This is a genomic window from Leptolyngbya sp. 7M (genome assembly GCF_018128485.1).
Genome location: NZ_CP070897.1, coordinates 5,583,841 through 5,639,258 on the forward strand (window position 1 = coordinate 5,583,841; position 55,418 = coordinate 5,639,258).

Annotated in this window: 58 protein-coding genes and 4 pseudogenes (1 of these 62 running past the window's edge); 36 read left to right on the forward strand and 26 right to left on the reverse strand. The window is 50.1% G+C overall.

Features of this window, described 5'->3' with window-relative positions; translation table 11 throughout:
* On the reverse strand, nt 1–37 hold the start of the coding sequence (locus tag JVX88_RS29345; RefSeq protein ID WP_211622030.1) for a GNAT family N-acetyltransferase. It extends 596 nt beyond the left edge of the window; the window shows 37 of its 633 coding nt (coding positions 1–37); the start codon lies at nt 35–37; the stop codon falls past the left edge of the window.
* A gap of 76 nt (nt 38–113) precedes the next feature.
* Here JVX88_RS29345 and JVX88_RS29350 point away from each other — a divergent pair, with 76 nt between their 5' ends.
* Entirely contained in the window at nt 114–800 is a 687-nt protein-coding gene (locus JVX88_RS29350) for a hypothetical protein (RefSeq protein ID WP_211622031.1), read from the forward strand.
* Here JVX88_RS29350 and JVX88_RS29355 read toward each other — a convergent pair.
* Nucleotides 706–1,482 carry a DEAD/DEAH box helicase family protein gene (locus tag JVX88_RS29355; RefSeq protein WP_317134484.1) on the reverse strand — a complete coding sequence of 259 codons (777 nt, stop codon included), beginning with the start codon at nt 1,480–1,482 and terminating at the stop codon, nt 706–708. The genes JVX88_RS29350 and JVX88_RS29355 overlap by 95 nt on opposite strands.
* Nucleotides 1,483–1,956: 474 nt before the next feature.
* On the opposite strand from JVX88_RS29355, the gene JVX88_RS43370 reads away from it, so the two are divergent.
* Nucleotides 1,957–2,778, forward strand: a complete 822-nt coding sequence (locus JVX88_RS43370; protein WP_317134485.1) for an ATP-binding cassette domain-containing protein — start codon at nt 1,957–1,959, stop codon at nt 2,776–2,778.
* Between the two features lie 715 nt (nt 2,779–3,493).
* The gene (locus tag JVX88_RS43375; protein ID WP_211622033.1) at nt 3,494–3,889 is read left to right on the forward strand and encodes an FG-GAP repeat domain-containing protein; all 396 of its coding nucleotides are present in this window, start codon (nt 3,494–3,496) and stop codon (nt 3,887–3,889) included.
* Between the two features lie 202 nt (nt 3,890–4,091).
* Here the strand turns inward: JVX88_RS43375 and JVX88_RS29370 are convergent, their stop codons facing one another.
* Complete coding sequence (locus tag JVX88_RS29370; protein WP_211622034.1) at nt 4,092–4,358, reverse strand: TIGR02450 family Trp-rich protein; 267 nt, start codon at nt 4,356–4,358, stop codon at nt 4,092–4,094.
* Nucleotides 4,359–4,943: 585 nt separating this feature from the next.
* Between JVX88_RS29370 and JVX88_RS29375 the strand changes: the two genes are divergently transcribed.
* The 9 genes and pseudogenes from JVX88_RS29375 (at nt 4,944) to JVX88_RS29415 (ending at nt 15,793) form a co-directional block, all read left to right on the forward strand.
* Nucleotides 4,944–5,303, forward strand: coding sequence for a sigma-70 factor domain-containing protein (locus JVX88_RS29375; RefSeq protein WP_211622035.1), 360 nt, complete (start codon nt 4,944–4,946; stop codon nt 5,301–5,303).
* On the forward strand, nt 5,261–7,105 hold the full coding sequence (locus tag JVX88_RS29380) for an SNF2 helicase-associated domain-containing protein (RefSeq protein ID WP_211622036.1): 1,845 nt from the start codon (nt 5,261–5,263) through the stop codon (nt 7,103–7,105). Before JVX88_RS29375 ends, JVX88_RS29380 begins: the two co-directional genes overlap by 43 nt.
* Nucleotides 7,106–7,189: 84 nt before the next feature.
* A complete protein-coding gene (locus JVX88_RS29385) occupies nt 7,190–8,179 on the forward strand; it encodes a pentapeptide repeat-containing protein (RefSeq protein ID WP_211622037.1) in 990 nt (329 codons plus the stop codon).
* A gap of 77 nt (nt 8,180–8,256) precedes the next feature.
* A pseudogene (locus JVX88_RS29390) lies at nt 8,257–8,592 on the forward strand (glutamate ligase domain-containing protein); the annotation flags it as partial.
* Nucleotides 8,593–8,604: 12 nt separating this feature from the next.
* On the forward strand, nt 8,605–9,753 hold the full coding sequence (gene ftsW, locus JVX88_RS29395) for a putative lipid II flippase FtsW (RefSeq protein ID WP_211622039.1): 1,149 nt from the start codon (nt 8,605–8,607) through the stop codon (nt 9,751–9,753).
* A 687-nt stretch (nt 9,754–10,440) separates the two neighbouring features.
* Entirely contained in the window at nt 10,441–11,256 is an 816-nt protein-coding gene (locus tag JVX88_RS29400) for an MBL fold metallo-hydrolase (protein ID WP_211622040.1), read from the forward strand.
* Between the two features lie 528 nt (nt 11,257–11,784).
* Complete coding sequence (petC, locus tag JVX88_RS29405) at nt 11,785–12,327, forward strand: cytochrome b6-f complex iron-sulfur subunit (RefSeq protein ID WP_211622041.1); 543 nt, start codon at nt 11,785–11,787, stop codon at nt 12,325–12,327.
* Nucleotides 12,328–12,501: 174 nt separating this feature from the next.
* Nucleotides 12,502–15,282: a DUF1214 domain-containing protein gene (locus JVX88_RS29410; RefSeq protein ID WP_211622042.1), complete on the forward strand. Its 2,781-nt coding sequence runs from the start codon at nt 12,502–12,504 to the stop codon at nt 15,280–15,282.
* An 85-nt stretch (nt 15,283–15,367) separates the two neighbouring features.
* Complete coding sequence (locus JVX88_RS29415; protein WP_211622043.1) at nt 15,368–15,793, forward strand: DUF1254 domain-containing protein; 426 nt, start codon at nt 15,368–15,370, stop codon at nt 15,791–15,793.
* 171 nt (nt 15,794–15,964) lie between these two features.
* Here the strand turns inward: JVX88_RS29415 and JVX88_RS29420 are convergent, their stop codons facing one another.
* Nucleotides 15,965–16,318, reverse strand: coding sequence for a translation initiation factor (locus JVX88_RS29420; RefSeq protein ID WP_211622044.1), 354 nt, complete (start codon nt 16,316–16,318; stop codon nt 15,965–15,967).
* 235 nt (nt 16,319–16,553) lie between these two features.
* Here JVX88_RS29420 and JVX88_RS29425 point away from each other — a divergent pair.
* The 3 genes and pseudogenes from JVX88_RS29425 to JVX88_RS29435 form a co-directional block, all read left to right on the forward strand.
* Nucleotides 16,554–17,255 (forward strand): annotated as a pseudogene (locus JVX88_RS29425) (pyridoxal-phosphate dependent enzyme); the annotation flags it as partial.
* A gap of 1,004 nt (nt 17,256–18,259) precedes the next feature.
* A complete protein-coding gene (locus JVX88_RS29430; RefSeq protein ID WP_211622045.1) occupies nt 18,260–18,499 on the forward strand; it encodes a hypothetical protein in 240 nt (79 codons plus the stop codon).
* Nucleotides 18,500–18,549: 50 nt separating this feature from the next.
* Nucleotides 18,550–18,753, forward strand: a complete 204-nt coding sequence (locus JVX88_RS29435) for a hypothetical protein (RefSeq protein ID WP_211622046.1) — start codon at nt 18,550–18,552, stop codon at nt 18,751–18,753.
* Here the strand turns inward: JVX88_RS29435 and JVX88_RS29440 are convergent.
* From JVX88_RS29440 to grpE, 7 genes are all read right to left on the reverse strand, one after another.
* Complete coding sequence (locus JVX88_RS29440; RefSeq protein WP_211622047.1) at nt 18,750–19,151, reverse strand: ExbD/TolR family protein; 402 nt, start codon at nt 19,149–19,151, stop codon at nt 18,750–18,752. The two genes, JVX88_RS29435 and JVX88_RS29440, sit on opposite strands and share 4 nt — an antisense overlap.
* Nucleotides 19,135–19,782: a MotA/TolQ/ExbB proton channel family protein gene (locus JVX88_RS29445; RefSeq protein WP_036000723.1), complete on the reverse strand. Its 648-nt coding sequence runs from the start codon at nt 19,780–19,782 to the stop codon at nt 19,135–19,137. The genes JVX88_RS29440 and JVX88_RS29445 overlap by 17 nt, the downstream gene beginning before the upstream one ends.
* 89 nt (nt 19,783–19,871) lie before the next feature.
* A complete protein-coding gene (locus JVX88_RS29450) occupies nt 19,872–20,153 on the reverse strand; it encodes a hypothetical protein (RefSeq protein WP_211622048.1) in 282 nt (93 codons plus the stop codon).
* Nucleotides 20,126–21,574 carry a hypothetical protein gene (locus JVX88_RS29455; protein ID WP_211622049.1) on the reverse strand — a complete coding sequence of 483 codons (1,449 nt, stop codon included), beginning with the start codon at nt 21,572–21,574 and terminating at the stop codon, nt 20,126–20,128. The genes JVX88_RS29450 and JVX88_RS29455 overlap by 28 nt, the downstream gene beginning before the upstream one ends.
* 108 nt (nt 21,575–21,682) lie before the next feature.
* Nucleotides 21,683–22,480: a type I-D CRISPR-associated protein Cas5/Csc1 gene (gene cas5d, locus JVX88_RS29460; RefSeq protein ID WP_211622050.1), complete on the reverse strand. Its 798-nt coding sequence runs from the start codon at nt 22,478–22,480 to the stop codon at nt 21,683–21,685.
* Nucleotides 22,477–23,169 (reverse strand): type I-D CRISPR-associated protein Cas7/Csc2, encoded by a 693-nt coding sequence (gene cas7d / locus JVX88_RS29465; protein ID WP_211628928.1) that lies wholly within the window; start codon nt 23,167–23,169, stop codon nt 22,477–22,479. Before cas7d ends, cas5d begins: the two co-directional genes overlap by 4 nt.
* Nucleotides 23,153–23,599: a nucleotide exchange factor GrpE gene (grpE, locus tag JVX88_RS43380; protein WP_211622051.1), complete on the reverse strand. Its 447-nt coding sequence runs from the start codon at nt 23,597–23,599 to the stop codon at nt 23,153–23,155. The genes cas7d and grpE overlap by 17 nt, the downstream gene beginning before the upstream one ends.
* A 301-nt stretch (nt 23,600–23,900) precedes the next feature.
* On the opposite strand from grpE, the gene JVX88_RS29475 reads away from it, so the two are divergent.
* The 7 genes from JVX88_RS29475 to JVX88_RS29505 all read left to right on the forward strand — a co-directional run bounded on the left by JVX88_RS29475 (nt 23,901) and on the right by JVX88_RS29505 (nt 29,169).
* Nucleotides 23,901–24,656, forward strand: coding sequence for a glycosyltransferase (locus tag JVX88_RS29475; protein ID WP_211622052.1), 756 nt, complete (start codon nt 23,901–23,903; stop codon nt 24,654–24,656).
* A complete protein-coding gene (cgtA, locus tag JVX88_RS29480; protein ID WP_225931764.1) occupies nt 24,595–25,473 on the forward strand; it encodes an Obg family GTPase CgtA in 879 nt (292 codons plus the stop codon). Before JVX88_RS29475 ends, cgtA begins: the two co-directional genes overlap by 62 nt.
* Nucleotides 25,470–26,126: a nicotinate-nucleotide adenylyltransferase gene (gene nadD, locus JVX88_RS29485; RefSeq protein ID WP_211622053.1), complete on the forward strand. Its 657-nt coding sequence runs from the start codon at nt 25,470–25,472 to the stop codon at nt 26,124–26,126. Before cgtA ends, nadD begins: the two co-directional genes overlap by 4 nt.
* Nucleotides 26,127–26,150: 24 nt before the next feature.
* Nucleotides 26,151–26,807 carry a DUF853 domain-containing protein gene (locus tag JVX88_RS29490; protein ID WP_263975646.1) on the forward strand — a complete coding sequence of 219 codons (657 nt, stop codon included), beginning with the start codon at nt 26,151–26,153 and terminating at the stop codon, nt 26,805–26,807.
* A 62-nt stretch (nt 26,808–26,869) separates the two neighbouring features.
* Nucleotides 26,870–27,712: a tetratricopeptide repeat protein gene (locus tag JVX88_RS29495; RefSeq protein WP_211622055.1), complete on the forward strand. Its 843-nt coding sequence runs from the start codon at nt 26,870–26,872 to the stop codon at nt 27,710–27,712.
* 250 nt (nt 27,713–27,962) lie between these two features.
* Complete coding sequence (locus JVX88_RS29500; RefSeq protein WP_225931214.1) at nt 27,963–28,286, forward strand: 2Fe-2S iron-sulfur cluster-binding protein; 324 nt, start codon at nt 27,963–27,965, stop codon at nt 28,284–28,286.
* Nucleotides 28,287–28,338: 52 nt separating this feature from the next.
* Complete coding sequence (locus JVX88_RS29505; protein WP_211622056.1) at nt 28,339–29,169, forward strand: LysR substrate-binding domain-containing protein; 831 nt, start codon at nt 28,339–28,341, stop codon at nt 29,167–29,169.
* On the opposite strand, the pseudogene JVX88_RS29510 reads toward JVX88_RS29505, so the two are convergent.
* Nucleotides 29,165–29,965, reverse strand: a pseudogene (locus JVX88_RS29510) (thiamine pyrophosphate-binding protein); the annotation flags it as partial. The gene JVX88_RS29505 and the pseudogene JVX88_RS29510 overlap by 5 nt on opposite strands.
* Before the next feature lie 383 nt (nt 29,966–30,348).
* Between JVX88_RS29510 and JVX88_RS29515 the strand changes: the two are divergent.
* Nucleotides 30,349–30,633, forward strand: a complete 285-nt coding sequence (locus tag JVX88_RS29515; protein WP_211622057.1) for a J domain-containing protein — start codon at nt 30,349–30,351, stop codon at nt 30,631–30,633.
* Here the strand turns inward: JVX88_RS29515 and JVX88_RS29520 are convergent.
* From JVX88_RS29520 to JVX88_RS29535, 5 genes are all read right to left on the reverse strand, one after another.
* Entirely contained in the window at nt 30,573–31,244 is a 672-nt protein-coding gene (locus JVX88_RS29520; protein WP_211622058.1) for an ABC transporter ATP-binding protein, read from the reverse strand. The genes JVX88_RS29515 and JVX88_RS29520 overlap by 61 nt on opposite strands.
* A 148-nt stretch (nt 31,245–31,392) precedes the next feature.
* Nucleotides 31,393–32,064 carry an ABC transporter substrate-binding protein gene (locus JVX88_RS29525; protein WP_263975647.1) on the reverse strand — a complete coding sequence of 224 codons (672 nt, stop codon included), beginning with the start codon at nt 32,062–32,064 and terminating at the stop codon, nt 31,393–31,395.
* Entirely contained in the window at nt 31,988–33,517 is a 1,530-nt protein-coding gene (locus JVX88_RS41240; RefSeq protein WP_263975298.1) for a methyl-accepting chemotaxis protein, read from the reverse strand. The genes JVX88_RS29525 and JVX88_RS41240 overlap by 77 nt, the downstream gene beginning before the upstream one ends.
* Before the next feature lie 517 nt (nt 33,518–34,034).
* Nucleotides 34,035–34,856: a prepilin peptidase gene (locus JVX88_RS29530; protein WP_211622060.1), complete on the reverse strand. Its 822-nt coding sequence runs from the start codon at nt 34,854–34,856 to the stop codon at nt 34,035–34,037.
* A 196-nt stretch (nt 34,857–35,052) separates the two neighbouring features.
* On the reverse strand, nt 35,053–36,525 hold the full coding sequence (locus JVX88_RS29535) for a glycosyltransferase family 39 protein (protein WP_211622061.1): 1,473 nt from the start codon (nt 36,523–36,525) through the stop codon (nt 35,053–35,055).
* 511 nt (nt 36,526–37,036) lie between these two features.
* Between JVX88_RS29535 and JVX88_RS29540 the strand changes: the two genes are divergently transcribed.
* Nucleotides 37,037–37,432: a cytochrome P450 gene (locus JVX88_RS29540; RefSeq protein ID WP_211622062.1), complete on the forward strand. Its 396-nt coding sequence runs from the start codon at nt 37,037–37,039 to the stop codon at nt 37,430–37,432.
* Between the two features lie 151 nt (nt 37,433–37,583).
* Here JVX88_RS29540 and JVX88_RS29545 read toward each other — a convergent pair whose 3' ends face one another.
* Nucleotides 37,584–37,982, reverse strand: coding sequence for a hypothetical protein (locus JVX88_RS29545; RefSeq protein ID WP_211622063.1), 399 nt, complete (start codon nt 37,980–37,982; stop codon nt 37,584–37,586).
* A gap of 819 nt (nt 37,983–38,801) precedes the next feature.
* Between JVX88_RS29545 and JVX88_RS29550 the strand changes: the two genes are divergently transcribed.
* Nucleotides 38,802–39,002, forward strand: coding sequence for a hypothetical protein (locus JVX88_RS29550; protein WP_211622064.1), 201 nt, complete (start codon nt 38,802–38,804; stop codon nt 39,000–39,002).
* A 104-nt stretch (nt 39,003–39,106) separates the two neighbouring features.
* Here the strand turns inward: JVX88_RS29550 and JVX88_RS29555 are convergent, their stop codons facing one another.
* Nucleotides 39,107–39,505, reverse strand: coding sequence for a hypothetical protein (locus JVX88_RS29555; RefSeq protein WP_211622065.1), 399 nt, complete (start codon nt 39,503–39,505; stop codon nt 39,107–39,109).
* A 226-nt stretch (nt 39,506–39,731) separates the two neighbouring features.
* Between JVX88_RS29555 and JVX88_RS29560 the strand changes: the two genes are divergently transcribed.
* From JVX88_RS29560 to JVX88_RS29570, 3 genes are all read left to right on the forward strand, one after another.
* Nucleotides 39,732–40,436 (forward strand): hypothetical protein, encoded by a 705-nt coding sequence (locus JVX88_RS29560; protein ID WP_211622066.1) that lies wholly within the window; start codon nt 39,732–39,734, stop codon nt 40,434–40,436.
* Between the two features lie 119 nt (nt 40,437–40,555).
* Nucleotides 40,556–41,011 carry a WcaF family extracellular polysaccharide biosynthesis acetyltransferase gene (locus JVX88_RS29565; protein WP_211622067.1) on the forward strand — a complete coding sequence of 152 codons (456 nt, stop codon included), beginning with the start codon at nt 40,556–40,558 and terminating at the stop codon, nt 41,009–41,011.
* A gap of 137 nt (nt 41,012–41,148) precedes the next feature.
* Nucleotides 41,149–42,162, forward strand: coding sequence for an NAD-dependent epimerase (locus tag JVX88_RS29570; protein ID WP_317134486.1), 1,014 nt, complete (start codon nt 41,149–41,151; stop codon nt 42,160–42,162).
* A gap of 27 nt (nt 42,163–42,189) precedes the next feature.
* On the opposite strand, the gene JVX88_RS29575 is transcribed toward JVX88_RS29570, so the two are convergent.
* A complete protein-coding gene (locus JVX88_RS29575; RefSeq protein ID WP_211622068.1) occupies nt 42,190–42,429 on the reverse strand; it encodes a hypothetical protein in 240 nt (79 codons plus the stop codon).
* 249 nt (nt 42,430–42,678) lie between these two features.
* Here JVX88_RS29575 and JVX88_RS29580 point away from each other — a divergent pair, with 249 nt between their 5' ends.
* From JVX88_RS29580 to JVX88_RS29590, 3 genes are all read left to right on the forward strand, one after another.
* On the forward strand, nt 42,679–44,028 hold the full coding sequence (locus tag JVX88_RS29580; RefSeq protein WP_211622069.1) for a LysR family transcriptional regulator: 1,350 nt from the start codon (nt 42,679–42,681) through the stop codon (nt 44,026–44,028).
* Nucleotides 44,029–44,192: 164 nt separating this feature from the next.
* Nucleotides 44,193–45,344 carry a calcium-binding protein gene (locus tag JVX88_RS29585; RefSeq protein ID WP_211622070.1) on the forward strand — a complete coding sequence of 384 codons (1,152 nt, stop codon included), beginning with the start codon at nt 44,193–44,195 and terminating at the stop codon, nt 45,342–45,344.
* A 62-nt stretch (nt 45,345–45,406) separates the two neighbouring features.
* Complete coding sequence (locus JVX88_RS29590) at nt 45,407–45,691, forward strand: PPC domain-containing protein (RefSeq protein WP_211622071.1); 285 nt, start codon at nt 45,407–45,409, stop codon at nt 45,689–45,691.
* 23 nt (nt 45,692–45,714) lie between these two features.
* On the opposite strand, the gene JVX88_RS29595 is transcribed toward JVX88_RS29590, so the two are convergent.
* The 3 genes and pseudogenes from JVX88_RS29595 to JVX88_RS39395 form a co-directional block, all read right to left on the reverse strand.
* The gene (locus tag JVX88_RS29595) at nt 45,715–46,503 is read right to left on the reverse strand and encodes an S-adenosyl-l-methionine hydroxide adenosyltransferase family protein (RefSeq protein ID WP_211622072.1); all 789 of its coding nucleotides are present in this window, start codon (nt 46,501–46,503) and stop codon (nt 45,715–45,717) included.
* Between the two features lie 118 nt (nt 46,504–46,621).
* Entirely contained in the window at nt 46,622–46,909 is a 288-nt protein-coding gene (locus tag JVX88_RS39390; RefSeq protein WP_263975703.1) for a hypothetical protein, read from the reverse strand.
* 23 nt (nt 46,910–46,932) lie between these two features.
* Nucleotides 46,933–47,043: pseudogene (locus JVX88_RS39395) on the reverse strand (molybdenum cofactor guanylyltransferase); the annotation flags it as partial.
* Between the two features lie 415 nt (nt 47,044–47,458).
* On the opposite strand from JVX88_RS39395, the gene def reads away from it, so the two are divergent.
* On the forward strand, nt 47,459–48,019 hold the full coding sequence (def, locus tag JVX88_RS29605) for a peptide deformylase (protein WP_211622074.1): 561 nt from the start codon (nt 47,459–47,461) through the stop codon (nt 48,017–48,019).
* A 66-nt stretch (nt 48,020–48,085) separates the two neighbouring features.
* On the opposite strand, the gene JVX88_RS29610 is transcribed toward def, so the two are convergent.
* Together JVX88_RS29610 and JVX88_RS29615 are read right to left on the reverse strand one after the other, a co-directional pair.
* A complete protein-coding gene (locus JVX88_RS29610; RefSeq protein ID WP_225931215.1) occupies nt 48,086–48,418 on the reverse strand; it encodes a sulfite exporter TauE/SafE family protein in 333 nt (110 codons plus the stop codon).
* Nucleotides 48,419–48,826: 408 nt separating this feature from the next.
* Entirely contained in the window at nt 48,827–49,480 is a 654-nt protein-coding gene (locus tag JVX88_RS29615) for a helix-turn-helix transcriptional regulator (protein ID WP_211622075.1), read from the reverse strand.
* A 258-nt stretch (nt 49,481–49,738) separates the two neighbouring features.
* Here JVX88_RS29615 and JVX88_RS44535 point away from each other — a divergent pair, with 258 nt between their 5' ends.
* The 4 genes from JVX88_RS44535 to JVX88_RS29635 all read left to right on the forward strand — a co-directional run bounded on the left by JVX88_RS44535 (nt 49,739) and on the right by JVX88_RS29635 (nt 52,679).
* Nucleotides 49,739–49,873 carry a Rid family hydrolase gene (locus tag JVX88_RS44535; RefSeq protein WP_410503807.1) on the forward strand — a complete coding sequence of 45 codons (135 nt, stop codon included), beginning with the start codon at nt 49,739–49,741 and terminating at the stop codon, nt 49,871–49,873.
* Nucleotides 49,860–51,383 carry a hypothetical protein gene (locus tag JVX88_RS29625; protein WP_211622076.1) on the forward strand — a complete coding sequence of 508 codons (1,524 nt, stop codon included), beginning with the start codon at nt 49,860–49,862 and terminating at the stop codon, nt 51,381–51,383. The genes JVX88_RS44535 and JVX88_RS29625 overlap by 14 nt, the downstream gene beginning before the upstream one ends.
* Entirely contained in the window at nt 51,380–51,889 is a 510-nt protein-coding gene (locus JVX88_RS29630) for an ATP-binding protein (RefSeq protein ID WP_211622077.1), read from the forward strand. The genes JVX88_RS29625 and JVX88_RS29630 overlap by 4 nt, the downstream gene beginning before the upstream one ends.
* Before the next feature lie 268 nt (nt 51,890–52,157).
* Nucleotides 52,158–52,679: a photosystem I assembly protein Ycf3 gene (locus tag JVX88_RS29635; protein ID WP_036003179.1), complete on the forward strand. Its 522-nt coding sequence runs from the start codon at nt 52,158–52,160 to the stop codon at nt 52,677–52,679.
* A gap of 130 nt (nt 52,680–52,809) precedes the next feature.
* Here JVX88_RS29635 and JVX88_RS41245 read toward each other — a convergent pair whose 3' ends face one another.
* On the reverse strand, nt 52,810–55,371 hold the full coding sequence (locus tag JVX88_RS41245; protein ID WP_211622078.1) for a hypothetical protein: 2,562 nt from the start codon (nt 55,369–55,371) through the stop codon (nt 52,810–52,812).
* Nucleotides 55,372–55,418: the final 47 nt, after the last annotated feature.

Genomic DNA, 55,418 nt, shown 5'->3' on the forward strand with positions numbered 1-55,418 from the left:
ACATGGCAACGCAGTCAACGGGCAATGATGAAGACATCGATCTCGGAGTATTCTGAAGTTAATCCAGCATACTGACGTTGACCTCAGTCAGACAAATCAGAGCCTATTTAATTATGGCGAAACAAAAGGGAAAAGCACTGCCATCCAAGCTAATCATCCGATCCGGGCGATGGGTCTGGACTACCATGTGGCATCTCATGATGTCTCAAATGGCTCCTCGCAGTAAAGCAGGGGAATATCTGCGGCCAGAGAGCCAGTTTCGCAATCTTGTCTTGCAGTCAGAAAAATCGGTCGATCCCTCCACCGATTCGGTCAATTCAAGTGCTGAGGTTTATCCCGCCGCCGCCGGACGCTATCGCTTGATCGTGGGCTGGGGCTGCCCTTGGGCACACCGAACGCTGGTGACACGGGCACTGAAGGGGCTAGAAGATACCATTTCGGTCACATTTGTGACTCCCTCGCCGGAAGCGGGCGGTTGGATCTTTGAACAGCCAGAGGAGGGCTGTCAGTCACTGCGGGATCTGTACCAGCTAGCGCAACCAGACTATACAGGACGCTGCACCGTACCCGTTCTCTGGGATACTCAGCAGCAGCAAATTGTCAATAACGAGAGTGCAGAAATTATCGTCATCCTGAACGAGGCGTTTAATCAATTTGCTAAACAACCTGATCTCGATCTCTATCCTGAAGATAAACACGAGGAAATCAATTCCTGGAACGAGAAAATCTATCATGCAGTAAACAATGGCGTCTATCGCTGCGGATTCGCTCAAAGTCACTTTGCAGTGTTTCGCCGGTAATTGGATCAATGTAACGAATGGCATCAATTTCATCGCCAAAAAACTCGATCCGAATCAGGCGATCTTCGTAGGCCGGACCAATCTCCAGCACATCGCCCTTTACCCGAAACTTGCCTCGCCCCACATCCAGGTCATTACGTTCGTATTGCACGGCGGCCAAATCGCGCAACACCTGCCGCTGGTCTATTTCCATCCCAACCCGAAACGGAATCGAAGCCCGCAGGTACTCCGAAGGAATCCCTAAACCATAAATGCAGCTAATCGATGCCACCACGATCACATCCCGTCGCTCAAACAGTGACCGCGTAGCCGAGTGCCGCAGCATATCAATTTCATCGTTGATTGAAGCGGTTTTAGCGATGTAGGTATCGGTGACTGGAATGTAGGCTTCTGGCTGGTAATAGTCGTAATAGCTGATAAAGTACTCAACCGCGTTATCTGGAAAAAATTCCCGCAGCTCATTACACAACTGTGCTGCCAGGGTTTTGTTATGAGCCAAAACTAGCGTTGGTTTACCAACATTTTGAATCACCCGGGCAACTGAATGGGTTTTTCCAGTTCCCGTTGCCCCCAGCAAGGTTTGGAAGCGGTGCCCTGCCTGCACATGTTTAGTTAGCTGCTTGATTGCCTTGGGCTGGTCTCCCTTTGGCTCAAACGGTGCCTGAATGTTAAATTCTGCCATGCTGCCTTCTGGATGACATTACGCCTCTTCTATGATGACGAATTGTAATCAAAGCTGGAGCAGCAATTGGTTGCTGGGAACTCTAAACTCAAGAGTAATGCGGATTAGCTTCTCTTATATCAATCGCCTCGTTAATAAAAATCCTTGAATTGTATCCAATGAATCTTGTTTCAATGGACTACAGCAATCAACAATGGCAGCCCTGGGGTATCTACGCAAGCCAATCTCGCAGGATTTCGAGCCAACTTTGGACCAGACTGCGGCAATGGAGCAGTAAGTTACGTTTTTTGACATTAACTACCCTTCAGGAACGCCACATCGTAGCGCTAGCCACAGACAGCTATAGACATGAGTTCCATAATATGTGATTCTCTACGTCAGCTATCTGAAAATTCGCCACTCCTACTGACCTCAGGCCAGAAGAATCGGTTCCTGTTCCCTATTCGTCGGCGACTTTCGCTGCATCTACTCGCTATGCAACTATCTCCCTACACGCAATACTACATTCGCAAGCTGCTGCGTCAGTACCTTAGTTATATTCACTATCCTCTGACCGGTGTTGGAGTTTGCAGTTTTTTTCAGACTGACCTAAACCAATTGCTGAAGCAGCTTTATCCAAAAGGGTTCGAGTATGGCATCAAGATTCAGGAGTTGGAAACCCTGATTCATCTGCATCAAGCCAGCGAACCGCAGAAGATTTCTCCTTACGAAACCCTTTCCGAGATCGAGCAGAAGATTTTTTGGATCCTCGGCCTCAAGTTTTTGGCTATTTTACCCTCAATGCCGCTGACTGTGCCCCAGGAAAGCTTTTTGTTTAGCACCACGATCAAAAACAATATCCGCTACGGGGACCCCACCAGCGAACAGCCAGAGGTAGAACAGGCGGCTAAACAGGCCCAGATCCATCCCGAAATTCTCAATTTTCCGCAGCAGTACAAAACGATTGTGGGCGAACGAGGCATTACCCTCTCTGGTGGACAGCGACAGCGGACGGCCTTAGCGCGCGCCCTGTTGGTGGATGCTCCAGTTTTGATTTTGGATGATGCCCTCTCTAGCGTAGACAACCAAACCGCAACCGCAATTTTGCATCAGCTCTCAGAGGGGACAGAGCGCAAAACGGTTCTGTTTATTTCTCACCAGCTTTCAGCAGCAGCGGCGGCAGATCGAATTCTGGTGATGGATCACGGTCGCATCGTGCAGGCAGGCACCCATGCGGAATTATTGGCTCAAGACGGACTCTACCAGTCGCTCTGGGAAACCCATGCGATGGAGGAAGCGATTGAAGAAGTTGATTGATACAGCCTTTTTCACATTCATAAAGTGCTGTTTTTGATTAGTCATCGACCTTTTGCATGTCTCAATGGCTGGTGTGAATGAGATGTATACATTCTCTTGCATTAAGCTGAATGATGATTTGGCGAATGGGTATAGCCCCTGCAATTGGCAAGCTTTGATCTTCAAGACATTGTTGCAAAGGCAAATTGGCAAAGGAACTTTTATGGCTCTAGCAACAGCCAGTACTTTTGTGAAAACTTTACATATCTGTTCAGGAATCCGCTGGGAAGTTTGCTAGACTGACTTATTTGACGCACCTTCTAAAAATCTCACAATTAGCGATTGATTAAAAAGGAACTTAGTTTGATACAGCCAAGTCTATTAGTGTGAGTGATCAAATTAGCTCTGAGTAATGCAACTGAATGAAACAAAAGCAATGAAACAAGAGAGTGTATGGGTATCTTGCCCGCTACTAGTCAGGCATTTGTAGACACTAACACCACAAGATTTCTAAAACCGCTAGCTCTCTAAGTACTACAAACCTAATGCCAAAAGGGCAAAGCATTTGCGTCAAAAGCTCTGTAGCTCAGCCTTGAATTCATTTTGCACATGCTGCGCCCCGACCGGAACTATGGCCAATTAACCAGACTTGATATCAATAATTAGGTTGGCCTACTGAGCTAAGATAAACCGGCAATATCATCTAACATTCTCTGCTGAAGGAGCATTCCGCTTTATGTCTGTGAGTTTCGACGCTGCAAATACTTTCCAGGTTGGTATAACGCCTTACTCAGTTGCTGTGGCCGATGTGAATGGTGACGGCATCTTAGATTTGATTTCCGGTGGAACTGTAACGCCATCGGGTTCAGTTGCGCAAACAGGTGCTGTTTCTGTCCTGTTGGGCAGCAGTAGCGGACGGTTTAATTCGTCGCCGATTGTGTCTTCGGGGGCGGGGTTTGGTTCAGCGACAGCCCTCGCAGTTGGAGATTTTAATAACGATAACGTTCTGGGCGGCATCGGCAAAGACATGTCCTACTACGCGCTGGAAGAGTACACCATCGTCAAGCATGTCATGCTAGATATCACGGGCGAACAGAAGAAAGCCTGGCACTCGGTTGTATTTGACGCTTAATCAAGTTTTGTAGCTTACTTCTGCAAAGCATTGTTTTAAGTTTTGAGTGTTGAGTTAGGTAGCGGTTGGTAAAGTTTTGAGTGTTGAGTTAGAGCAGGGAAGTTGAAAAATAAATTTGGTGAGCCGGTGGTGTGAGCATCTCACCCACTCATGGGCAGAATGTCATTGCCCACAGCCTGTCACTCAACTCAAAACTGAGAACTCAAAACTCAAAACTATCTTCCAAGCTATCTTCCTGATTCTGTTCCTGTAGAGATTGCCATCCGGCTTGCCAAAGCGAACGGTCTTTGAGCTGCTGAGCGTTCAACCAAAACCGCACGGTTGGGTCACAGGCAGCCACCATCTCAGCAAACACCCAACGCCCTTCATTTTTGCGATTGACCACTTGGAAATGTCGCCATCCCCAAGTGGTCTGTTGGGCTGTCCATTTGGAACCAACCAAGTAAGGAAATTTTTGCTTGCGTGCCATTGGGACTTCTATCGAGTTATGTAACAAAAAATAACTAGAATTGAGGACAAAAAACCTGAAATCGCGTCAAATTGCCAGAGGTTTTCTCTTCCAGTTCTGGAATGTTCGGTTATGCTGAATTCATAACAATTTCTCAACACGCCGTTTCTGTTTTCCCGCAAAGAGAATCTTGCTGTGTTGATTGTTAGGTTCGTTGCCTCATTGGTCCGAGCTAATTGGTTTGAGAAATTTTGCCTTCAGCAAGATCTCATTCTGTAACTTTCAGCAAGCGCAAACTAAAACTCTGGCATACCAGTTTTTTACAGCGAAAATTATGAAAAAGCGTGCAACTTTTGTGAGAAAAGTTACAATCGGAGAGGTTTCAGCAAAATCCGCAGGCAATGATTCCCGTTTTGGTGCTGATTCCCAGTATTCATCATTACTGAGGAGAAGTATTGTGCCTCTGGGATAGCTACCGTCAACGACGAACTGGTCTTAAATTTATCTAGAATCACTTAAGCGTAGACCAGCTAATAACTCGGTCGTGATATTCCTTGGTTTGATTGACCTTTAACGTTTTGATATAAGGAGCATGAGGAGCGCGGCATGACCCAGGCTAATGACGTACTCGAAACCATTGACCAGCCCGAGAGTAATTTGGATGAACTCTTGATTGAGGAAGGAGATGATCGAGACGATTTGTTCGACAGCCAACCTGATTCTGAGGATGAAGAGGATGGCAAGGCGGCGAAGGGAGGCGCTCGTCGTCGGGCACAAGCGAAGAAAAAACATTACACCGAAGATTCGATTCGGCTTTACCTGCAGGAGATTGGTCGGATTCGCCTGCTGAGGGCCGATGAAGAAATTGAGCTGGCCCGCAAGATCGCCGATTTGCTAGAACTAGAGCGAATTCGGGACAAATTATGGCAAAACGCCGCACGGCAGCATCCCAAACGATTGATGTGACGGCAGTGGATGTGACAAAAGAGGATAAATCAGTACCCAAGCAACCAGTACCCAAGCAACAGTTCGAGATTTATCCGGGCTGGGAATTTATCGGTGAAGCTTATGAGTCCACGATTCGACAATATGTCGAGTATATGCCGCTAATCTGCGTGGCTGGATTTGCTGAACCGTCAGAAGCAACCGAATTTTACGAGCGGGAATCCTTGCTGCGCCACTTTTCGGAATGTTTACTCACTGATATTCTCACCCATACTCCCATCACCCAAGCGTTTGAGAAGACAATTGCCAATTCGCTGCTGGCAGACTGTCTGCGTTCCACTGGCCCTTGGACCTCTGAACTGCGGCTAGAGCAATACCGGCAGTGGCAGGCATGGCGCGATCGGATTGGGCGAACTCAGTCAGATCTGCCGTTTTATCTCTGTTTCCAGCTTCAAGATCCGGCCAAACCCGAAGATGCTTGGCAGCTTCAGTTTCAGGTTGCGCCCAAACAGGATCCGTCGCTGCGAGTGGCGCTGCAAGACTATTGGCGTATGGGTTCCAAACAACAGCAGCAAGTCAAAAAACAAATGGGTGAACAGTTTGAACAACATTTGCTGATGAACTTGGGATACGCAGCGCGAATTTATCCGGCCCTATGGCGCGGACTAGAAACCGATCAGCCGATTGGAATTGCACTGAACTTAGAAGCCGCGTTTGAATTTTTGCGAGAATCGGCCTGGGTGCTGGAGAATGCGGGCTACAAAGTGATTGTGCCGGCTTGGTGGACCCCGCAAGGACGCCAGCGGGCTAAAGTCCGCCTCAAGGCCAAGGGTAAATCCCTTACGGGTGGTGAAGATAAAACGAAGAAGTATTTTGCTTACGAGAATTTAGTGCAGTATGAATATGAGCTGGCAATCGGTGATGAACAAGTCAGTGAACAAGAATGGCAGCAGCTTGTGAATGCCAAAACGCCCTTGGTGAAGTTTCGCGGCCAGTGGATGGAGCTAGATCAGGACAAAATGCGCCAAATGCTAGAGTTCTGGAAAACTCACCAGCAGGAGCATCCAGAACTGAGCCTGTTGGAGTTTCTGAAGCTGACCGCCGCCAACGAGGAGAGTTTAGTCCTAGACGTAGACCGCCACAGTAGCTTGGCAGAGATGCTGGCCAAACTGAGTGACAAAAGCCAGCTCCAGCCAGTCGATAATCCGCAGCATCTGCGGGGCGCGCTGCGCGAGTATCAAAAACGGGGCGTATCCTGGCTACAATTCCTGGAGCAACTGGGGTTGAATGGCTGCCTTGCCGATGACATGGGCCTAGGTAAAACAATCCAGGTGATTGCCCGGTTATTGCAAGAGCGCGAACAGCCCAAAGGGAAACCAATCCTGCCCACCCTCTTGATCGCGCCGACATCGGTCGTGGGCAATTGGTACCATGAAATCCAACGGTTTGCACCCGAACTGCGGGCACTCATCGATTTTCAGCAAAAGCAGCCGGATCTGCCGGTTGTGGTGGTTCAGACTGAAGAGAATCAAGATGTTGTGATCGGTTTGTCTCAAACCTGCCCTGGGCTAAAAGTCACCAAACCGGGCGATCTGGGCAAATTGGCAGCGATGATCGCCGGAGCCAACCTGATGCTTTGCACCGAAGGCGTACCGATGCATCTAGCCGTGGCGCTGCAAGTTTATACCCTGGCGCTGTTTGCCTCCACCGATCCAGCCAAAGCACTGCCCAAAGCTGACAAGTTTCTTGGCCTGCAATCCGCGACGGGCAAACTTGTCGATATTTCACCAGAACAGGTGTTGCAAAAGGTTTGGGGCGGCTAACGGAACGCTAGACTAGAACTCTGAACTAAGGGTGGTGTCAGCCCAGCCATTTCACCATTTCCTCATCCTTTCACCAAGGCAATCATGGCGTTCCTGAGCGGGTACAAACTCGACCGACGAGATATCAGAGCCTTTATCATTCTGGCGCTGTTTTTTGGCCTTCTAGCCAGCTTTGCGGGCTGGATCGTTTCAGGACACTTGGCCAAAGCCGATCGCGTCAATCGCTTACTGGAAACAAAAGTTTGTTCAAACTGTGACCTGGATGGAACCGACCTGGATAAGGCGGATCTGGAGCAAGCGGAGCTAGAAGACGTCACTTTGCGCCGAACTAGCTTGCAAAATGCGAATCTGCAAGCGGCTAATCTGCTGCGAGCTATCCTGAGCGAAGCCCACCTCCAGCGGGCAAACCTGAGTGATGCCAACTTAGGCGAAGCAATTTTGAATCAAGTGAATCTGGACGAAGCCAACTTGAGTGGCGCTGATTTGAGTCGAGCCTATTTGGGCGATTCTAGCTTGCGGCAGGCGAACCTGATCGGCGCAGATCTGAGTGAAACTAACCTGGCCAGAGCCGACCTCACAGATGCCAACCTGCGGGATACCGACCTGGGAGACACCAATCTCAGCCGCGCTCACCTCCCCTCAGCCGATTTGCGCCGCGCTCACTTAGGTGGAGCCGATTTAGATAGCGTCACCCTCACCGAAGCCAATCTGTTTCGGGCCAATTTACCCAGAGCCAACTTGAATCGCGCTAAGTTGCAGAAAACCGATTTGCAGGACGCCAACCTCAGTAATGCTGACCTCAGCCACGCCGATTTGTCGAGCGCCAATCTCAGCAATGCCTACTTAGGAGAAGCCAACCTCAGCCACGCCAACCTCAGCGGCACCACCATGTTTGGCACCAATCTAGCTAAGGCCAACCTAAGCCATGCCGATTTAAGTGGAGCTAACTTTAGCGGCGTCAATCTGCGCCGGGCTGACTTGAGTGGAGCCAACCTCAGCGGTATCGATCTCAGCACTGCCAAACTCTGCAAAACCCGAATGCCAGATGAGACGATGGAAAATCGCGATTGTTAGCCGTCTTGCTTCAATTTCGCCTTTGCCTGTTGCCAGAATTGCTCTAACTCTTCGGTCGAGAATTCTGTCTCGAAGCTCTCTCCGAAGACAAAGGGAAGACGGTTTTGATACTCGGGGGGCGCGGTAAAAATGCTCCCTATGCACCCCTTGCCGAATTGATCGAAAGGTCTGTTAGAAAGCTCGTTCTGATAGGCGAAGACGCAGCCAATATCGAATCGCAGTTGAAAGGAACGGCAGAAATAATTCAGGCCGGATCAATGTCGGAGGCGGTTGAGGCCGCCTTTGATGCGGCAGAACCGGGCGACGCGGTGTTGCTGGCTCCGGCGTGTGCAAGTTTTGACATGTTCAATAGTTTTGAAGAACGCGGACAGGTCTTCAAAGCGGCGGTGGAAGGGTTGAGAAGTACTATCTAGTGTGCAGTTTTAATGGCAAAGTCGCGTCCAGACATAATTCTGATAGTAATTTCGACGGCGCTGGCGGCGTTCGGCACGTTGATGGTGTACAGCGCCTCCGCAATGCACGCACAGCGGGAGACCGCCGGAGCCACTCAGTTTACATACTTCTATAAACAGCTCGGGTTTACGGTATTCGGGCTTGTCGCGATGTATTTGATCAGCCGGGTAGATCATCGCCGTTACCAAAACCCGCTTGTGGTCTATTCATTGATGACGGTTACGGTAATTTTCCTACTAGCGGTATTTGCCTTTCCGGAAATCAATGGAGCACAGCGTTGGATACGTTTCGGTGCGTTTTCTTTTCAGCCGTCTGAGATGGCAAAGATCACATTGCCGATCTTCTTGGCTTATTTCCTTACGCGGAATGCTGATCGCGTGGGTGAGATCCGTGCGACGGTCTTGCCGTGCGTCGGAGCGATGCTTTTATTTTGTGGATTGGTCGCGCTCGAACCGGATCTGGGCACTGCGCTCGTGCTGGCAGCGATATTTTCATGTGTGTATTTTGCTGCCGGAGCAAAAATGCTGCACGTTTTCGCTGTCGGTGGTGCGATGGCGGCGGTCGCCGGAGCGATGGTCTTGCTCGCACCGTGGCGTTTGCAAAGAATGATGGCATTTCTTGATCCGTTCGCACACAGCGACGATGCAGGTTATCAAGTTGTGCAATCTTTGTATGCGATCGGTTCGGGCGGCATCTTCGGCGAAGGCTTCGCACGAGGCCAGCAGAAGCTTTTTTACCTTCCGTATCCTTATTCCGATTTTATTTTCTCGGTCGTCGGCGAGGAATTTGGGTTGCTCGGCACGCTTTCGGTGGTTTTGGCGTTCGGCGTGATACTTTGGCGAGGTGCGATGATCGCAATTAACGCCGCAGACCGTTTCGGGATGTTGCTTGCGATCGGATTGGTGACCGGCATTATTGTTCAGGCACTTTTTAATATAAGTGTCGTCATTTCGATACTGCCGGCAAAGGGAATTCCGCTGCCGTTCATTTCTTATGGCGGTTCGTCGGTTGTATTTACGCTGGCTGCGGTCGGGATCTTATTGAATATCTCGCGTGGCGGTGGCGAAAAGAAACAACAAGAACTGCCGGAAAAACCCATTAGACGATTGGATCCAGAATAAACTCACCCTGCTGCTTGCAGCGGGGTATTCCGGTTCACGTGATCAAATACGAACGCCCCAAGGGGCGGGGAATTCAACTCGAAACAGATTAAAATCTTTTAAGTAGGTGAGCATAATTAAACCTAAAATCCAAAACCCTGTGCCGCCCGCGCAGGGTTTTGGATCTGGTTTTTTAATTATGCCGAGGTACTTAGAAGGCAGTTTGCATCGTTTGTCTGACTGGCGCTCTCTATTCAGGGGACCAACTAAATGGGGGCATAGATAGACTGGTACTGGCTCTGACTGGTGCTGGATCTGACCGTCACCGGCATGTGCACCTACTGATGACTGGCTACAAAACTGGGGAACTATAACCGTACTCAAATTCTGGATCGCTGCTCACCGCCTGAGAATTTTTCAGGCGCTATTTGAACACCTGAAATTGTTGTCTAAATCCTAGCTTTTCCTGAATCAGCTACCTGATTCAATTACCTCAATCGATAGAGGAATTTAGCTCGGTGTTCCCTTTGCATGAGCAGGACGATCGAGCGGTTGCCCCATTTACTCGGTGAGCCATCGGTTTCTTGTTCCATTTTCGTAGCTCAGTTTACATTCACTCCAATGTCAGGCTTCAATTCTTCCTCAGCAACTTGGTCTTCCTCCCTAACTCGCGCTCAAACCATTTCGGGTCACGCTCAGCTTACGTCAATGATTAGTAGTCCTCGTGAGTTTACAGTTCGGTTTTGGGGGGTTAGGGGCAGTATTCCAACGCCCGGAATCGAGACGGTGCGATACGGCGGCAATACGGCCTGTGTGGAGATGGAGGTGGGCGGTAAGCGACTGATTTTTGACGGAGGAACCGGCCTGCGTGTATTGGGTAAGCAAATGCTGCAAGAAATACCGGTGAAGGGACATATCTTTTTTACCCATACCCACTGGGATCGGATTCAGGGCTTTCCTTTTTTTATGCCAGCCTTCATTGAGGGCAACCAGTTTGATATCTACGGTGCAGTCGGGCAAAACGGAGCGTCAATCAAGCAGAGGCTTTCCGACCAGATGCTGCGGCCCAATTTCCCGATACCGTTGAAAATGATGCAGGCCAACCTGCGGTTCCATGACATTGCTCCTGGCTCAGTAATCACGCTCGATGATGTGGTCATCGAAACCGTTGCTTTGCATCGCTCCAATCAGGCGCTAGGGTATCGGATTACCTGGAATGGGTATTCGGTCGTTTACGCTACCGATACCGAACATCTGCTCAACCAAATTGATCCGGGCTTGCTCTACCTGGCCCATCAGGCTGACTTGCTAATCTATGACGCCGCCTATACCGAGCATTCCTTCTACCATTCCTCCTACAACGCCGAGGCAGCCGTTGGTCAACCCACTGCTGCTTGGAAGGCTGGAATCGAAGTGGCCCTCGCCGCTGAAGTAAAGCAAACGGTGATGTTTCACCACGATCCAGGCCACGAAGATGATTTTTTAGATCAGGTGGAAGAATCCGACCGGCAAAATCTTGGCTGATTGTCTCATATTTGCCAGAATCTGCCATAGGTATACCCCAAAAGTTTTGTTCTGCCTAGGGGTTTATCGAACCAGCAGCCAAAATCTTTAAGCTTTAAGTGAGTTCATCACAAATCTTAAAAACGAGAAGCAAGCAGGTCATTCAGGCCAACCATGAGTACGAGCATCCAACCCATCGCTAGTTTTTAGGCTATTCCAGCCACGCAAGCAGCTTGAGTTCTCACAACCCACTCGCTGCTGTCGCCCCACGTTGATGTTAAACATTTTTTGTTAAGCATTGTGTTTTCTTAAGCTGTAGAATACTTCTAGACGATCTGCAAACCTTGGCTGTCTGCTGATTTGACAAGGCTGCTGATTTGGCAATACCGGCTTTGTATGCTTGGGCGGCTCTACTCTTCGAGTTTTTAAGATATTTGTCTGCGTTTTCATTTTTGGGCCGCAGACGCGATCGGGCCAGCTTAGGGTAGATTTCGCTAGAACGTTTTTCCATTAAAACCCCTCTTACATTACGTAACCTTTGTTTAGATCATGTCTCAACTCTCTGGAAATCCTGATGTGCCCGATTTGGGACGACGCCAATTCATGAACCTGCTGATGGTTGGATCTGGCGCAGTCACCGTTTTAGGTGCGCTTTATCCCGTCGTCAAATATTTCATCCCGCCATCAAGCGGTGGCACAGGTGGTGGCGTCATAGCTAAAGATGCACTCGGTAACGACATTGTTGCCAGCGAGTTTCTGGCTAGCCATGCCCCAGGTGAGCGGGTTTTGGCGCAAGGTTTAAAGGGCGACCCAACCTACATTGTGGTAGAAAGCGCGGATGCAATCGCCGACTACGGCCTCAACGCCGTCTGTACCCACTTGGGCTGTGTGGTGCCCTGGAACGCGAATGAGAACAAATTTATTTGTCCTTGTCATGGCTCTCAGTACAACAGCCAAGGCAAAGTAGTTCGGGGTCCGGCTCCGCTCTCGTTGGCCCTCGTTCATGCCTCCGTAGCCGATAACGGCAAAATTGCCTTTTCTGCTTGGACTGAAACCGACTTCCGCACTGGTGATGATCCTTGGTGGGCATAGTTCTTAGGGAGTGTTGAGTTTTAGGTGTTGAGTTTTAAGTGATAAGCGGTTCGAATTTGCCGCCGTTTCACAGGAAAAATGAGAACTTAGGACTCAAAACTCAAAACTACGTGCTCCACACAGGCTGTGCCACCAAAACTCAAAACTTATATTTGTACTGAACACCCGTTAACAATGAAGTCAACCGTTTGGTCAATCCTATTTCCCAATAGCGGTCAGGTAATCCTGAAGCGTGCTTTGGTAATTCTCGCTGCAATCGCCCTTTGGGTAACTGCTGATGTTGCCCTACCCCAAACCGCAGAAGCCTATCCATTCTGGGCACAGCAAAACTACGAAACCCCTCGTGAGGCCACGGGCCGGATTGTGTGCGCTAACTGCCATCTTGCCGCCAAACCATTGACCGCTCCCGTTGGTGGTAGTTCACCACCCAGAGAAAGGATTTTGTTTGCCATGAGATCTACTCTATCTACTCAAGCTGGGTCTGAAAAGCAATCGGCTGAAATGAGTGTACAACAAATTTTTTGGCGCAGTGTGGCACTAGTGCTGCAAGCAGCTCCGCGAGAACTAATCAATCTACTGCTGCTGAACTTAGTGCTGGGGGCAGGTCCTTCGATTGCACTCTATTTTGGCAAAGTTGTAATTGACGAGGTGATCCGATTACTGGCGGTGAATACAACCGATGATCCTCTGTCTATTTTGCTGAATAATCAGCTGCTGCTGACAGCGATCGTAATCACGATTCTGTTGAATATTGTCGTAGATTCACTTCAACCAATTCAGACAAGCATTGTTGCCGCCCTGCGTGATCGAGTTAAAGGCTATGCTCAGGGACAAATGATCGAAAAAGTGGCAACCTTCGACGATATTGCCTTATTTGAGACACCAGAGCGGCTAAATCTGATCACATTAACGAAGGAAAAGAGTCTGCCCAAGCTTGAGGGATTCACGTTTAAGTTGCTGGAAATTATTATCTCAATGCTGCGGTTCGTACCCTCGGTGCTGTTGTCGGTGTCGATTGCCTGGTGGATTCCAATTTTGCTAGTGGTTGGATTTGTACCAACCATGTATTTTGATATCAGACACCACAGGCAAAGCTGGCGGGTCGAAGAAACCCAGGCTGGTTTGTCTCGCCAAATGGAAATTTACGCCAAAGTTCTAACCGAAGACATCTATGCTAAGGAACTACGCCTGTTTTCACTGCAATCGATTTTGCTCCAGCGCTGGCGCGATCGGTTTGAACAGATTTTTCAGGCTATGCAGCAGGTGCGGCGTCAGGGCGCGATTCAGACGATGATCTGGTCGCTCGTCAGCGGGATTGCCGCAGCGGTTCCCTATGTCTACATCATCCTTGGCGTGCTGGGACGTCGCTATAGCTTTGGCGATCTGGCCCTGTTTACTGGACTGATTCTGGAACTGCGGCAGAGTGTCTTTTTTCTGGTCTATGCTGTTACTGGCCTTTACGATGACTCGCTGAGCACTCGTCCCTTTTTTGAACTGCTCGATTTGCAGCCGCAGATCGTCAGTGGTTCTGTACCCACATCACCACATCGTTCGGCCTTACATTCCAGCGGCATTCAGGTCAAAAATCTCAGTTTTACTTACCCCGGCAGCAACACGCCCACCTTACAGCACATCAGCCTGACGATTGCTCCCGGAGAAATGATCGCTCTAGTGGGTGAAAACGGAGCCGGAAAAACGACCCTAGCCAAACTGCTCTGTCGCCTCTATGACCCAAGCGAGGGCGCGATTCTCTGGAATGGTCACGACTATCGCGATCTGGACCTCAACGAACTGCGATCCAAAATTGCGGTAGTAATGCAGGATTATGCTCGCTTTCCGGCCACGCTGCGGGAAAATGTTGGCTGGGGCGATTTGTTGCAACAAAATCAGGGACGGGATTACCTGCTGCCGATGTTAGATATGTGGACAGACGTATTTGCAGTCGTCGGTAGCCGCACCACGGGGACAAAGGCTGGCACCTACGCGATCGTGCCGAGGGGTTGGAGTGGAACGTTACCAACAGGTGTCACCCAAATCGTAGCCCCAACACCGACGCTCTGGATTCTCGGTCGCACGCAGACTAACGGCCCCTCTGACTACGCCAACGTTCACAAAATCCAAGATGGCTATAAGCTGACTCCCCTTTCACAATGGAGTTCTCAGGAGGGCGACTACACGCCACCGACAAACATGCCGACCGATCCTACGGTCGATAACACCACGCCTCCACTGGCTCAGGTCAACCAGCTCGATGGGGTTGCCATGCTGACCCGGTTGGCAGACTTGATGACGAAGCATCCACCACACCCCAATGACTACCCGATCCTGTTCCGCTTGCAGAGATTCGGCATTGAACCGGGTAAGCCATTTGATGCTCAGTCGCTTGACCCCGAAACTATTGAAATTATCAACCGGGCAGCCAAGGACGCACTGATAGAGATGCCAGAGGCAATGCGGAAGGCAGGGGCTTTCATTAACGGCTGGAATATCGGCACCGAGAATATGGGCACCTACGGAACGTCCTACAAGCGTCGCGCCTTTGTTGCGTTAGGAGGACTGGGATGCAATTTGCCGGAGGATGCCGTTTACCCGACTGCTTTTGTAGATGGTGAGGGGAAGCCTTTAAGCGGAGTGAACAACTACGTGCTGCACTTCGAGCAGGGCAAAACCCCACCTGCAAACGCCTTTTGGTCAATCACAATGTATGACAAAGAGGGGTTTCAGGTGCCGAATCCGATCGATCGATTTGCGATTGGCGATCGGGACAAACTCAGATTCAATCCGGACGGTTCGCTCGACATCTACGTGCAGGCAGAGTCACCAGGAAAGGACAAGGAATCAAACTGGCTGCCCGCTCCCGAAGGGCTATTCGAGCCAACCATGCGACTCTACTCACCGCGCTCGGAAGTTCTGGATCTGACCTGGGCACCGCCGCCATTCAAAAAGGTTGGTTGATTCAGTTTAGTTCATTAAAGCGAACATATTTTGTTTCAGTGAGTGAACACTTGAGTAAAGATAATTCTGCGGAGATAGAACAGAAATGAACATGAAACTCTCAGTTGAGGAAATCTACGAGATTGCACATGATACTTACATCTACGCCTATCCTCTCGTGATGATGCAGATAACGCAGAATGTCGGGTGTAATGTTGCCGGACCCATTGGAAACCGTGCGCCAGTCAATCAGATCGTCCACAATCGCGCGTTCCCTGATGCGACCTACACAGATGTGGTGCGCCCAAACGCTGACACGCTCTACAGTTCCCTTGCCTTCGATGTCTCCAAAGAGCCGCTGGTCGTGAGCATCCCGGACTCTGGCGGGCGTTACTACCTGACCCCCTGGCTGGACTGTTGGACTGATGTATTCACGGTTCCAGGCTGGTCGCGCATTTGGCTAAAGAAATTGCGATTTTCTCTTGTCGCGCTCAGCAACTGGCGGGCAATCGCTTGGGTTTGGGCTTCGTAACGGGTATCAGAAATTTTTTGAGATTGTACAACCACGGTAAATAACCCTCTCAATTAGAGTAGGCAGGATGCAGCAGAATGGAGGGGATGTCTACAATCCTGCTTCTTCTATTGTCGAGGCTCAAGGCAGGGTTGACATCCCCAGGTTGGTGGGTAAATCCTGACAAAACTCCTAGCCACCGCTGATCTTGGCTTTGTAGCCCGCTTGCAGCAGAATTTGCAGAATTTTTTGCTTGTGATCGCCCTGGATCTCGATGCTATCGTCCTTGACGGTGCCCCCGGTGCCGCATTGGGTTTTGAGCTGTTTTAGTACCGTGTTCAAGGTTTCGGGTTTGGTTTGGAAGCCGGTAATCACGGTGACGGTTTTGCCTTTGCGACCAGCGCGAGTGGTCTGCACCCTAACATTCTGTTGATTGGGCGGTAAGTCCGGCGTAGCGCGCTCTAACGCTTCGGACGATTCAGACGAACCGAATTCAGAATAGACAACGCGGGGTCGGTCGGTGGGATGGTTGTTTTTGTTAGACATGGGCTGGAAAGTTTTACTGCTCCACTTGTGAACTCAAACCTTAAAACTACGCGCTCTGCACAGGCTGCGCCAACAAAACCCAAAACTTTATAATGAAGAAATTATTCTCTTAATTCTAGGTCAGCCCGTGACATCGATTTCTTCTCCCAGCCAATCCAGCACCGACACTGCTCAACGCCCCGATGCCCTAGGCCGATATGGTCAATTTGGCGGCAAGTATGTACCCGAAACGCTAATGCCTGCCCTAACGGAACTGGAGGCGGCGTTTTACCAGTACCGCAACGATGCCTCATTTCAGCAAGAGCTAAATGGCCTGCTGCGCGACTATGTGGGCCGCGCCACGCCGCTGTATTTTGCCGAACGGCTGACTCAACACTACGCCAAACCTGACGGTACGGGTGCCCAAATTTATCTGAAGCGGGAAGATCTGAACCATACGGGTGCCCACAAGATCAACAACGCCCTTGGGCAAGTGCTGCTAGCAAAACGGATGGGCAAACAGCGGATTATTGCCGAAACGGGAGCGGGCCAGCATGGAGTAGCCACCGCAACCGTCTGCGCTCGGTTTGGCTTGCAGTGCATCATCTACATGGGGGTGCACGACATGGAACGGCAGGCGTTGAACGTGTTTCGGATGCGGCTGATGGGAGCCGAAGTGCGTCCGGTGGAAGCGGGCACAGGCACACTCAAAGATGCCACTTCAGAAGCGATCCGGGATTGGGTTACCAATGTAGAAACCACGCACTACATTCTTGGATCGGTGGCGGGTCCCCATCCCTACCCGATGATTGTGCGCGACTTTCAGGCTGTGATCGGCCAGGAAACGCGGGCGCAGTGTTTGGAGAAGTGGGGCGGTTTGCCAGATATTCTGCTGGCCTGTAACCTCCCCTTACCAAGGGGAGGTGCCGTAGGCGGTGGGGTAAATTCTATGCAGCTTCACATGTAATTGGTATTAAGCTTCAAATATTCCTATGTTTAATCAGTCTAATAATTTTTTTAATTAAAGCTTTCAGACCGCTTCTCATATAGGTTCTCTCTATGGATGCAAGCCAAAATTTAGAAAATGAAATCAGGAAAATAATAAAAATGTTTGGTAGAGCACTTCAAAAGAATCGATCGATTTGTTATTCTTTTTGATATTGGGCTTATTAGTTCTCCTATCAGTTCATCTGACAGCTTCTTCTGAGATAGGTTTTTTCAAATTTTCCCCAAAAAGCTTCTTAAAACAATTTTTGTACCCTGAATTTTTTCTAAAAGCCATTTCCTGCCGAAAGCTACATTTTCTCGGATTACCAATCAAACAGGTTTTTGATTGTGGAGATAGCATCCGTCGTAGTTTTGCTGATTTCACTCCGAGCATATGAAGTTGGTGGAATAATGCATTTAGTACAAATGGATAAGGGTTGGTTCAGGTTGAAGCATCGGCGGCCCAATGAGATTTAGTTTGTTGTAAAGGTGTTACGATGCCAGATTTAATTCTCACACTCTGTGAGGTTAGGAAGCTTACCATTTAACCTTATGCTCCTAGCTGCACACTAACCTTTGAATTACAGGTTAGATACGCTTCTGCAGCAGCGTTTTTTGCTGCGCTGATCCTTGAATTTGTTCTGAACTTCTTCTGGATTGTTCTGTTGTATGGTTTCCTTCTTTTTGTTCTGATTCCTAGAGATATCAGTAGGGGGTGACCCATGACTAAATTTAGCAACTGTTGATAAAAATCAGCCTCTTTGAGACTTTTAGAAAAAAGAATATTGAAGTAAAGGTAATATCTTAGAGCCGTTGTCAGAACAGATTCTCACTAAATCAGCGGCCCACTTTGCTGTGAATTTCTAGTAAGAAAAAGCTCGATTATTCTCAATAAAAAATCAATTTTTGGGTTTACTTTTACCTTTCAAATAGTTAGAATACCTCTTGGAAATTCTATCAAGGAATGATTGAATTATGAGCGAGCAAACAAACAACTACCTAATTCCAGCCGACATCAATGCCCTCAGCTTTGATAGCTTTGGACGTGACCCCCGACGGGATGTGGTCTGTCTCTCTCCGATTCGGACTATCATCCGCAGAGAAGAAGAGATCACCCTCGTTCGCAAGGTGCGCAAAGTAGAGGAAGTTGACGCAGGTCTGTCCTGTCCGGCTACCAGTCAAACCATGTCCTCCAATCCCTTTACTCAGCAGTAATCGTTGCAAAAGCTGGCAACATTGCTGAAGATTCACTATTGGTAATTACCATGAGCGAACAAACGAATAGTTACATCATTCCAGCCGACATCAATGCTCTCAGCTTTGATAGTTTTGGACGTGACCCTCGACGAGATGTGGTTTGTCTCTCTCCGATTCGGACCATCATCCACAGAGAAGAGGAAATTACGCTTCAGGCGGTAGGAGCCTTCCATCAGCAGATTCTCCAGCAGCTTGAAAAGCTCGGCTGCTAAGGACGCTGAGTCGCAATAGCAAGCCGTACTCCTTCGATGGCCCGCAGACGATCCATGACGGCAATTACCTGACCATGACTCACGGCCTCATCAGCATTGATCACCACAACGGGCTGTTGTTCCGTCAGGGCACGGGACTGCACCTCAGCAATTAAGCCATCTAGCTGGATGGGCTGGCGATTCAGCGCCAGTTTGCCGCTCTGATCGATCGTGACTACGAGTTGGTTGCTGACTTGTTTTTCGGAACGGCTCGCCTCTGGTAAGTTCACCGGCAATCCCTCAGACCGGGTGAGGAACAGGGTAGACATAATGAAGAAAGTGAGAATCGCGAAAATCACATCGATCATCGGCACGATGTTGATTTGAAACGGCGGTTCTGGCTCATTGGGGAGACGCATAGGAAGCTCCTCGCTCGTGGTGACGACGGTAAATTAATTCCAACTGGCCGCCATACTCCTGAATTAGCGCCATTTGCCGCAAATACAAACCCCGAAACATGTTGGCAAACAGCAGCGTAAAAATAGACACTACCAATCCGGTTGCGGTAGAAACCAGCGCCTCGCTAATTCCAGCCGAGACGTTGGTCGTAGAGGTGCCGCCCAAGTCACCAATCCGCAGCGAAGAAAACGAATTAATCAAGCCCAGAATGGTACCCAATAGCCCCAACAGTGGCGCGACGCTAATCACCGTTTCAAACACGGTATTAAATCGCTTTAGCAGAGGAATTTCGGCCTGAGCTGCACTTTCCAGAGCCAGACGGAATTCTTCGGGGGTTGCCTGTTCGAGTTCCAAAGCGGCTAGAAAAATTCGGGCCATTGGGAAATGAATATTTTTTTCTAGCTTGTGCAGAGCCGCTGCTGCATTGCGACGATACAGCAGCAGCACCTCGCGCACCACTCGCTCTTGCCGACGCACCACCTGAAACCAGAAAACAATTCGCTCTAGAATCAGCGCCATTGCCAGAATGGATAGCCCCAGCAGGGGCCACATCACCACCCCACCCAGAGCAAACAGATTACCAATTGGCATGGATCTCCTCGATTACTGTGAGATTAATGTGATCAGCTCGCAATTAGCTATCAGCATACCGCTATCGGAGATCTTGGGGATCAGAGGGATCAGGCACCGCCTTTGGGAAAATGATCAATCTGGGCGTAGCCACTAAACAGAAGCTGCTTGTCGTGGGTTTCCAAGCGATTTAAGCGCATGGTTACGCCATCCAGGTCGAAACGGTCCAGATCGACCATCTCATTCAGCACCTGCACAAAGGCCATGGTCAACGGTTCAGAAATGCCGCGCAGTGCTGTATCGGAAATGGCTTCAGCCTCGAATTGGGGATTGGCAAACACAATCCGTCGCCGCTTTTCGATTTCTAGGGTAGCCGCCAGGTGAATCGGCACATCGCTTCGGTTGGGTAGATCGGTTTTCCATTCTTGTCAATAAAATCAATCAACGCATCATAGCGGGGTGAATGTTCTTGGTCCACGTGCTCTAGTACGCCCCAACTGCCCCATTTGCTGGGCTTGGTAATATCTGTATAGTTCATGAACATACCGCCGCCGGTTTGTTTCCAGGCGTCTAGCACCGTGGTGTAGAGGTCATACATTTCCGGACGCCGATTCAGCTCGATGAAAAATTGGGTCAGCTTTTCGCTGTTAGAATTCACCAGATGTTGGCCGCCTTCATAAACGATCAACTGTAAGCCTCTCTGCTGAGCCACCTGTTGATGGTATTTGAACAGCTCAATCGTTGCCAAAACTCCGTCTGGTTGCGTCTCCTGCGGATTTTGCGAGTTCTTGAGGATGCCGCCCTGCTTGAGTTGAGTCAGGGCTTGGCTGACGCCGCCATCGCTTGTTTCTAGCCAAGATTCCACTGTTTTTTGGTGCTGATCTGAGGTGAGGCTGCCGTCAAAGTAGCCGGTGATGGCGTAGGCATCGATGTTGTGCTGATAGCAGGGTTTATTGCCTTCGGCTACCCAGAGCGAGCAGTCTAGGGCGCTATTTTCGAGTCCCAGCCATGCGGTCTGGGTGCCCATCACCGCAATCACCCGATCGCGCTGGTCGCCAAAGGTTTCCTTCCAGATGTCGGCCATTTGGGCAGTGCGCATCCCATACCACTGCATGAAGGCATCACCTTTATCCTCGCCCCATCGCGCTTTGCCCTGCTCCAGAGCATAGGTAGCCTGACTAAACATCCAGTTCCAAACTTCGTTGGAAAATTCAACATAGACCTTAAGGTTTGGATCGAGGCGTTCTTTGACCAGTTGGGCGAAATTCCGCATGTATTCATCGGTAGCTTGGTGCGGCATGTTGAACCAGGGATGAACCCGCAGCCGATTGGCCAACTCAATCATGATCTCAATCGGGGCACCTTCAGGGGAATAGGTAGCATCCTCTACCTGGGGACGATCCTTCCATTCGCGTTGCTTAGAGTTGGTGGTTACCATCCAATCCATGAAGCGAACCGCACCAAATTTCTTGATGCGTTCCAAAAACAGCGGATTGAAAATTTCATCCTTAAAAGTGGTTTCGTACTCGCTGGGAACAACGTGAATATTCCGAATATAGTTGCCAGTTTTGTTGGGATCGGTGGCAGTGATCACCAGTAAAATTCCCTGTGAAGAAGGTGTCACATCAATCACATCTCGTCCGAGTCTTGAGGCGGCTTCGTCTTTCCGGGCATCATATTTATATTCAATCGTGCCTTCGCCTTCATAGAGCACGACATATTTCCCACCCGGATAGCGATCAACTTCGTGCAGGAGCAGGGTGGCAACTTGGCCATACTCTGGTGGATCTTCAGGCTTGGGCAAGCTTTTCACCCAACCATGTTCATCAAGATCCAGTTTGTCGTATTCGTCTGTGTCCCAGCTATCACTACACGGGGTGTTGGACCGGCATTGCGTAATCCAGGTGCGACCGCAGTTGATCTAGCTGACGTTGACAGTGGAGCTAGCACCATAAAACATTCCTTTCGGTAAACAGATTCCTTCAATTTGCAATCCATCCAATTCACTGTCGTTATTGTTTCTCTCACCGGAAGGTCTACGAATTTGCCAATAGTCTCCGCTCAACTGAGCCTGACTAACCAGACTAACCGGCGGCATCACGATTCGGTTATAGAGTAACAAACGGTTGGAAGCGGGCAGATCCAAAGGGTTAAGTGGATGCTGGCAGATGTATTCTCCCGATTTTGATTGCATCCAGGTATCGGGTATTGCAGTCATCTCGACTCGAATTTTGGCAGACCATTTGCCCAGTCTGATCCACTGAGTTTTGGCAATCTGAATTTCTGATGCTGCCACAAGAAATGCCCGGTAATGACTTCCCACTGCCAACTCCTTGGCCCGACCATAGTTGATAGGGTAGTTGCGATTGGCTCCCTTATCTCCAAACTGTTTAGATTTTCCGTAATAGCTTACCTGTGCAGCTTTGAAGGTATTCACTTGATAAGACCAAGTCAGGGGTTGTGCCGGAAAGACATAGATGCCCACACGATTGAGAATTTGTAGACTCTGCTCATGTGTTTCTGGATCTTCCAGGTAACTGGGGCGTTGAGCCAGTGCACCTTTCAGTCGATAGGGTTTGGGAATATAGGTCGCTTCAAACAGAGCGTAACTCAGTGCCCAGTTGTGGAGATATTTTTCGGTTTCATAGAGAATCCCCATTTCACGAGTGGCAAAGAACACGTTATCGTGAAGGGTTAAGGAACAGTGATAGAGCGTCATGACTTCTTACCTTTCTTTTTACCGGCAATCGCACCATAGGTTTCTGCATAGCTTTGCGTCTGCTGGTAAAGCGTACCCAGGGTTTCTTGCAATTTTGCCTCATCCTGATAAATTGCACTAACCTCTGCCAATAGATTGTTCAGCTCGTCGCCAAAAATTTGCTGGCGTTGACGAACGGGTTCGTTGTTGAGTAAAGTTTCTGCCACTTGTTGGGCCTGACTGCAAATTACATCAATCGGAGCGTTCAAATCATCTTTCATCGTATCGTAGATTGCCTGAGTGAAATATAGATTGCTGAAGATTTCACCGTCACAAAACACAATTCCAATCAAGTGATTTTTAACCGTACCTGTTCGAGACTCCTGCGCTCCATAACGACGGGTTCGCAGCAAGTTGCCAAGCACGTAGAGAAACCCTTCATAAGTAGGGTCGCGCAAGGTTTCGACCGTTGGAAAGGTGACTTCCGGCAGAACGTGATCAAGTTCATTGATGGCACTTCGCATTTCACCCTTCTCACTCATCGTTCCGCCTTCAAAGGGTGCATTGAACGTAAAACTCTTGTGGGAAAGTTCATAGGAACTCAGGGAGAAAGCCGAATCCGAGTAGACTTTCGATCGCTCCGAGCCACTGTCGCCAATCGCAAATCCGTAGATGATGCAGTCAGGACATTTCTTACAGGACGCTTTGATAACTCTTGTGAATGTTCATCTCAGCGTCGGTTTGCGGCTTGATTTGAGAGCGAGCGCGTTCAAAGTTGTCTACCACCGGCAGCAATTCCTTTAGGGTGGTGCACTTGATCTGCTGTTCCTGCTCTTCCTTTTCCTTTTGAGTGCGTTTGCGGAAATTTTCAAAGTCTGCCGCAATCCGCATGTATTGATTGGTCCGGTCTTCCAGTTGGGCTTTGAGCGCTTCAATATCCTGCGTCAGAGCGCTTACCGTTGCTTGTAGGTCCACGGGTGTGTCGGCTGCGGTCTCTGCATCAGCAGGATTTTCGGGACTGAGGTCAAACGGTTCCCCATCCGGAGCCAGGGTAAATTCTTCGGATTCTCCATTTACGTCCACGGTGGCGTCAGTGACTTTTGCCTCCGGATCAGTTGGTAGATTGGTTTCAGCAGACATTGGCTCACTTTCCACTTTGCTCAACTTCAAAAATTCCAGCTCCTGCCACTTGCATAGGCGTTGGCTGGTTCCTTGCATTCATAACTCACTATTCTGCCCTAAGTTCAGGCTATTCCACTCAAAATCGCCAGCTTTGTCAATGGCACCTAGATGGCTGTGTGAAAGCTAACTATGGTAAAAAAGGTAGCGGCAAACTGATTCTGCCTGGACCTCGGGTACATGAATGGCGTATCAATGCCAATCACATAAACAACCTCGATTGTAGCTTTCCAAATCCGGTTAGTCAGGTAGGAAACAAATCATGCCAAGTACAGGAAACCGAACCTTCCTGAAGGTGCTATTTATCTCTACACCAGTGGGGCCAATCGGTTCGGGGCTGGGTGGCGGTGTTGAGCTAACCCTACGCAATATTGCTCAGGCAATGCAGCAGCGCGGGCATCAGGTGAGCGTTTTGGCTCCAAATGGCTCGGTGCTAGAAGGCATTGAGGTCATTTCGGTTTCAGGGGCGCTTCAGCCCACAGCCCAAACCCAGGAGCGGCAATCGCCAATTAGTTTTCCTGGTAATTCGGTGCTGGCAAACCTCTGGGACTGTGCTCGCCAGATCCAGTATCGCTACGATCTGCTGCTCAATTTTGCCTATGACTGGCTGCCGTTTTACTTGACTCCTTTTTTTGAGCGTCCGATTGCTCATTTAGTCAGTATGGGATCGCTCACCGATGCGATGGATCAGATAATTGCGCAAACCGTCGAGCGGTTTCCCGGCACCATCGGCGTTCATAGCCACGCCCAAGCAGCTACCTTCTCCTTCAGTGAGCGCTGTCGCTGTTTGAGCAATGGCCTGGATTTATCGTTGTACCAATTTAAGGCGGAAGCAGAAAACTGCTTAGGCTGGGTTGGCCGGATTGCGCCAGAAAAAGGCATTGAGGATGCGATTTTGGCTGCTCAGCAGGCTGGAGTTGGCCTAAAAATTTGGGGAGCTATGCCGGATCAGCGCTATTGGCAAACCGTTTGTCAGCGTTACCCAGAGGCTAACTTCAGCTACGAAGGGTTTCGGTGAAGGATCGAATCGGAGCGGCAAAGACGGCGAGTCGATCACCGTCCGTGTGCCGGTTGGAACCCAAGTATTCGACGCCACAACCTCTGAATTACTTTTTGATTTCACAAAAGCCGGTCAGCGATTTCTTGCAGCAAAAGGCGGAAAAGGTGGCTGGGGCAATGCCCATTTCGCAACGCCAACCAGACGCGCCCCTAAATTTCATTACACCGGCCGCCCGGGTGAGGAAAAAGAGCTTCAATTAGAATTGAAGCTGATCGCTGACGTAGGTCTCCTAGGATTCCCTAATGTTGGTAAATCAACTCTCATTAGTGTGATCTCGGCCGCAAAGCCTAAGATCGCCGATTATCCATTCACTACCCTTGAGCCGAATCTTGGTGTTGTTGATATAGGAGATTACAAGACTTTCGTGGTTGCGGACATTCCCGGGCTTATTGAAGGAGCATCGGAAGGAGCCGGCCTCGGCGATCGGTTCCTGCGGCATATTGAGCGGACAAAAATGCTCCTTCATCTTGTTGATGTCTCTTCATCCTCAGGGCGTGATCCAGAAAAAGATTACGATGTGATAGATCAAGAACTAGCTAATTACAGCAGCGACCTCGCCGATCGGCCACAGATCGTTGTCGCAACAAAGATCGATGCACTGGATGATGATGAAAGGCTTGAAAAACTAAAGCAAAGGGCTCAGAAAGATAGGAAGCCCTTTTTCGCTATTTCCTCAGTTACCAACACTGGCGTTAAAGAATTGGTATACGCGATCTCTAAACGCCTTGAGGAACTGACTGCAAAAGAGATGTTGACCGAAGAGGTCGCTAGATGAATAAGCGAGTTGCATATTTTGGAGGAACATTCGATCCTGTCCATAATGGCCATCTTGAAATAGCAAAGGCTCTCTTCGTCTTATTTGAGCTTGACCGATTTTACTTTTTGCCTGCGTTCCACGCCCCTCACAAACCTGACACAAAACCGACCTCGGAGTTCCACCGTTATGCTATGTTATGTCTGGCGACCCAAGACCAGGCAGGTATTGCTGTATCAACCTTGGAAATTGAGAAACAAGAAAAGCGATACACGATCGATACTTTAGCCGAGTTAAAAGATATTCACCCCAAGGACAAGGTTTTCTTTGTGATGGGGGCGGACTCATGGCGAGACATTAAAACATGGAAAGAATGGGAAAAGGTTTTACTCGCCTGTAACCACATCGTGGTTACGAGGCCCGGATATCCGATCAATATAGATCATGTTTCAGATCGGATCCGAGAGCGGATAATAGATCTAAGATCGAGCAAAATACACCCTTTCCCATCTTCGATCAAGAACAAGACAGCGATCTATATAACCGATGCTGTTGTTTATAACACCTCAGCAACCGAACTTCGTGAAGATCTTGCCGACGGAACTCTCGATCGCCGGAATGATATTCCCCTTGCAGTTGCAAAATACATAGAAAAATACGAACTTTATAAATGATGGAAGAACTCCAAGGTCGTAAGGCTGATACGCTCAAAGGGCGTGGGTGTTTATTTCGTAACGCAAAGCCCCGCGGATATTCCTGATAAGGTTCTTGCCCAGCTCGGCAATCGCGTTCAGCACGCACTTCGTGCTTACACGCCGAAAGAACAGGAAGCGGTCAAGGTCGCAGCAAAAAGCTTCCGGGAAAATCCGGGCCTGGATACTGTAAAGACCATTTCTGAACTCGGCGTGGGCGAGGTGCTTATATCGCTGCTGGATGAAAAAGGTGTGCCGACGATGGTCGATCGCGCGTTCGTCGTTCCGCCTGTGAGCCAGATCGGGCCGATCTCTCCAGAACAGCGTCAGCAGCTTATCGGGACATCGCTTGTGGCAGGTATCTATGACACGGCGGTTGACCGTGAATCTGCATTCGAGATATTGGCAAAGCGGGCCGAGGAAAAAGCGGCTGAAGCAGCCGAGGCCAAAGCACAGCTTGAAGCACAAAAAGAGGCAGAGCGCCAAGCAAGGGCCGAACGCTCGGCTGCAAGACAACCTGACTCCATCGTTCAATCTGTAATGAAAAGCGCTGCCCGCTCCGCTTCTACATCTATTGGCCGACAGATTGGCAACACGATCGTCCGCGGAGTCCTGGGCAGCATCTTCGGAGGCTCATCAAAGAAAAGGTCCAGTTGGTTTTAAGGGAACCGATCATAAAATCATTCGTAAATGAGATAGCGGACATATAGTGTCCAGCATTAGATATGCGCATAAATATTATTTTGGCGGCGTTCTTTGCCGCATTTCTTTTTGTTGCCGTTCCAGATGTTATCGGACAGAATGCCGTGGCACATTTTGAGCAAGGGAATGCAAATCTTGCTGCACGGCGATTTACTGAAGCCGTCGCAGACTATACACGAGCCATCCAAATAGATCCGGGATTTGTAAACGCTTACAACAATCGAGGAATTGCCTATAAGCGTCTGAACCAGTTTGATAAAGCGATAGAGGATCTAACAAAAGGGATCTCGCTTGATCCACGGGACCCTGACCTTTTCTCAAATCGAGCGAGCGTTTATGAGCTGCAAAAGAATTACGACCGCGCAGAGGCGGATTATACCGAGGCAATTCGCCTAGGGCCCAACGATTTAAAGCATTATTACCGCCGAGGCGATATGCGTCTTGCGCGAGAGATGTTTACCGGTGCGATAGCGGACTATTCCAAGGTGATCTCGATGGACCCCAGCCAGGCGGCCGCTTATCTAAATCGAGGCGTGGCTCTTATCAGATGGGGGAAAGTGATCGATGGTTTTGCTGATTATCGCCGTGCGATCGCCGCTTACACCAGCCTGATCGCTAAGGATCCACGTAATGTTGACGCCTATTTTAATCGTGGATTGACCTATGCAAACTTGGAGGAATACGCCGCAGCTATTGCTGATTTCTCGGCTGCAATAAAGTTGGATCAGAGTGCAGCAGCCATCTACTTTGAACGGGCAAACGCCTACGAGGCCACGATGCGCTTCATGCCGCCTGCCGCTACCGCCTTTGCCATTGCAATCCCGCTTTCAAGATCCGCCGCCCGAATCACCGCAATCGCCCGTTGAGACTGCACCAGCGGCAACCAGAACTGAACCATGACCACACCCTTGATTGAATGACGAGAACAGCCGGATTTGAATCTTGCCTGGAAAATTTCACAGCATACAGCAATCCTTGATCGGATCTGAACGGGGTGCAGGGGTGGAACCCCTGCGTGGGGGCGTTGCCCCCACACCCCCTGTTCACAATCAATTTGTGAATGCTGTAAGAATTGGTATTAGTAACGGTAGATGCTCATTGGCTTGGGGTGGGTTAATGATGAAAACGCACCAGATCGTGTTGGTGAATCGAGATGGCCTGAGGCTGGAAGTGGCCGAGCAGGAGTACATTCTGGAGGCCATTGAGCAAACCGGGCTAAAGCTACCCGTTGGCTGCCGGATTGGAGCTTGCATCACCTGTGCAGCTCGTTTGCTTCAGGGTGAGGTAGAACAACCGAGGGCAATTGCTCTCAAACCATCCCAAATTCAGCAAGGCTATGTGTTGCTTTGTGTCGCCTCACCCTTGAGCGATTGTCATCTAGAAGTTGGTATAGAGGCCCAGTGCCATCTGTATCCCAACCCGTTTCAAGCCCAAACTTAATCACCTGTAGGTAGCAAAGAGTTCTTTTAGCTACATTGATGTGTGGAGCAGAATGACGTTAGAGCAGTTGCGAATTTTTTTGGCGGTTGTAGAACATCTCCACTTTACTCGTGCGGCAGAAGAACTCTATATCACTCAGCCTGCGGTGAGTGCGGCAATTCAAAGCTTGGAAAAAGAATATAATCTGAAACTGTTCCATCGCGTTGGTAGACGAGTCGAAATTACTGATGCGGGTAAATTGCTGAAAACCGAGGTGCAAAAAATTCTCGATCAGGTGGAACTCACTAAACGGGGCTTGCAGGAACTCACAAGCTTACAGCGCGGCGAACTGCGAATTGGATCCAGCCTGACAATTGGCAACTACTGGCTGCCCGAACGCATCAGTGAATTTAAGCAGCAATACCCTGGTATTACGGTCAACTGCATTCTGGCCAATGCTGAGGAAATCTGTGAAGGAGCTGCATCGGGATTATTTGATCTGGGACTCGTGACCGGAGAAGTCAAACCAGATCTCCGCCATTGTCTGGAGCAGCAGGCAGTAGACAGCGACCGGCTGCAAATTATCGTCGGTAAGACCCATTCCTGGTATGAGCAGGGCGTAGTTCGATTAACCGACTTACTGCAAACGGCTTGGGTGATGCGGGAACCAGGGTCTGGAACGCAACAAATGTTCGAGCAAGCACTCCAGAACTGGGGAATCAATAGTGCTCAGCTGAATGTGGTGCTAGTTTTGAACACCAGTGAAATGATCAAGGCGGTGGTTGAAAATGGAGTAGGAGCCGCCGCCATTTCTGAGATGATGATCCAAAAAGAACTGCAGTTGGCAACATGCCAACCGAGAGGGGATGGTGCTCATCAAATACCCCTAACCCCATCAGCGTAGTGGTTACAGGAATATTGTACCGTTCAGCTAGCTCGTGAATTTCGGCATGAGCACCCGATGCGATTGCGCCGCCGCCAACGTAGAGCAAAGGACGCTGCGCCTCTCGAATCAGCTTCAGAGCCTGGATGATTTGGCGAGGGTTGCCCTTTACGGTGGGGCGATATCCGGGCAATTTAACACTGCCGGGTTCTACTGGAACATACTCAAACTCTTCCAGCCCCACATCCTTAGGAATATCGATCAGCACTGGGCCAGGGCGACCTGTAGAGGCAATGTGAAACGCTTCTGCTACAATCCGCGCCATATCGCGGGGATCACGCACAACATAGGAATGCTTCACAATCGGCAGGGTGATCCCGTAGATGTCGGTTTCTTGAAAGGCATCGCTGCCAATCGCGGCACGACCCACCTGCCCCGTGATCACCACGAGCGGAATCGAGTCCATTTGGGCAGTAGCGATCCCAGTCACCAAATTGGTGGCACCCGGACCGGATGTACCGAAGCAAACCCCGACCTTACCCGTGGCGCGAGCATAACCATCAGCAGCATGGGCAGCGCCTTGTTCATGCCGGACCAGAATATGCTGTAAGTGTCCGGCAGCTTCACTGCGGTAAAGTTCGTCATAGATCGGCAAAATAGCGCCGCCTGGGTAGCCAAAAATGTGCTTGACTCCGTGGCGTCTAAGGCTATCCATCAGAGCAAAGGCACCAGTGGCCCGCACAGGAACAGTAGCTTGGTGAGAAATCGCTTGAGTAATTGCGGAAATCTGGGGAGGCGCGGGGAGGACTTTACGCATATTTAATTCTGTATCTGCTGATGCACAAAGCTAGGAATAATGTCTTAGTCTAGTGCTGAAATGGTAAACCTGTCGAGGCTTTGATCGAAATCGCCACCTTATAACAAAGCGAGCTAAATCGACTGCAGCAACGATTCTATCAGTCTGCCTGCTAGAAAATGGTAGCTCTTAAAAAAGCACTATAAAGTCAGCGTTTTTTGACGAAATCTTGTACTCAAATCGCGGCTTGGACTGTTCGGTGTTTAAATTGCCAACTCTGCCACTCTTTCTAGGTTCCCTTTAGATTCCTCCAGATCGTCCTCAGCGAAACCGAAATTTTTCTGATTTCATGTGCATCCCACCCATCTGAGCTTGTAGCATGAATATAAATTGTGCCGACATCGATGAGTGATCTCGATAGCTACTATAAAGTTCTTGGCCTGGAACCTGGCGCGTCTCTCGAAGAGGTGAACCAGGCCTATCGCGATTTAGCGTTTGTTTGGCACCCGGATCGCCTGCCAAAGGACAATCCGCGCCTGCAAGAAATCGCCCATCAAAAATTGAAGGAACTGAACCAAGCCCGCGATCGGTTGCGTTCTCATCGGGCCAATCAGTCGTCCAAACCTACTCAAGGCAAGTCGCCTGCGGACCAGCCGATGTCGTGGGTAATCATCAGCACCGTCACCTGATGCTCGGTCCAGATCTTCAGCAGTTCCTCTTGCAGCTCTTCGCGGGTGATCGGATCTAGGGCACCAAAGGGTTCGTCCAGAATCAGCACCTGAGGCCGCAGAGCCAGCGCTCTAGCAATACAAACCCGTTGTTTCATGCCGCCAGAGAGTTGCTTGGGCTTTTTGTCGGCAGCTTCTGTTAAACCAACCAGGGCGAGGTGATCGCGAGCGATCGCTTCTTTTTCGGCCTTGGGTTTGTCGGGCCATACCGAGTCGATGCCCAGGTAGATATTCTCGAAGGCGGTGAACCAGGGCAACAGCGAATAGTTTTGAAACACCACCATGCGGTCGGGACCCGGCTTCACAATTGGCTCGGACTGGAGCCGCACCTGCCCTTCGGTGGGCTGCCGAAAACCAGACACCATATCTAGCAAAGTTGACTTACCACAGCCAGAGTGACCGATGATGCAAACAAACTCACCTTCGCGAACGCTGAGGTTGACACCATCTAGAACGACATGGGGACCATTGGGAGTGGGGTAAACTTTGGATACATTGTCGATGACCAAAAAAGCATCCTGGTCGAGAGGGGCGTCGTTCAGTTGAACGTTGATGTTAGATAGAGTCTGCATATGAGGTAGAAGGTCAGCGAAGAAGAATTTGTGGACTTAAGAAAAACAGTTGGGACGAATGCAATCAGAACTAATCGGAGCTAATCGGAGCCAATCAGACAGAAATCGAATAAACGAGAAAGGGATTCAGGACAGATGACGGTTTCGATCAGGCCGCAACCACAATCGCCGGATGATCGATGTCGATTTCCTCGATGCGGATTTCGCGCTTGATCCGGAGGCTGTTGAGGTAGCCAATTGGGTCATCTGGATCAAAGACGGTGCCGTCGAATAGGGCAAACGGTTCGCGGTTGGGTTCTAGATCGGGAAAGTCGAGTTGGCGAGCGGCTTCACCGTATACATCCATGCGGCGGACGCGATCGAGAATCTCGATCCAGTTGCGCGGGAAGGGAGTAATGCCCCAGCGAGCGAGCTGAGTGAGGATCCAGAGTCCTTCGGCGCGACTCGGACAGTTGGTGATATCGATGTGGAACTGGTTGAACCGGAGCAGTTGTTCTGGCGGTTTGCCGTCCCCGCGATCGTAGGGATCGAGGAAGCCAGCCCGAATGTACTCTAGCTCTGCACCCACGTACTCAGGCTTGGCAAGCAATTCGGCAATTTGGGGCCGATTACGGCGGTCGTCGCAGTATTCGCAGGCTTCTAGCAGCGCCTTAACCAGGGCCAAGTGGGTTTGGGGATACTGATTGGCCCAGTCTTCCCGCACACCCAGCACCTTTTCTGGGTGGCCGATCCACAGATCCAGGTCATGGGTAATTACAAATCCGATGTTTTCCTTGATCGCATGGGTGTTCCACGGCTCGCCTGCACAGAAACCATCGATGTTGCCGGCCTTGAGTGTGCGATTCTCCCAAGTGTTTGACCTTCTTAGCCGTCTCTGCCACTGTAGCCCGAATTGTTTGAATTCCATCTACAGTTCGGTTCATTGCTGCATCTCCAGCCTGTACGGTTTCGGCAGCCTGTTGTACCATGACCTCGGCTTGTTCTGCATTCATACCAACGGTCCGCACTACTTCAGCCATATCTTCAATGCGTTGTAGAGCCGCCGCCATTTCCACTGCTTGGCGTGAAGCTTCTACCGATAGTGCTTGGATGTAAGCAGCACTGCCAGTTGTGGTTTCTGTGACCTGAGCTGCTGCGTCCTGTACCTGCGTGACAATTTTGCGCAAGCTGGCAACGGTGGCGTTGTAGGAGTCGGCCAGGGTACCAATTTCATCGGGCGTAACCTTGGCGCGAATCGTCAGATCTCCTTTACTGATTGGGTCTACCTCTCGCAAAAGTTCTAGCGCGCGTCTTTGCAGCGTTTGCTTATCTTTCTCGGTGGCTGCCTGGGCCTGTTTCAATTCGAGGGTCCGCTCCTCAACCCGCTGTTCCAGCACCTTGTTGGTTTCTTCGAGCGCCTTGAACGAATCATCGAGTCGGGTTGTGACCTGCTGGAATGACTTTGTCACAATTTCCAATTCATCGGCATCCTGGATCTCCATTTGTTCAAAGCCGGCTGCCTCCTCCAATCCTAGCCGTTTTAGCCGTTGAGCGTCAGTTTCAGCCAAGCGGTCGCACTGGTCAAGCAGAGGCTGTAAGCGTTGATTGAGCCGACGAATAAACAGCAGCACCACCACTGCCAAAACGCCTCCTGCTCCCAAGGCACTCGCAAAAGTACTGGCAAGCACTGGATTGGTCACTACCGAGGTCGGAACTGCGGCCAGCATCACCCAGTTGGTGCCGTCAACTCGCTGAAAGGCCCAATAGTCGCCACCCATTTGCACAAAGCCTGTCTCCTCTGCACCGATTTTCTGCCAAATGGCATCGAGTTGCGGTATGTCTTTGTGGTTGACTAACTCGTTGGCTTTCTGTGGGTCTGGTGGATAGGCTAGGACGTTTCCTTGCTCGCTCAGGATGGCATAATACCCCTTATCATTCAGAACTGGATCTTGTACCTGTTCTCGAATCGCAGTGACGTTCACGTCTAGCGTCGCTAACCCCAGTAGATTGTTGCGGTCGTCCACGATTGGATGGGCATAAGTGGTAATTTTGATGCCATACCACTTATAAGGCTCGTACCACCGTGGTTGTTTCGTTTCGACTAACTGTTTGTAGTAATCCTGCTCTGGGTACCTGTCCTCCTGCCATAGTTCTGCATAGCGAACATTCTGGTAAGGAGAAGGCAACAATTGCCCGATTTGCCCTTCCACTTTCTGATCCAGATAAAAATAGGGATAGTACCATTGGCGGCTGGTGACAATTCGGTTAGGGGTTTGGCCGAAACCCAATCCCATTGTCAGCTCAGGCCGTTGCTTAAAGAAATCAAACGCCAGATCGCGATAGGCTCTCCATCCATTTCTTATGTTGGTTTTACGTTGAATAATTCACGGTCTCTAAAAACGGTTTCAAAATCAGGCTTATGGTTGGTTTCAGCAAACAAAACGAACCGCTGATTGACTTGCTAACTAGCTAAACTCGCCAGAAAGAGTTGCCAGATCAACGATCACACGGCTCAGACGGTTTCTATCCTAATTGGCCTAACCCAGCTTGACATTCATCCGAAGAAAGATTTGAGCTAAATTTTTAATCTTGTCGGTTTTTAATCTTGTCGGTCAAGCCTCGCGACTTCGGGTGGGATCGATTGAGGGCACGGTTGTAAACGATTTCGGGGATGCTGAAGCTAGCTCTGGCTCTTGATTTTCTCTAACCCTCCTACCCTTTGGGAGGGCAACGCCTATCAATCTGTTTATGAAGGAGAGAGACCCGATCTAAAAAGCTCAAGTTCCCTCAGTTAGAGTGTGAAAGAACTAGTTATAGCGTCGGAAAAAATAACTGACGATAGCCGGAAATCAATGCCTGACCGAAAAAGGCAGCCAATACCGCACCCAGGGCTAAAAATGGCCCAAACGGCATTGGTTGGCGACGGCTAATCAGTCCCAGCGCCATCGCGGCTCCGCCCACAAATGCTCCCAAGGCACAAGCCAAAAATCCGGCCAGCAGCAGTAGCTTCCAGCCCAACCAGGCTCCCATCATTGCTGCTAATTTGGCATCGCCACCGCCCATCGCCGGTTGTCCCAAGGCTACAGAGCCAATCAGCGTAATTAGATCCAGCAGCCAGATGCCAACCACCGCCCCTAAAATGCCCGTCATCAACTGACTGGCGACTCCAGCCCAGCTAGCGCTAGCCCACCAGCCACTGAGCGCTTGAAAGATTAATCCGGCAATCAACCCTGATTGGGTGAGGGAATTGGGGAGGATCATCGTATCCAGGTCAATCAGGGCCAGCGCCAACAACCAGCTAAAAAAGGCCCAGTATCCTAGCGTCGGCAATGACAGATCAAACGCCCAAACCACCAGCACAAACAGGATGCCCGTGGCAGCTTCCACCAGCGGATAGCGGATTGAAATCCGAGTTTTGCAAAACCGACAGCGCCCCTTTAGCCACAACCAACCCAGCACCGGCACATTATCGTAAGCCTTTAGCCGTCTGAGGCAATGGGGACAGCGAGACGGCGGCCACAGAATCGACAGTCCTGCAGGAACGCGATAGATCACTACATTCAAAAAGCTACCCACCGCTGCCCCCAGCAGAAAAACCAGCAGCACCACAGCGGCAGAGAACAAAAATTCCATAGAATACCAAATCAAGGTAAGCGCACTAACGGAAGGACGACCGATTCAACCGATCAGAGTATGACCGATTTTCCGCCTAATCTATCAACTCCTGATTCAGCCGAATGCCTGCAGTGCTGTTGGCCTGTACGCAGCGAAGGCAAAACTTTTAGCCCCAGCGGCCCCAGTCCCATCCACCCATCCACCTTACTGGAGCTTAGCTAGTTTCAGAGATCTTCCTCTCAATGGAAGATCTCGACAGACCCTGAGCAATTCGCCACAGCCTAGCTCGATCTGATACGGGCGTTAGCTGCCAGCCCTGCTGTTTAATCGCCGCTTCTAGCGACTGGGAGGCCCGAAACACAAAAACGTTAGACTCCTGAGCCAATGGAGTCAGATCGGGTGTGGCGCTGACTAAAAACAGCCGCACATTGGGTTGCAGGCCATAGCTGAGGGAAACTAAGTCTCCCATGTTGGTGTAGTCATCGCCCATGTCGCTGAGCATCACCGGATTTTGATCTGCTGTGGCATTGACGAGGTGAATAATTTCAGCGTTGCTATAGCTGAGATCCTTACTCCACCAGCTCTCAGAAGCGGCACTGATGCTGGCAGAAAGCACACTACTCGCCAAACACAGCACCAAAACAGCGCGCCACAGGTTATTAGCGCCCCCTCTAGTTGCCAAAACTTTATAGGAGAGCAAATAGGCAACAGCCAACTGAATACCTGGAAAGCAAGAAATCAGGTAGCGGCTGACTGCGGAACGTTTACCACCCAAGATCAAATCGGGAATGGCTAACAGCAAAAATGGCACAAAAACGGTCGTGAAAATGAATAGCCAGGTTCGGGCTGGGGTGTGGCGATAGACGCGATACAGAGCCAGCAGAATTAAAACTACAAACGGCAGGCGCACCAGAAAGGTGAGTGGATTGTCAAACCCAAAGTCGAGGTCGATAAACAAACTGGTGAAGCTCAAAGTCCATAGCTTTAGCAAATAGGGCAAACCAACTTCAGCCCTAGTCCAGTCTGTAGTGGCGTTGGCTCGCTGGTGCTGATGCAGTAACACCCAAATCCAGGGGCTATAGACTAGCAGAGCGGCCAGAACGCTTAGCCCAAACCCCCACATCCGTCTATCCTTCACCCCCTTTGCAACTACCTGCCAGCTCCAGCCCAAATCCACAGCACGAGCAGATATTGCACTCATGCCGAGCACATAGCCAGCATGGGCTAGCAGTGTCAGGGCAAAAAACGGATGGGTATATAACCCTAGCGCTACGCTTAACCCATAGCCAGCCCAACGTCTTGCGGTGGACTGCCGCATCGCTCGCAGCAACAGCCAACTGCTGCCCAAAATCACAATTGTCAGCAAACTATACTGTCGTGCCGTTTGTGCAAACAGAATATCGAACGGGGAAAGAGCCAAAAATGCCGTTGCCAGCAGAGCGGTAGAGGAACTTGCAAACAGCTCCATTGCCAGCCCATACATCAGCGGCAGGCCCAGCAAGCTAATCAACGCCGGTAGGAGCCGCGAGGCTGCAATCGAACTGCCGAATTGCTGCATCCAGTAGCGGGCCATCACAAAGTAGAGGGGTGGATGCTGCGGATCCTCGGCCATCAGGGAATGGATCGTATCGGCGGTGGTGCTGCCGGGTTTGATCTGCTGAAAGAACTGGAGTTCTGGTGCAGTCAAAAAATGGTTTTGGAGAAATAAATGTAATAGCGCTAAGAATGATTGACAGCAGTAACATCTCAAACACTCAAACACTAGTATGACCCCACAGTATGACCCCACAGTATGACCCCACAGTATGACCCCACAGTATGGCCCTACTCCCCGATCTGCTACACCGTCTTACCTGGTAGCGCTTGATGACGCAAGTCAGGGGAACGAGAATCAGGACAACATGAATTGGGCACATGAATCCAGACAAATCCAGACGCAGTTTGCAGTGCCTCGATTAATCGCATATGCTAATCTTGACCCGCCTATGTTAAAAACCTTAAACCCAACAATGGGACGTGAGTAAGCAAATCAATGCCTGCTCTGACTATTCCAAGGGCGACTCTGCCCGCTAACCAGCCCCGCTCCAGCCATGCTGAGGCCATACGCCAGGACACTATTGCCTATTTAGAACATCTCGCTCAGCAGGGAGACTACCTGCGCATTCCGTTTGCGTTTAGTTTAAGCGCTTATTTCATCAATGACGCCGAGGCCGTGCAGGAGATTTTGCTCAAGCAGGCTCGCAAGGTTCAGCCTGGTCCTGATCTCCCCCTGGACCTTACAGCGCCGAGCAGATTACTTTCCAGAACCGCTCAAGTTCAATCCAGAGCGATTTCGGAACCCGGAGGCCATCCCCAAGTTTGCCTATTTACCGTTTTCTGCCGGTCCGCGAGTATGTATCGGCAATTTGCTAGCAATGATGCAAATGAAAGTAAATTTGGCGGTTTTATTACGAGAGTACCGCTTTTCGCCTGTGCCGGGCTATCAGTTTCAGCCCATCTATCGCTTCAATACTCGTCCGCAAGGTGGTTTGCCAATGGTGATAACGCCATCTAACCGTCTATCCAACCCTAATTGTCCTATAGGTGCAAACTAACGGTTTTCGCCCGGATCTTGCTAGCGAGCCATTGCTGAAAAATCTGCTCCTGCAAGACAGCCTTCACTGTATCTGTTAACTGTTTTGCCGTATGAGATGTTGAGCCGTCAATGGTTGAAAGCGGGCATAATCGCCCGCATATGAGTAATTGTTAGCCGATTCGGGCCATATTCATATCGATTCGAACGGTTCTATCGATAGTGTTACCAAACGGAGTACCGTTCACGACCGCTGCATTGATGTTAATCGTGCGTTGCAAGACAGTCGCTCCAATCGCGCCATTGCGAGCCGCAATCGTGCCGCTAATTCCTACAGCATTGCGAGAGGTTAGGTTAGCCGAACTGCGCGTACCGGAAAAGGTGATGCCGGAGGCAGTAGAGCGGTAATTACCAACCACCGGGAACAAATCAGTGCGAGCAACCACTCCTAAGCCCGCAGGCGTAAATCGGAATTGGCCGTTGTTAAAAAATTCCCAGGTGCCGCCATTATGCATCTGCCTTACCCCGGTTACGTTTGAGGTGCCATTCCCCGCAACTTTAACCGCAGACACATTGAAACCGCGTAGAACCAGGAGGCGACCAATTTGGCGCGAATAGTAAGCCCAAATGGATGAATTAGTTGAACGTTCTTGGTCTCGATTCGATTACGTACACATAAATATTGTAGTAATCGAAGTCGCAGTGCTTTTTCTTACGTAGTCAACGCTACCACTGACAGATTACATCTGTCAAACCTTATGGGGGGAATTTACATGAGAATTTTCTCATAAATGGCAAATCCCTTGCTGCACAATGGTTCTAATAGCAATCAGATATAAGTGTGCATAAGATCAGGCTGCGAGGGGTGTTGGTGCAGACTGGCCGGACGAGGTACTTTCAAGGTTACTTTCAATTCCTCGCGCATAAAGCGATGGACCGTTTCGTTTGGATCCCTAGCCTTGGGTTTGTTCGCGCAGCGTGTGCCTAGCACAATCCCCTAAATCCTTCTTAATAAGGAGGATGTGGGGGATCGATCCCTTGCATGGTGAACGGGTAGTTTTGATGGAAACAACGTTCACCCATTGTTAACAATTACAATCCCACGCTTGTGTTTCTCAACGCTTTGGTTTATGCTTTGCGATACTAGTGCTTCTCGGACCCGAAGAGGGCTAGTAGGCCGCTCAAGGCAGGCGATTCGGGCGCTGATCCAAAAGTGTTAGCGCACTTAAGGACCAGCTCACCTGACTCTCTGATCTCAGCAGAGAGCAAGGCTGTGTTGATTGTACTGTGAAAGTGCAACCTGCATGGCCTCGTTTGATGCGTCCTGTAGTCAGGCATGGTGCCTTGAGCGATTTCTTTACCGAAATCTAATCAAGCGAGGCTAAATTACTATGACCACTGAGTTTAACGAACTGCTAGATGCAGGCGATCATGCTGGCGTGCAAATCTGGATTATTGGCACGAGAGACCAGGTGATCCACCAGATCAACGAGTTCTATGTCAAGCGGATTGCCACCGACCGCAGCCGCTTCACACCCCTGATTCCCGCTCCCTTTGGGCGAGACAAGTATATGACGATGCTGATTCGCTAAAGCAGTAGGAGTCAGGAGTCAGGAGTCAAGAGGAAAAACGAGACCTGACTCTTGACTTCTGAACTCTGACTTTCCCATCTCTCCTATCTCCCGCGTCCTATCTTCTAATCAATCACCGCAGACGGACATCGAACCGGATTCGGGCGGTTCAGCAGTTCGTCTAGCGAGAAACAAACAAAAGGATTTTCTGGCACAGGTGGTTCACCAGCAGCGATCCAAAATAGCCCGCGCTCTGGGTCGAAAGTAACCTGGCGTAGAGAGCCGTTGCCGCCTGGGCTAGCATCATCATCATAGACCGATAGCGGACTCTCCTCGAACGTGTCAGGATTAGTACGGTCACGCATAATCTCTACCATTACCTCTGGATTAATTTGACCATAGCGAGAACTGGCACCATCGGGTTCTAGAAGCTGCGCGAATCGCTTGTAGCGCGTTAGGCTGGATGGTTCCTGGGGTTGTCGATCGCGTCCTTGCAGCTCTGGTGAAACAAAGTGATTGGTCAACGGGGTGCAGGGGCAGTGCCCCTGCGTGGGGGCGAAGCCCCCACACCCCCTGTACCTCACATGAGTGAAAAACGCTGTATGACCAGGTTGGGAAGTAGCAAATATGGTTGCAGACGTAACAGCGCGACATGACAAGGTACGTGTTGTAGGTAGAGCTTAGCTTTACCTTTCCTAGTCTTTGCAGTTTTACTTTACAACAAGTCCTCACATAGATGGAGATGTCGCAGTGAAAATTGGCAAAGATAGCTGGCTATGCAGAAGCAGTATCAGCAATCAGTCTGCTAAATTATTTTTTCTATTACTATCGACAGATATTTGCTTTTTTGCATTACACATCGTTGCCTTGATGGGTGGTTGGAGCGATTCTTATCCTAATCTCTACAAAAATCCTTATTTGATTGAGATGGATAGAGGACATGCCGAATTTTTTCAGTATATGAAAGAGTACTGGTGCATTCTCATGCTAGGATTTATTGCTCTCAGAAGACGCTCACTGCTTTATCTAAGCTGGACCTGCTTCTTTCTCTATCTTTTAATTGATGATTATGCTGAAATCCATGAAACACTGGGGTTTTATTTAAGCGAGCTTCTCAATTTTGCCCCGATGTTTAGATTACGAGCACGAGATTTTGGAGAAGTTCTAGTATCCACTTTAGTAGGTTTATTCTTCTTGATTTGGATCGGTACTGCCTATCGTCTGGGAGACAGTACCTTTAGAAGAGTTTCCAGAACCTTGATCATTTTACTGTCTGCACTTGCAGTATTTGGAATTGTAGTTGACATGCTACATATTATGTCACCTAAGACGCTAAAGCATGTGTTTGGGATTTTAGAAGATGGTGGAGAAATGATTGTTATGAGTACAATAACGACCTTCCTCTTCGTTGTATCTAATGAATCTATATCCAACAAAGTTTTATCTGCTAAATAAGTAAAAGCCAGATTGCATAGAAAATAATAACAGCAATAGACATATCTAGTTCGCCAAGCTAGTTAGCTCTCCGGATTTAATTCTATTGCCGCGTAAAGAAAAAAGGAGGCAGATGATTTATGCGGCTAGATCAGTATTCTCTTGGTTCTTATACACCTGGTGCTCCCTATTGGAAGCAGATGCTGTGGTATTTTGTCGGGTCGCCGCTGGTACAAAGTTATTACCTACCATTTTCTGGCCCCAAAGTTTGGCTGTTGCGGCGATTTGGTGCACAGATTGGCCAGGGCGTGCGGATTAAACCAGGGGTGCGGGTGAAGTTTCCCTGGCGATTGACCATCGGCGATTACGTTTGGATTGGGGAAAATGCCTGGTTGGATAACCTAGCAGAGATTACGATTGAGAGCCATGTCTGTATATCGCAAGACGTTTACTTGTGTACAGGCAACCATGATTGGAACCATCCAAGTTTTGCATTACGGACTGCGAGTATATACATTCAGCAGGGCAGCTGGCTGGCTGCCCGCTCAGTTGTTGGCCCAGGAGTCACGATTTGCCTTAAACTAAAGCAAATTTAAGAATTTGAGCAATTTTTTAGCTGGGTGGGTTTCGTGCCCGCCCATTTTTGATCGGAAATTCTGAAATAATTTTGAAATGGCTTTTGACCCAGCGGCAAGCATGGGATCAGTCGGTAGCAAGCCCTAGTTGATGGTGCATGATGCAAGTATTGATTACTGGAGTGGCAGGATTTGTTGGCTATCACTTAGCACAACGGCTGCTGAGTGAAGGGGTTCAGGTTTACGGCATCGATAACCTCAACGAGTATTACGATGTCAGCTTGAAAAAGGCTCGCTTGTCGCAGTTGCAGCCGCAAGCAGGCTTTACATTCGAGTATCTGGATTTAAGCGATCGGGCGGGGGTTGCCAATCTGTTTGCTACTCATCAATTCGACTGTGTGGTGAACTTGGCCGCTCAGGCGGGTGTGCGCTATTCGCTGATTAATCCCCACGCTTATGTAGACACCAACCTCAGCGGCTTTGTCAATTTGCTAGAAGGCTGTCGGCATCAGGCGGTAAACCATCTGGTGTTTGCGTCGTCGAGTTCGGTGTATGGGGTGAATCCTAAGGTGCCCTTCGCCACTAGCGATAGCGTGGATCATCCGATTTCTCTCTATGCAGCCACTAAAAAAGCAAATGAGCTAATGGCCTACACCTACAGTCACCTTTACCGCATTCCCACTACTGGCCTGCGCTTCTTTACAGTCTATGGTCCCTGGGGCAGACCGGATATGGCCTACTTCAAATTCGTCAAAGCCATCGAAGCGGGTCAGCCGATCGAGGTTTACAATCACGGCGATATGCAGCGGGATTTTACCTACATCGGTGATGTGATTGAAGGCATGGTGCGGGTGATGCGGCGTCCGCCCACTGAAACTCCTGCTCCAAGCCAAGCCCCATTGCCTGACGCTTCGCACAATTTAACAGCGGCTCCCTACAAGCTTTACAACATTGGCAACAATCAGCCTGTTGCGTTGTCTCGCTTGATTGAAATTATTGAAACAGCTCTTGGCAAATCGGCTCAGAAGCAATTTCTGCCGATGCAGCCGGGAGATGTGCCAATCACCTATGCGGATGTGGATGATTTAATTCGGAATGTAGGTTTTAAGCCTGCTACACCGCTGGAAGTCGGCATTCGCCATTTTGTGGATTGGTATCGGTCTTATTATTAGTACAGCAAGAGAGGGCTACTAGTAAGGCTATCTGCGCCCTTGAAACTGTCGCCAAGCTTGAATATTTCGTTGCGCTTCGGCATAAGCTGCCGTATTTTCCGGAATCTGCTCCGCAATCGCAATCGCCTCTCGGGGATTGGCTCCTGCTTGAGATTGGGCGATTTGCAGAATTTGAAAGCTCCATTGCTGGATCATGCGGTCGGCCTCGGAGCGGGCTGGATTATTCTCCGGAACCTGACTGGCAATCTCGATTGCGGCCACCAGCATCGCTGGGCTGCCTATATTAGCCGCATTGTAGGCTTGCCGCCAGAAGCCAGGAGCCAGGAGATCGAGATAGCTTTTACACCTGTTCCTCCCTAACCCTCCTACCCTAACGAGCAGGCAAAGCCTATAAAAAGTAGGGAGTCGAGCTAAATGCTTGAAGTCCCTCTTTTTCTACGCCGAAGGCGCATCCCCGCAAGGATTTAGGGGGATTTAAGGGGATCTCAATCTTGCGTTACTGGTAGGTTGATTACTATGGAAATTTATCAGCTTAAGGTCTTTTTAGAAGTAGCTAGATGCCTAAGTTTCACGGAAGCTGCCGATGCACTCAATCTGACTCAACCAGCCGTTAGCGCTAAAATTCGTTCGCTGGAATCAGAATTGGGAACGACTTTATTTCATCGCCTAGGGCGGCGAGTCGAGCTGACGTTAATCGGCCAATATTTACTCGATCAAGGTCCTGAATTGGTGAATCTCGAAACTCGTTTAGTGCAGGAGATCGAGGAACTGAAGCAGGGGAAACGGAGCACCCTGAAAATTGGCTGTATGTCGGATACAGCGAATCATTGGTTGCCCTCACTTTTATTTCGCTATCGTCAGCAATATCCTGATGTGCAAACGAAATGTTCACAGTTTGATTCAGTGGAGCAGCTATACCGGGCTGTAACCTCAGGGGAGGTGGATATTGGTATTTCAGACCTCAGTTTCTCCGGCTTTGATGAAATTGCAGAAATTATTATCGATACAATTCATTATTCGCTGGTCGTTTCAGCCAGTCATACCCTAGCACAACAGTCCTGGCTGAGCTTGAAAGAGCTGTATCATCACCCTTGGGTTTTGTCGCCCGAAACGGCTCCCAGCCGCATCATTTTAGAGAAGCGCTTGGAGGAATTGGGTTTAAGCTTGGCAAATTTCTCTCAGGTCGAGTATGTAGACTCTCCCAATTTAATCCGAACTTACCTGTTGGAAGGGCATTACCTCAGTTTTGCCTCGAATCTAGAGTTTCAGGTCGAGCAACAGGCGAATCTGATCAAGCTGGTGCCGTTAGAGGAATTTGCTTTGGGGACGCCGTTGTTCTTATTGTTGCCAAAACGGTTTAGTCAGTGTTTGGCATCCTTAGGACAATCGGGATCTCAGCGGCAACATGGATCAGAACCCATCCAGAATTTTGTCAACCTGGCAGAGAAGGGAATTCAGCCGTTTGGGCAATGGTCACGCCGGGAAACTCCAATCGCGGCCCATACTGCCAAAGCTCAAGACCCATCGCAGTCGAGGAAGTCTGCTTCGTCTCTAACTCCTCAAGTGGCGCGGTTCCAGTCACCTAGCGTGCATGTACGGTCGCATATCCCGCAGCATACCAAAACTCTAACGCTCACCATCGGCACGCAGAACCACACGATCCAAACCGTGACGGCAGGTTTAATTATCCAAAAGCTAGGGCTACTAGAGCACTTTCTGCCCCGCGAAGGCCGTTACAGCGGCACGCAGTACCAGATTCAATGGTGGGACTATTCGTCTGGCGCACCGACAGGAGGACAATTTGCCAAACTGAACAGTAATCCAACTATATCCAGCAGTGATTTTACTGTGTATACGATTGGTTAGTTTCAGGGTTCCTACTAATCTCGCCTGAATGCTGATTGACGCAAATTCGGGACTTAAGCAGTCAACTCACTCATCTCTTCCAGGAAAGGGATGAGTGCAATTTAACAAATCAAACAACGGTCAATAATAGGTCAAACAATAGGTCAAACAACAGGAGAACAAACATGGCATACGTTTACGGTACAGATGATAATGATACAAACCTGAGAGGCACTAACTCCGATGATACGATCTATGCCTATGAAGGAGATGATGTTGTATATGGATTGGGTGGGAAAGATTTGCTCACGGGTGACGGCGGAAGAGATTTGTTTTATGGTGGCACTGGCAACGATGAGATCTATGGTGGATTGGGCAACGATGCTCTCTATGGCGAAGATGGTAATGATTTTCTGGTTGGAGAGTTTGGCAATGACTTTTTTGTGGGTGGCGCAGGGAAAGACCGCCTCTATGGTGGCATGGATGACGATACGTTAGATGGTGGCTCTGGCGATGATTATTTGCTGGGCGACGAAGGCAACGACACCATACATGGTTCTTCTGATCAAGATACTTTGATTGGCAATGTCGGAGATGACAAACTTTACGGTGACGCAGGCAATGACAAACTCTGGGGAACGGATGGTCTTGATGAACTATATGGTGGCACTGGCAACGATGAGCTGAATGGTCAACAAGACATGGATAAACTCTATGGCGAAGAGGGCAACGACACGCTTCATGGTGGTGACGACTTGGATTTTCTGTATGGCGGCAGCGGTGAAGACAAACTCTATGGCGGTAACTTCAACGATATTTTGATGGGCGACGATAATTACGATGCCCTATTCGGAGGTGGTGACAATGATACGCTGGATGGTGGCAGGGATAATGATGTGCTGCATGGTGAGGCAGGGATAGATTCTCTGGATGGCGGCAGTGGCAGTGATGCACTCAATGGCGGCGATGGGGATGATTACCTGACGGGTGGCGCAGGCACGAACGACTGGGTGTTTGGTGGTAGTGGGAGAGACTATATCAACGGTGGCGATGGCAGTGATCTACTCCGTGGAGATGCTGGATCTGATGCGTTTGCCTTCTATCTTTCTAAAGAGCAGGGAATTGACACCATTAGAGACTTTAAACCTGGTGAGGGTGACTATATTCGCGTCTTTAAGACGGATGGCGTCACTGGACATGATCAGTTCAGCTACAACAGCAGTACAGGAGCAGTGTTCTTCGATCTATCTCCATTTGATGCCGCTGACCCTGTGCAGTTTGCCACAATAGAAACGAATCGCAGTAGCTTCAATATCAACCAACATATTGTTTTCTAGAGATATAGATTGCACCAAGTAATGTTATACAGTGTTCATAAATAGGTTGTGAACAAGGGGGTGTGGGGGCTTCGCCCCCACGCAGGGATTATTACAAGTTTACTGTCCCCAAAAGTCGTTTCAACCTAAAACTGACTGGCCCAAACGGCAACTTGCTGAACGGAGAAGTGACGCTACGCCTACGCGATAACGTCAACACGATTCTAGAGGAACAAAAAACAGCAGGCAGCGGTGCCGGTTTAGCCATCGAGAACAAAACACTTGCGGCAGGCACCTACATTGTTCAGGTTTCTACAATGGCTCGGTTTGTAAACTATAGCCTGGTCATGGCAGCAGAACCTAACTGATAGGCTAACCTTCTGGCCGATCTTCAGGTTACGACTTGCACAGTATCATGCCAATTGAGGCGAAGCTGAAACTGAGCATCACCGCCATTGATGGCAATTTCGACCCAGCCGTGACTGCCAATTAGTGCTAGCGGTTGACCGGGCGCGGCCTCAGAGTAGGTACGACAGCCGGGAATCGTTCGCTTACCGAGGGTAACGGACCAGCGTTTGCCCTGTACGAACTCACCTGGAATGTTGGTAATGGCGTTGCCAAAGCGATCAATGTATTGAATATTGCCCCTGAATCCAGTCGGGGTTGGAGTGCAGGTTGCCAACGGCAGCTTCACTAGCGTAGCAGGGTCGAAGGGTGCTCCTAAATCCAAAAGCGGTACTCCACTAGCGAGGTGAGCCGCAACCGAAGCGAAGATATCGCGTCCATGAAAGGTGTTGCTGGGTTGCAGTACACGCCAATATTCGGTGTTGGTCAGTTCAACGGCATGGAGAATGGTTCGTTGAGCCAGTAGACCTGTAAAAATACCGTTATCGGGACCAACCAAAAAGCCATCGGATAGTTCTAAAGCAATGGAGCGACGTGCGCCTCCTACACCTGGATCCACCACCGCAACATGCACAGTCCCAGCTGGGAAATAGGGGTAAGCGTTGAGCAGATTGAACTGAGCCGCAGCAATATTCTGGGGCGGAATTTGGTGAGTTAGATCGACAACTTTTAGAGCAGGGTTAATCTGGGCAATCACCCCTTTGAGTACGCCTACATAGACATCGTTGAGACCAAAATCAGTCAATAGGGTAATCACGGGCGCTTGTCTTTCCAATTCCACCACCGCTGACGATTACTTGTTCCGGTACCTGTTACGGCTGCTTGATTCTGGCTAATGATCATTACTGGTGATGCTAGTGATTGACGAGCCAGTCATCCAGTGACCCTGATGATTACTGAGGCACGACCTGTGCTCCATGACTGCGCGGATCCTCACCGGCACTAGCCTTAGGGGCAACCGGTGCTTCGACTTGAGAAATGCGGCCTCGTTGTTGAATGTAGGGCAAGGGAGCGTTGGTTGCGAGGGCGTCCAGGTTGGCGGCCATGATCGGACGGGGTTGCTCTCCAATTGTGGTTGCAATCGGCTCCCCCGTGCGGTTGAGAAAAACAAAGTGGGGAATGGCCTCCACTCGGTAGTGCAGCATTTCGGGCAGCCATTTGTTGTTATCGACATTGAGCATATTGCTACCCAACAGACTCGTTGCAGCAACGGCACTCCATCGATCGCAATCAAGGCTTTGTCTTGCCCCATGCGGGAACTGAGTCCACCCGCCAGCACAATAGCATTAATTCTTTGTAGCTTGGTCTGTGCCATGTCACCTCATATCTAATTCGATTCCTACAACTACTTTGCTCTTACCGGAATTATATTCACCGGTTTTCAACCATCCTCACAACTTCAAACCCAAAACTTGCCCGCTGATGATTAAGTACCTCGGCATAATTAAAAACCAGATTCAAAACCCTGCACCGCTTGCGCAGCGGACGGCGCAGGGTTTTGGGTTTTATGTTTAATTATGCTCACCTACTTAAGTAAACCTTTTGATACGTTTGCCGGTTGTCCACACTCACAGTCCACAACTTAAAACTTAAAGCTCAAAGTTTAAAGCTTAAAACTTTTGCTTTAATTTTCAGCAAGGACTCAATAAATTTAGCCTTAAGGGATACGACATGGCTGAAAAGATCAGGGTAAAGTTAGGCTGGAGGTCTATCGTCAAGCGAGGCAAGCTATGACCACTGTACAAACTGCGCCCAAGCGCTTAGAAATCTCCCAGTTAGGCAATCCAATTTTGCGCCAGATTGCTCAGCCGATTGACAATGTCCATGACCGCAACATCCAAGCGTTGATCGATGATTTGCTCGCTACCTTGATCGAATTGAACGGGGTTGGGATCGCGGCTCCCCAGGTTGCTGTTCCCTATCGGTTGTTGATTGTGGCATCTCGTCCGAATGCTCGCTATCCGCATGCGCCAATCATGGAACCAACGGTGATGGTGAATCCCCATCTCGTTAGCCATTCCGGTGAGGTCGTGAAGGATTGGGAAGGATGCCTCAGTGTGCCGGGAATCCGGGGACTTGTGCCGCGCTATCGCTGGATCGAGGTGGAGTATATCAGCCGCGAGGGTAGGCTAATTCGTCAAGAGCTGACCGATTTTGTAGCTCGCATCTTTCAGCATGAGCTGGATCATTTGAATGGCATGGTATTTCTCGATCGCCTCGAAAGCGTTAGAGACATTGTTACCGACCAAGAATATCTCTGTCGTCTAGTTCCGACTCGCACGGTTGCTTGATACCAGTCGCTGAATGCTTATAGAAGACACCGTTTATTCATCCATTGAAGTTGTTGCAACTATAGTTCAAACCCAGTTTAGAAAGCCCCAAGCAGAAAGCCCTCTCAGGAGCATATACACCGCTAAACCGATCAAAAAGACCCGAAACAGTAAGTTGACCGTCTGATCGGGTAAGCGAGGCAACAACCGAGTTCCAAACTGAGCACCTAAAACACCACCCATTCCCAAACAAAGTCCGGGGATCCACAGTACATTGCCATTCCATGCATGTTGGGCCAGTCCAGAAATGGCAATCGCTACAATTGCCCCTAAACTAGTCCGCACCGCCGCTTTGATTGATTCTCCTAAAAACAGCATTTGCAGCGGTACTAGCCTGAAAAAGGCTGTAGAATGCTTCAAAAAAGATTGCCAAATAATTTTTATATAGTTGCATCTTAAACTGATCTGCTCCGTGCAGACATCTGAAAAACGGATTAATTGTACATCCACGAAATAAAGATTCTGATATAGCCCATTCGGAGGTGGTAGGAGGCATTAGGGATATATCTTTAGTCGTAGCGAGCTACGTTGCCATCAACGAAAGTTATAAAATTGCGTCGATTGCTGGAATATTGAATCAATTTGCTGTATTTATTTATGAATAATCTGCTGTTCCTCGCTCTATGCTGATTTCCTTAAAAAACTATCGATAATCGGTAGTCCCCTTTAGTAAAGGATAGAGGAAAATAGTTCACAATCCAGTTCTCCCCTGAAGCTGAAATTGCCAAACTGCACGAAAGCTTCTGGCAATAAGGTGTAGAATTTATTCTAGTCTTGACGTGAAACTCGATACACACAGCGTCGCTCACCAGCAATAATATGCTCTGTTCGTTCCACAACCGCATCTAGCAAAATACGCTGAAATATTTCTAATTCTCTGGCACATAGCCCCGTACAGGCAGTAGCAGCGGCACAAATCGGGCAGTGATTTTCAATCAGCAGAAACGTACCCTCATCGAGGGTTTGGATCTCAGCCATATAGCCCTCTTCGGTTCGCAGGCTTGCCAAAGCTTCTAGTTTTTGTCCCAGGGAGGTTTGAGCGGGAATAGCAGACTGGTACGCCTCCAGTTGATGGCGCGTTCTCACATCCAGGAGTTGCTCTAGCCCAGCCTCACCAAAGGCTTCCTTGACCGAATCGAGCAAGCTTAGTGTCAGATCGGCATAACCATCAGGAAATAAGCGATCGGCGGCAGGAGTGAGTTGCCAGAGCTTAGCAGGCCGCCCCATTTCGCGCGCTTCTTCGTAATAGGTCACCAACTGTTCTGCTTGCAGCGCATAGAGGTGCTGCCGAACCGCCATCGCCGAAATACTCAAGTGAGAGGCCAGTTCCTGCGCATCTGTAGCCCCTTGTTGCTTGAGAATATTGACAATAGCTCGCCGGGTCCGATTGGTGGCTGATTTTTTCTGAGCGTTGGTTCCCATACTTACAAAATAAAGAAAAGTCTTTACAAAGTCAATCTATCCATCTACGATACTTTCTAAAGCTCTTGCTTTAATAAGCCAATTGGCTCAACCTCCGCTTCTGAACAATTCACCATGATTAAAACAATTCAGCACCTCAATCCAAATGGATTGGTCAATCCTGCTCACTATGGCTATACCTAGATAGTTTTAGTTCCCCCTGATAGCACCCTCGTTTACATTGCCGGACAACTAGGTGAAGATGAGCATGGTAATCCAATTGCAGCCAACTTTGCAGCTCAACTCAAGCAGGCATTTTCTAATCTGCGAACTGTTCTAGCGGCGGTTGGAGCAACTCCAGACCAAGTGGTGAAAATTACGCTGCTTTCAGTAGATCACGATGCCGAACGCTGATTTTTCCGATTTGTTGTTCCAAGGGGGCAACGAATTATCCCTAGAGAGTACCGATGAAGATTTGTCGGGACTGCTCAACAGTAGCGCTCAGTCAATGCCGGCAGAAGCCTCCCTGGATTCGCTGTTTGATTTGGAAGATTCCGGTGAAGTTGGACAAACCGAGGATTCGCAAGGGTTAGACCAATTATTGGCCGGACTAGAGCCAACCTTCGGCTCTCTAGACGCTTCAGGTTTCGATGCTTCAGATGCTGCCTCCACTGACTTCCAGTCTGACTACTCCGATACATCGCTATTTGACTTAGGCTCTACAGAATCAGAAGAGCCACCTCAAGCCCTGGTCGATAGTAGCGAGGATTTAGCGCCGCTGTTTGATCTAGAACCAGTTGATCTAGAGCCAGTTGATCTAGAGTCAGAGGAATTACCCGACTTTACGCTAGAATTTTCCGACTCTGCTGCACCGTCTGAAATGGCAGGGTTAGAATCCGCTCTAGTTGGCTCAGAAGATAGCTCAGAAGAATCGTTTGATCTGTCGGGTTTGGGATTGGGCGAGGAGCCAGAATTATCTGCCGAATCAGAACCTGCAAATTGGCAGATCGCTGATCCTTGGGGAGAGGAGACCCTATCCGAGTTGTCCAATCTGAACTTGGATCTGGCAGCATCCGATCAGGACTTGCTTGCCGATCCCTTTGCCAACCTTGGTGGTAACGAAAGTACTGACGAAAATTCTAGCGAAGCTGAGCTGTTCACCCTCGATCTCGAACCAGATCAACAAAACGCTAGCAGCGCCGATTTTTCATTAGATTTTCCTGAAGTAGGCTCCTCGGATGAGTCAGAGTTCAGCTTCATCGACTCAGCTATAGAAAGCTCAGAGCTGCCGTTTGATACTGAATTAGCTGAATCGGCTGAATTCTCAGATCTAGCTTCAGATGAGCTGGATTTCGCATTGTTTGGAGAAGCGGAACTGCCGCCCGATTTTGGAGTAGAGAACAGTGCCCCGACAGTTTCGGACTCAAGCAGTTCAGAATTCTCGCCATCCCCGATTCAGGACGATGCTAGTTTTGACTCGGCCCTGAATCTGTTTAGCAATAGTGCTGACGATAGCTCTGATGACAGCCCTGCAGTTGAGGCAGCACCTACCGCTGAAGATTTACCAACAGACCTAAACGATTGGTTTACAGCTGATCTAACTGAAGCCTCAGGAACGGTAGAAGCTGTTAACTTATCGAGTTTTGAGCTACCAGAGGATTTTGCTGAAACTGACAGCGCTCTGACTTCGAATGCTGCCTCCGATCTGGATGATCTATTCCTATCCTCGGACGGGGTCGCAGCAGATGACGAGCTAGGAGGTGAACCGAATACTCAACTGGGTAATTTGGCAGAATCATTGGAGTCGGGTCAGGTCCGAGCTTCAGAAGCCGAAAATCCGTTTGCTGAATCAGAATTGGAATTTGGGCTATTTGAAACGGATGAAAACAAACGGCTCAACGCCGCGAACAGCAAATTCAGTTGACCGTCGAGCCAGGAAATCGCATCTGGGTATTGGATAAGGACAAAGTTCGCCAAATGCTTTATCACTTGGTTTTTAGTGTGATTCAAGCCTCTAGTTCCGACAGCGTCATCCGGATTCATGTCTCTCGCAAACAGAACGCTTTGCACCTCTCGGTTTGGGCTTCCCATCCTTGGCTGGGCGATGGTCTGCCTCAGGTCGCGCTAGCGCTACACCCGCCCGATCCAGAGACCGATATCGCTCTCGTCAGTACGGAACCCGCAGGCTGGACGGCTCTGCCCGCTTGGGACCATCTCGAAACCTGGGAAATTCCTACCCTCAGTACCGAATCCAAGCCTTCTCAGCCAGCCGATTCTCGTCAAAGTCTGGGGCTAATGCTGAGTCAGCAGTTGGCACAACTGCATGCGGGGGACATTGTGATTCAAGGCTCGGCAGAAGAAGGCTACCGCTATGTGATTCGCCTCCCCCAGCTCAAACCGGGTACAGAGCCAGTCTCCCATCAGCTTTGACGTCTGCATTCCTTTGGTTCCTCTTAGCACCGCTCGCTCGCTTTGTCTACATCAGGCAGGGAGCGAGTTTTTGTTTGATTTAATCACTTGAAATACCCTGAGTAGACTGAAAATCAAGCAATCGAGCCAAACCGATCTGCGAAATAGACCATTCCTCTAAAACAACACGCTATTCTTTTAAAGTGAAGCGCTAGGACAGAGCTTCTACTTGCTTCAATTTGCTTCAATCTAGTTTGAGTCATTTAGCGCCAACTTTTAAGAGGCACCTATGCCAAGATCTCAACGCAACGATAACTTTATCGATAAATCTTTTACGGTAATGGCAGATCTGATCCTCAAACTGCTGCCAACCAGCTACACCGCTAAACAAGCCTTTGCCTATTATCGAGACGGTATGTCTGCCCAAGCCGATGGCGAATATGCTGAGGCTTTGGCCAACTATGAAGAGGCTCTGACGCTGGAAAACGATCCACGCGACCGCAGCTTTATTCTCTACAACATGGGCCTAATCTACGCCAGCAATGGCGACCACGACAAAGCATTGGAACTGTATCACCAAGCCCTAGAGCTGAACCCCAGCATGCCCCAGTCGCTCAACAACATTGCGGTGATTTACCACTATTTAGGCGAACAGGCCCAAGAAGCTGGCAAGAGCGAAGAGGCTGACTCCTATTTTGACAAAGCCGCCGACTACTGGCAGCGAGCCATTCGCTTAGCGCCCAATAACTACATCGAAGCCCAAAACTGGCTCAAAACGACTGGACGGGCCAAGCTAGATGCTTTCTTCTAAAGAGTTTTGAGTTTTAAGCTTTGAGTTTTGAGTTGATTAAAGCGTAGTTTGATCGTAGTAGTTCGGGGAGAAGGCAGAAATCAATTGGCCTAGAAGTGTTTAATTCCCTTATCACTTCAACACTTAAGACTCAAAGCCATCTTTTTACGGTCCATCCCTCCCCGAGGCGCCAGCGGAAGATGCTGTTGCTGAGGGGGTGGCCCAGACTCGAGTAGGGTTCCGGCCTGTGGTTGGTGTAGAGCGCCGGTCCGCGGCCATCGTCGTAGACGGCGTAGTGGATCGGGCCGCCGGCCTGGCCAGCGGGGTTGATGAAGGCCGGGTCGACGGAGGTCCAGCCCGTGTTGCCGTCCCACTGGAGCACGCCCGTGATGCGCGGCCCGCCGTTGACGTTTCCCATTGGACCGATGGTGTATGTGGTGGTGCCGCCGTCGAGCGTGAAGGAGGAACGGACAAATGCGAGCTGTGTAATCGGCACCGTCTCCTGCGGGGTCCAGGCGATGAGACGCCACGTGCCATCGTCGAATACGCCCACGCCAGGTCGCCGTCCTGCCGGTGCTCCGATGAGACCGAGCACTCGATGATCGAGCGGCATCGGGCCGGGGGTGCTCGGGTACGCGACACATGTGGAGCCGCCTGGAACGGAGCGCCACTGGACACCATCGAACTGCACGGTCGTCCTGCGGAGGCTCTGCCAGCACGTCGCGGGCGGAGCCACGATTGACGCCGCGTTCAGGGTCAACTGATGCCCTCGGCCAAAGTCGAAGACATCGCTATCACGAGAATCGAGCCGATGCTGCCCGCTGATTGTCTCGCCGGGAACGATGTCCAGTGGCAACGGGTGGATCGTCCAGTGGTCGCCCCGGAACTCCGCAACACCACCCACAGGTCGTCGCAGCACCCAGAGCTTTGGACCCCTGTTTGTCATTCCCTTCAAATAGGTCGGCGTCGATTCACCGGTCGGCGGTGGCGACGGCAGGGTCATCCACCGCGCCGGGGAGGGCTGTGCGAGGGCCTCAGGAGCCTCAGAGAGCCCCAGCGCCGCAACTGACGCTGCGACGCATGCGTACGTGCAGTGGACGGCAAACCACATCTTCATGGCTGCGGACGCTCCATCCAGCGCATGAGCCGCCATTGGGTGGTGTTCTGGGTGTCGGTCCACGAGCCGATGGTGAGCAGAATGGTGTCCGATTCGATCTGGCCCCAGACGGGCGGGGCCGGCGAAACCACGACGAATCCGCTGTCGCTCACTCTCCCCGCGCCCTGGATCGACCCGGGTGGGACCGCGGCCCAGCGGGGCCAGTGCAGCGGAGGTGAACCCGGAAACGTCGCGTGCTGACCCAAAGTTCCCGCCCACGACATGACGATGGTTTGCGTCGGTCCGCCGACCGGGCCGATCGACCCGGTGACGAAGACGCCCCGTTTGTCGCAGCCCTGCGTATGCGAGCCTTGGTTCATGACGTTCGCGGAGTAGGTAATGGAGAGAGCATTCACATCTTGCTGCACGCCATCTTCTTGACGGAAGAACCAGCCGTTGAGGAACTGCTCGTTTGGGAGCGGCGGAACGCCGCTTTGGGCTCTGAACGTCCGCAGCCGCGCCGTCCGCGGGCCATTTGGCGTGCTGCGGAATTCCGCCCGATTCTTCGCCACCTAGCAGCACTTGGGCCTCTAGCATTCGGTCAGCAATGTATTTGTAGCCGATGGGCGTTTGGTATACAGGCAAATCATAGAACTCGGCAACTTTTGGGATCAGGTTGGAGCCGCTGATAGTTTTGATCACCTCGCCGCTGTAGCCACGATGTACAGCCAAATGCTCGATCAGGATCGGGATGAGGATCTGGGAGCTGAGGAAGTTGCCCTGCCCGTCTACTGCTGCTACCCGGTCGCTATCCCCATCAAACACCAGCCCAACCACTAGATCAGACGCCGATTGCTGGCGGTAGGTTTTAATTGTGTCGAACATGCTTCCCAAATAGCGGGGCAAGGGTTCAGGCGCACCGCCTTCAAATAGCGGATCGCGGTTACTGTTTAGCTCCCGAATCCCATCTCCCAACAGTCGAGCCAGCCCAGTGGCCGCGGCTCCATGCATCACATCTGCAAAGACCGTCAGCTGGCCGCTGGCAATCGCGGCTTGAATCGCTGCAATATCGACTTTGGTGCGTAAGCCATCGCAGTAGCTCTGCCAGGGATCAAAGGTTTGGATCGCAGTTACCTTGCTCTCTAGTCTGCTCTCTACAGTTTGGTCCGACTGCAACATCGCCTCGATTTTTTGCGTTACTTCGGGAGGAACCGATCCACCAAATCCGCCCTTCACCTTGAGGCCAGAGTACATGCCGGGATTGTGGCTAGCAGTAATTACCAGTGCGCCTAGGGCGTTTTGCTGTTTGGCAGCCCAGCTAAAGGCCGGAGTGGGTGCGTAGGTTTCCGACAAGAACACCTCAAACCCGGCAGCACTCACTGCATCAGCGGCGGCCTTGGCGAATTCTTCCGACAGGAAGCGACGGTCGTAGCCCACGATGATGGTACGGCTGTTGATGGTATCGCCATAGGTCTGAGCTAAGGCCAATGCAGCCAAGGGGGCGACCCGCACCACCCGCTCGAAGGTAAAATCAGCGGCAATGACACCGCGCCAACCGTCGGTACCAAAGGCAATCGGTTTTGCGGCCAGAGACGCAGGAGAAATAGGGGCAGCCATAAGTTCGTAAGTTTAGAGATCCTAGTTAAAAATCGTAACGCTGGTTT

What these genes read in the sequence shown, in the direction of transcription:
- JVX88_RS41245 (WP_211622078.1), bottom strand. Translation starts at nt 55,371, where the DNA reads ATGGCTGCCCCTATTTCTCCTGCGTCTCTGGCCGCAAAACCGATTGCC.
- JVX88_RS29430 (WP_211622045.1), top strand. Translation starts at nt 18,260, where the DNA reads ATGAGCGAGCAAACAAACAACTACCTAATTCCAGCCGACATCAATGCC.
- JVX88_RS29520 (WP_211622058.1), bottom strand. Translation starts at nt 31,244, where the DNA reads ATGCAGACTCTATCTAACATCAACGTTCAACTGAACGACGCCCCTCTC.
- JVX88_RS29445 (WP_036000723.1), bottom strand. Translation starts at nt 19,782, where the DNA reads ATGCCAATTGGTAATCTGTTTGCTCTGGGTGGGGTGGTGATGTGGCCC.
- JVX88_RS29400 (WP_211622040.1), top strand. Translation starts at nt 10,441, where the DNA reads ATGATTAGTAGTCCTCGTGAGTTTACAGTTCGGTTTTGGGGGGTTAGG.
- JVX88_RS29530 (WP_211622060.1), bottom strand. Translation starts at nt 34,856, where the DNA reads ATGGAATTTTTGTTCTCTGCCGCTGTGGTGCTGCTGGTTTTTCTGCTG.
- nadD (WP_211622053.1), top strand. Translation starts at nt 25,470, where the DNA reads ATGAATAAGCGAGTTGCATATTTTGGAGGAACATTCGATCCTGTCCAT.
- JVX88_RS29370 (WP_211622034.1), bottom strand. Translation starts at nt 4,358, where the DNA reads ATGGCACGCAAGCAAAAATTTCCTTACTTGGTTGGTTCCAAATGGACA.
- JVX88_RS41240 (WP_263975298.1), bottom strand. Translation starts at nt 33,517, where the DNA reads ATGGGATTGGGTTTCGGCCAAACCCCTAACCGAATTGTCACCAGCCGC.
- JVX88_RS29540 (WP_211622062.1), top strand. Translation starts at nt 37,037, where the DNA reads ATGACGCCGAGGCCGTGCAGGAGATTTTGCTCAAGCAGGCTCGCAAGG.
- JVX88_RS29505 (WP_211622056.1), top strand. Translation starts at nt 28,339, where the DNA reads ATGACGTTAGAGCAGTTGCGAATTTTTTTGGCGGTTGTAGAACATCTC.
- cas5d (WP_211622050.1), bottom strand. Translation starts at nt 22,480, where the DNA reads ATGACGCTCTATCACTGTTCCTTAACCCTTCACGATAACGTGTTCTTT.
- JVX88_RS29570 (WP_317134486.1), top strand. Translation starts at nt 41,149, where the DNA reads ATGATGCAAGTATTGATTACTGGAGTGGCAGGATTTGTTGGCTATCAC.
- JVX88_RS29355 (WP_317134484.1), bottom strand. Translation starts at nt 1,482, where the DNA reads ATGGCAGAATTTAACATTCAGGCACCGTTTGAGCCAAAGGGAGACCAG.
- JVX88_RS39390 (WP_263975703.1), bottom strand. Translation starts at nt 46,909, where the DNA reads ATGCTCAATGTCGATAACAACAAATGGCTGCCCGAAATGCTGCACTAC.
- JVX88_RS29385 (WP_211622037.1), top strand. Translation starts at nt 7,190, where the DNA reads ATGGCGTTCCTGAGCGGGTACAAACTCGACCGACGAGATATCAGAGCC.
- JVX88_RS29575 (WP_211622068.1), bottom strand. Translation starts at nt 42,429, where the DNA reads ATGCTGGTGGCCGCAATCGAGATTGCCAGTCAGGTTCCGGAGAATAAT.
- JVX88_RS29580 (WP_211622069.1), top strand. Translation starts at nt 42,679, where the DNA reads ATGGAAATTTATCAGCTTAAGGTCTTTTTAGAAGTAGCTAGATGCCTA.
- JVX88_RS29565 (WP_211622067.1), top strand. Translation starts at nt 40,556, where the DNA reads ATGCGGCTAGATCAGTATTCTCTTGGTTCTTATACACCTGGTGCTCCC.
- JVX88_RS29435 (WP_211622046.1), top strand. Translation starts at nt 18,550, where the DNA reads ATGAGCGAACAAACGAATAGTTACATCATTCCAGCCGACATCAATGCT.
- def (WP_211622074.1), top strand. Translation starts at nt 47,459, where the DNA reads ATGACCACTGTACAAACTGCGCCCAAGCGCTTAGAAATCTCCCAGTTA.
- JVX88_RS29615 (WP_211622075.1), bottom strand. Translation starts at nt 49,480, where the DNA reads ATGGGAACCAACGCTCAGAAAAAATCAGCCACCAATCGGACCCGGCGA.
- JVX88_RS29515 (WP_211622057.1), top strand. Translation starts at nt 30,349, where the DNA reads ATGAGTGATCTCGATAGCTACTATAAAGTTCTTGGCCTGGAACCTGGC.
- ftsW (WP_211622039.1), top strand. Translation starts at nt 8,605, where the DNA reads ATGGCAAAGTCGCGTCCAGACATAATTCTGATAGTAATTTCGACGGCG.
- JVX88_RS29420 (WP_211622044.1), bottom strand. Translation starts at nt 16,318, where the DNA reads ATGTCTAACAAAAACAACCATCCCACCGACCGACCCCGCGTTGTCTAT.
- JVX88_RS29550 (WP_211622064.1), top strand. Translation starts at nt 38,802, where the DNA reads ATGACCACTGAGTTTAACGAACTGCTAGATGCAGGCGATCATGCTGGC.
- JVX88_RS29625 (WP_211622076.1), top strand. Translation starts at nt 49,860, where the DNA reads ATGCCGAACGCTGATTTTTCCGATTTGTTGTTCCAAGGGGGCAACGAA.
- JVX88_RS29635 (WP_036003179.1), top strand. Translation starts at nt 52,158, where the DNA reads ATGCCAAGATCTCAACGCAACGATAACTTTATCGATAAATCTTTTACG.
- JVX88_RS29440 (WP_211622047.1), bottom strand. Translation starts at nt 19,151, where the DNA reads ATGCGTCTCCCCAATGAGCCAGAACCGCCGTTTCAAATCAACATCGTG.
- JVX88_RS29410 (WP_211622042.1), top strand. Translation starts at nt 12,502, where the DNA reads ATGAAGTCAACCGTTTGGTCAATCCTATTTCCCAATAGCGGTCAGGTA.
- JVX88_RS29495 (WP_211622055.1), top strand. Translation starts at nt 26,870, where the DNA reads ATGCGCATAAATATTATTTTGGCGGCGTTCTTTGCCGCATTTCTTTTT.
- JVX88_RS29375 (WP_211622035.1), top strand. Translation starts at nt 4,944, where the DNA reads ATGACCCAGGCTAATGACGTACTCGAAACCATTGACCAGCCCGAGAGT.
- JVX88_RS29415 (WP_211622043.1), top strand. Translation starts at nt 15,368, where the DNA reads ATGAACATGAAACTCTCAGTTGAGGAAATCTACGAGATTGCACATGAT.
- JVX88_RS29350 (WP_211622031.1), top strand. Translation starts at nt 114, where the DNA reads ATGGCGAAACAAAAGGGAAAAGCACTGCCATCCAAGCTAATCATCCGA.
- JVX88_RS43370 (WP_317134485.1), top strand. Translation starts at nt 1,957, where the DNA reads ATGCAACTATCTCCCTACACGCAATACTACATTCGCAAGCTGCTGCGT.
- JVX88_RS29585 (WP_211622070.1), top strand. Translation starts at nt 44,193, where the DNA reads ATGGCATACGTTTACGGTACAGATGATAATGATACAAACCTGAGAGGC.
- petC (WP_211622041.1), top strand. Translation starts at nt 11,785, where the DNA reads ATGTCTCAACTCTCTGGAAATCCTGATGTGCCCGATTTGGGACGACGC.
- grpE (WP_211622051.1), bottom strand. Translation starts at nt 23,599, where the DNA reads ATGTCTGCTGAAACCAATCTACCAACTGATCCGGAGGCAAAAGTCACT.
- JVX88_RS29380 (WP_211622036.1), top strand. Translation starts at nt 5,261, where the DNA reads ATGGCAAAACGCCGCACGGCAGCATCCCAAACGATTGATGTGACGGCA.
- JVX88_RS29475 (WP_211622052.1), top strand. Translation starts at nt 23,901, where the DNA reads ATGCCAAGTACAGGAAACCGAACCTTCCTGAAGGTGCTATTTATCTCT.
- JVX88_RS43375 (WP_211622033.1), top strand. Translation starts at nt 3,494, where the DNA reads ATGTCTGTGAGTTTCGACGCTGCAAATACTTTCCAGGTTGGTATAACG.
- JVX88_RS29500 (WP_225931214.1), top strand. Translation starts at nt 27,963, where the DNA reads ATGATGAAAACGCACCAGATCGTGTTGGTGAATCGAGATGGCCTGAGG.